The organism is Prevotellamassilia timonensis (genome assembly GCF_900106785.1).
Taxonomy (GTDB): Bacteria; Bacteroidota; Bacteroidia; order Bacteroidales; family Bacteroidaceae; genus Alloprevotella; species Alloprevotella timonensis.
The window spans coordinates 465445-523115 of sequence record NZ_LT629844.1; the positions used below are offsets into that span (position 1 = coordinate 465445).

General features: G+C 48.4%; 39 protein-coding genes and 1 riboswitch (2 of these 40 only partly in view). Of the genes, 26 read left to right on the plus strand and 13 right to left on the minus strand.

Annotation, left to right across the window (positions count from 1 at the left end):
- Both BQ5453_RS07530 and BQ5453_RS07535 read right to left on the minus strand, forming a co-directional pair.
- A protein-coding gene (locus BQ5453_RS07530; RefSeq protein ID WP_071122711.1) for a DUF2357 domain-containing protein crosses the window boundary here: on the minus strand, nt 1-1182 show its start. Its footprint begins 1260 nt before the window's first position; the window shows 1182 of its 2442 coding nt (coding positions 1-1182); its start codon is at nt 1180-1182; its stop codon lies off the left edge, out of view.
- Between the two features lie 17 nt (nt 1183-1199).
- On the minus strand, nt 1200-2573 hold the full coding sequence (locus BQ5453_RS07535) for an McrB family protein (RefSeq protein ID WP_235860050.1): 1374 nt from the start codon (nt 2571-2573) through the stop codon (nt 1200-1202).
- 316 nt (nt 2574-2889) lie between these two features.
- On the opposite strand from BQ5453_RS07535, the gene BQ5453_RS14145 reads away from it, so the two are divergent.
- Entirely contained in the window at nt 2890-3279 is a 390-nt protein-coding gene (locus BQ5453_RS14145; RefSeq protein WP_235860051.1) for a hypothetical protein, read from the plus strand.
- 64 nt (nt 3280-3343) lie between these two features.
- Here the strand turns inward: BQ5453_RS14145 and BQ5453_RS07540 are convergent, their stop codons facing one another.
- The 5 genes from BQ5453_RS07540 to BQ5453_RS07560 all read right to left on the minus strand — a co-directional run bounded on the left by BQ5453_RS07540 (nt 3344) and on the right by BQ5453_RS07560 (nt 10675).
- Nucleotides 3344-4252, minus strand: coding sequence for a DNA cytosine methyltransferase (locus BQ5453_RS07540; protein WP_071122712.1), 909 nt, complete (start codon nt 4250-4252; stop codon nt 3344-3346).
- A 4-nt stretch (nt 4253-4256) separates the two neighbouring features.
- Nucleotides 4257-5168 (minus strand): DNA cytosine methyltransferase, encoded by a 912-nt coding sequence (locus tag BQ5453_RS07545; RefSeq protein ID WP_071122713.1) that lies wholly within the window; start codon nt 5166-5168, stop codon nt 4257-4259.
- Nucleotides 5169-5240: 72 nt separating this feature from the next.
- Complete coding sequence (locus BQ5453_RS07550) at nt 5241-6077, minus strand: BRO-N domain-containing protein (RefSeq protein WP_071122714.1); 837 nt, start codon at nt 6075-6077, stop codon at nt 5241-5243.
- A 31-nt stretch (nt 6078-6108) separates the two neighbouring features.
- Entirely contained in the window at nt 6109-6321 is a 213-nt protein-coding gene (locus BQ5453_RS07555; RefSeq protein WP_071122715.1) for a helix-turn-helix transcriptional regulator, read from the minus strand.
- Nucleotides 6322-6790: 469 nt separating this feature from the next.
- On the minus strand, nt 6791-10675 hold the full coding sequence (locus BQ5453_RS07560) for a glycoside hydrolase family 2 TIM barrel-domain containing protein (RefSeq protein ID WP_071122716.1): 3885 nt from the start codon (nt 10673-10675) through the stop codon (nt 6791-6793).
- Between the two features lie 302 nt (nt 10676-10977).
- Between BQ5453_RS07560 and mfd the strand changes: the two genes are divergently transcribed.
- The 6 genes from mfd to BQ5453_RS07590 all read left to right on the plus strand — a co-directional run bounded on the left by mfd (nt 10978) and on the right by BQ5453_RS07590 (nt 23471).
- Entirely contained in the window at nt 10978-14400 is a 3423-nt protein-coding gene (mfd, locus tag BQ5453_RS07565) for a transcription-repair coupling factor (RefSeq protein WP_071122717.1), read from the plus strand.
- 311 nt (nt 14401-14711) lie between these two features.
- Complete coding sequence (locus BQ5453_RS07570) at nt 14712-15914, plus strand: Lnb N-terminal periplasmic domain-containing protein (protein ID WP_083361157.1); 1203 nt, start codon at nt 14712-14714, stop codon at nt 15912-15914.
- A 163-nt stretch (nt 15915-16077) separates the two neighbouring features.
- Nucleotides 16078-17649 carry an alkaline phosphatase family protein gene (locus BQ5453_RS07575; RefSeq protein ID WP_071122922.1) on the plus strand — a complete coding sequence of 524 codons (1572 nt, stop codon included), beginning with the start codon at nt 16078-16080 and terminating at the stop codon, nt 17647-17649.
- A gap of 164 nt (nt 17650-17813) precedes the next feature.
- Complete coding sequence (gene secA, locus BQ5453_RS07580; RefSeq protein WP_071122718.1) at nt 17814-21179, plus strand: preprotein translocase subunit SecA; 3366 nt, start codon at nt 17814-17816, stop codon at nt 21177-21179.
- Between the two features lie 119 nt (nt 21180-21298).
- Nucleotides 21299-21625 carry a hypothetical protein gene (locus tag BQ5453_RS07585; RefSeq protein ID WP_071122719.1) on the plus strand — a complete coding sequence of 109 codons (327 nt, stop codon included), beginning with the start codon at nt 21299-21301 and terminating at the stop codon, nt 21623-21625.
- Between the two features lie 100 nt (nt 21626-21725).
- Entirely contained in the window at nt 21726-23471 is a 1746-nt protein-coding gene (locus BQ5453_RS07590) for a WG repeat-containing protein (protein WP_083361158.1), read from the plus strand.
- A 98-nt stretch (nt 23472-23569) separates the two neighbouring features.
- On the opposite strand, the gene BQ5453_RS07595 is transcribed toward BQ5453_RS07590, so the two are convergent.
- The 4 genes from BQ5453_RS07595 to thiS form a co-directional block, all read right to left on the minus strand.
- Nucleotides 23570-24253, minus strand: a complete 684-nt coding sequence (locus tag BQ5453_RS07595; protein ID WP_071122721.1) for a HesA/MoeB/ThiF family protein — start codon at nt 24251-24253, stop codon at nt 23570-23572.
- A 5-nt stretch (nt 24254-24258) separates the two neighbouring features.
- Nucleotides 24259-25395: a 2-iminoacetate synthase ThiH gene (gene thiH, locus BQ5453_RS07600; RefSeq protein WP_022101024.1), complete on the minus strand. Its 1137-nt coding sequence runs from the start codon at nt 25393-25395 to the stop codon at nt 24259-24261.
- Between the two features lie 12 nt (nt 25396-25407).
- Nucleotides 25408-26175: a thiazole synthase gene (locus BQ5453_RS07605; protein WP_022101025.1), complete on the minus strand. Its 768-nt coding sequence runs from the start codon at nt 26173-26175 to the stop codon at nt 25408-25410.
- 245 nt (nt 26176-26420) lie between these two features.
- Nucleotides 26421-26618, minus strand: a complete 198-nt coding sequence (gene thiS, locus BQ5453_RS07610) for a sulfur carrier protein ThiS (RefSeq protein ID WP_071122722.1) — start codon at nt 26616-26618, stop codon at nt 26421-26423.
- A 91-nt stretch (nt 26619-26709) separates the two neighbouring features.
- Nucleotides 26710-26814, minus strand: a riboswitch (TPP riboswitch).
- Between the two features lie 246 nt (nt 26815-27060).
- Between thiS and BQ5453_RS07615 the strand changes: the two genes are divergently transcribed.
- The 9 genes from BQ5453_RS07615 (at nt 27061) to BQ5453_RS07655 (ending at nt 41688) form a co-directional block, all read left to right on the plus strand.
- Nucleotides 27061-27477: an Hsp20/alpha crystallin family protein gene (locus tag BQ5453_RS07615; RefSeq protein WP_022101027.1), complete on the plus strand. Its 417-nt coding sequence runs from the start codon at nt 27061-27063 to the stop codon at nt 27475-27477.
- Nucleotides 27478-28923: 1446 nt separating this feature from the next.
- Nucleotides 28924-30111 (plus strand): C10 family peptidase, encoded by a 1188-nt coding sequence (locus tag BQ5453_RS07620; RefSeq protein WP_022101448.1) that lies wholly within the window; start codon nt 28924-28926, stop codon nt 30109-30111.
- A 5-nt stretch (nt 30112-30116) separates the two neighbouring features.
- A complete protein-coding gene (locus BQ5453_RS07625) occupies nt 30117-30515 on the plus strand; it encodes a hypothetical protein (protein WP_235860052.1) in 399 nt (132 codons plus the stop codon).
- Between the two features lie 236 nt (nt 30516-30751).
- Nucleotides 30752-31669: a glucosaminidase domain-containing protein gene (locus tag BQ5453_RS07630; RefSeq protein ID WP_022101446.1), complete on the plus strand. Its 918-nt coding sequence runs from the start codon at nt 30752-30754 to the stop codon at nt 31667-31669.
- A 332-nt stretch (nt 31670-32001) separates the two neighbouring features.
- The gene (locus BQ5453_RS07635; protein ID WP_071122724.1) at nt 32002-32943 is read left to right on the plus strand and encodes a methylenetetrahydrofolate reductase; all 942 of its coding nucleotides are present in this window, start codon (nt 32002-32004) and stop codon (nt 32941-32943) included.
- 132 nt (nt 32944-33075) lie between these two features.
- The gene (metH, locus tag BQ5453_RS07640) at nt 33076-36699 is read left to right on the plus strand and encodes a methionine synthase (protein ID WP_071122725.1); all 3624 of its coding nucleotides are present in this window, start codon (nt 33076-33078) and stop codon (nt 36697-36699) included.
- Nucleotides 36700-36845: 146 nt separating this feature from the next.
- Nucleotides 36846-37952: a hypothetical protein gene (locus BQ5453_RS14150; protein ID WP_071122726.1), complete on the plus strand. Its 1107-nt coding sequence runs from the start codon at nt 36846-36848 to the stop codon at nt 37950-37952.
- Between the two features lie 69 nt (nt 37953-38021).
- Nucleotides 38022-39647 (plus strand): OmpP1/FadL family transporter, encoded by a 1626-nt coding sequence (locus BQ5453_RS07650; protein ID WP_071122727.1) that lies wholly within the window; start codon nt 38022-38024, stop codon nt 39645-39647.
- 373 nt (nt 39648-40020) lie between these two features.
- On the plus strand, nt 40021-41688 hold the full coding sequence (locus BQ5453_RS07655) for a formate--tetrahydrofolate ligase (protein WP_022101129.1): 1668 nt from the start codon (nt 40021-40023) through the stop codon (nt 41686-41688).
- 192 nt (nt 41689-41880) lie between these two features.
- Here the strand turns inward: BQ5453_RS07655 and BQ5453_RS07660 are convergent, their stop codons facing one another.
- Nucleotides 41881-43230 (minus strand): alanine/glycine:cation symporter family protein, encoded by a 1350-nt coding sequence (locus BQ5453_RS07660; protein WP_071122728.1) that lies wholly within the window; start codon nt 43228-43230, stop codon nt 41881-41883.
- 537 nt (nt 43231-43767) lie between these two features.
- Here BQ5453_RS07660 and BQ5453_RS07665 point away from each other — a divergent pair.
- From BQ5453_RS07665 to BQ5453_RS07705, 9 genes are all read left to right on the plus strand, one after another.
- On the plus strand, nt 43768-44574 hold the full coding sequence (locus tag BQ5453_RS07665; protein WP_074027655.1) for a protein phosphatase 2C domain-containing protein: 807 nt from the start codon (nt 43768-43770) through the stop codon (nt 44572-44574).
- A 129-nt stretch (nt 44575-44703) separates the two neighbouring features.
- A complete protein-coding gene (locus BQ5453_RS07670; protein ID WP_071122729.1) occupies nt 44704-45174 on the plus strand; it encodes a low molecular weight protein-tyrosine-phosphatase in 471 nt (156 codons plus the stop codon).
- Between the two features lie 262 nt (nt 45175-45436).
- A complete protein-coding gene (locus tag BQ5453_RS07675) occupies nt 45437-46528 on the plus strand; it encodes a phosphotransferase enzyme family protein (protein WP_022101133.1) in 1092 nt (363 codons plus the stop codon).
- 725 nt (nt 46529-47253) lie between these two features.
- On the plus strand, nt 47254-48108 hold the full coding sequence (locus BQ5453_RS07680; RefSeq protein ID WP_235860053.1) for an NUDIX hydrolase: 855 nt from the start codon (nt 47254-47256) through the stop codon (nt 48106-48108).
- Between the two features lie 301 nt (nt 48109-48409).
- A complete protein-coding gene (locus BQ5453_RS14740) occupies nt 48410-49549 on the plus strand; it encodes an A1S_2505 family phage non-structural protein (RefSeq protein ID WP_071122730.1) in 1140 nt (379 codons plus the stop codon).
- 34 nt (nt 49550-49583) lie between these two features.
- Nucleotides 49584-50156: a hypothetical protein gene (locus tag BQ5453_RS07690; RefSeq protein ID WP_071122731.1), complete on the plus strand. Its 573-nt coding sequence runs from the start codon at nt 49584-49586 to the stop codon at nt 50154-50156.
- A 544-nt stretch (nt 50157-50700) separates the two neighbouring features.
- Nucleotides 50701-54171 (plus strand): glycoside hydrolase family 84 protein, encoded by a 3471-nt coding sequence (locus BQ5453_RS07695; protein WP_083361161.1) that lies wholly within the window; start codon nt 50701-50703, stop codon nt 54169-54171.
- Nucleotides 54172-54489: 318 nt separating this feature from the next.
- Complete coding sequence (locus tag BQ5453_RS07700; RefSeq protein WP_071122733.1) at nt 54490-55143, plus strand: DUF4923 family protein; 654 nt, start codon at nt 54490-54492, stop codon at nt 55141-55143.
- Between the two features lie 1052 nt (nt 55144-56195).
- Nucleotides 56196-56420, plus strand: a complete 225-nt coding sequence (locus BQ5453_RS07705) for a hypothetical protein (RefSeq protein WP_071122734.1) — start codon at nt 56196-56198, stop codon at nt 56418-56420.
- 458 nt (nt 56421-56878) lie between these two features.
- On the opposite strand, the gene BQ5453_RS07710 is transcribed toward BQ5453_RS07705, so the two are convergent.
- Entirely contained in the window at nt 56879-57562 is a 684-nt protein-coding gene (locus tag BQ5453_RS07710) for a LexA family transcriptional regulator (protein ID WP_071122735.1), read from the minus strand.
- A gap of 83 nt (nt 57563-57645) precedes the next feature.
- On the opposite strand from BQ5453_RS07710, the gene BQ5453_RS07715 reads away from it, so the two are divergent.
- Nucleotides 57646-57671: the 5' portion of a hypothetical protein gene (locus BQ5453_RS07715; RefSeq protein WP_071122736.1), read on the plus strand. 469 nt of this gene lie beyond the right edge of the window; only the first 26 of its 495 coding nucleotides appear in the window; its start codon is at nt 57646-57648; the stop codon falls past the right edge of the window.

Below are 57671 nucleotides of genomic sequence, written 5' to 3' on the forward strand. Positions count from 1 at the left end.
CGCTCCATTATAAAGGTCGATACCTCGCTTCAGTTTGAGCCAGTCTTTGTATATCTGGTGGTAGCCTAATCGGCTTTGCAGCACAAGGCTCTCCTGCTTCATTCCGTCAAAGCGCCCCACAGTTTTGAAGAACGGATGTTTCGACAGCCTTCTTAGTGAGTCTTGATAGTCAGTCCACATCTGTCTGTGGCGTTCTGACAGTTCTTCTTGAGAGGAGTCGAGTATGGTCGCTATTATTGAAGAAAGCCGACGCCCGATGCTTTGGAGGGTATGTTTCACGAAGCGGTTTTCCATCGTGTCGTGTGTGGAACGCACTTCGTCAAAGCCGAAGTAATGCTCTTCCAGTTTGCCTTCCTTCTCAATTTCTCCATATCGCTCCTCCATTGCAGGTGTCCAGAACTTGATTTGCTCCGCTTTTCTTGATGTGCGGAAGTTTACAATCTGCGAATGTGGATTCTGTATCACACGCTTCACATTCTTCACATAGTTGTCCACCACGCTTTGGAATGCAGCCATCCATGTAGCATCGGTATTAATCTTGCCTCGGCTGAATTGTTGAAGCGTGATGCTAAGATAGCGATAGATTACGTTTTCGTATTCCTCGTTGACCTCTCGCAGAAGCGACTTGTAATCGTTCTTGGTGTCGAGTTTTGGCGATACCACGTCAAACGTGACAAAACTTTCCTTACGGATTCCATTTTTATGATACGAAAAGTCGAGTTTGAACACTCCTGGCTCATTCAAGAAATCCAATTCTCCCGTAAGAGATTTCTCCTCCCTTCCGTTCAATTCCTCATCTACGAAGAAACTTTCCTCCACATCTTTGCGCACATGGCGTATTTCCGGCACAGAGTCTTTATCCACTCCGTGGAAGAGCAGACGAACCTGATATTTGCAAGTCTCATAGACCACTGGCCATAGACCATTCCATGCCTTTCCGCTTTCAAGTCTTGTTTCCTCTTCATCGTCAGTCTTCTTTCCTGTTATCGGACTGTAAAGGCAAAGCCTACACTCGTCTTTCGAGGTATAACGGCAATATGACTCTGGCGCATCAATATCGGGATTGTTTCTCCTTGCATAATTGATGCGCCCCTTGAAGCGTTCCCACGAATAGCCGATGTCCAGTGTGCGGACAATCACCTCATAGTCGGGGTGTATGAACCTTAAAACCTCTGTCTGCATAAGCCTGTCCTATACGATTATGGCCAGAAGCGAGTGAACTCCTGATTGTTCAGTCGGTCAATCATTTCCTGTATCTTCTCTTTCGCTGTTTGCTGGCACTCTTTGACAGTTCCTGTCTTTTCTTCTGTATCGTCATTCTCAGATGCGGCTTCAGCCGATGATTCTTTGATGTCTGGCGCGATATCCTTCAACCATTCCAGTCGATTGTCGTACGATACGCCAGCTTTTGCCTTATATTCTCTTGACATTGCGAACATTTCCGCATCGCCTTCAACACGTGGCAAAATCTTCATCAACAGAATGTTGTTTACGGATGCAGCAACGGCTTCATCCAAATCCATGCCTTCATCGAGCATCACACCAACCATTATGGTCAGCTCGTTCAGCACACGATAACTGACCACGAAGGGAGTTCCCTTCAATGCCAAGTTGATTTCTTCCAGCTTTGTCGGAAGTTTCTCCGTCAGTTCTTCTGCCACATCTGGATGTGCATCCAAAACCTCGTCAGCACTCACATATCTACGAATGAACGCATTCTGCCATTTCTTCTGCTCTGATTCAGGAAGGTACTCTAAGTTCTTGCTGCCGCCAAACATATTGCGCAGATTGCCGCCATTCATCTCAATGGTCATGGCACGGTCAATCACCTTGCGAGAGAACTGGTGTGTGGTGTCATCCATATTGACAGTTCCGATGATTACAACATTATCCGGCAGTTCAAGACCTTCGGTTGTCAGGTCCGTGCGATTGCTCACCTTTTTATCAATATCGCTTTCGGTATCCATACCGAAGAGCTTCAGATAGATGTCCCTGTCTGTCAGATTGCTGCTGAAAGACTCTCCCGTCTGTGTATTTTTGACATGAGGCATTTCCGCCAATTCACGGAAATACTGTGCATCAATTATCGGCTCTGTCTTGACCGTCTCCATATCCACCTCGCCTGTTTCAACATTCTTCGGATGCTTGCGGGTTTCCAATATGCTCAGTATCTCTGCGAAATACTGTTCCACTGGTGCTAAGTTCATCTCGTCAAGGCATACGAAGAATGGAACGTTCGGGAACATCTTTGCCTTCACCAAGAACTTCACGAACTTCGTGAACTGATAGCCTGCCTTGCCCAGTCGACTGTAATATCCTAACAGCTCCGTTGAGTCGTGCCAGTTAGGTTTCACCTCTATCATGCAGTAGTTGCCTGGGGTAGTGCCAGCCTTGTCCTGTAAATACTTGGGACATGACTTAAAGGCAAACTCTCGCACGATGCGGCTCTTACCTGTGCCAGAGATGCCGGCAAGGAGAAGGAAGGGCTTTACTTGGACAACCGAAAGATAATCCTTGTATTTTCCAGAATAAGAAGCATCTATGTTTTTGCGTCGGAGACTTAACCTTGTCATTAATGATTTCAAGAATGGCAAAGGGTCTTCTATTCCTGAATATTCCGCAGGGTACTCTTTAGCCAACAATATCATTATCTGCTTCGTTGCATTAACACAATCCTCGTAATTAAAAGAGGCTTTTCCTAAATAAATGTCAGAGAACGAGTTTATATACTGTCCTAACTCCTCGGGTAGCCGTTCTGCATTTTCTGATAACGAGATAATATCCTGTATACGCTTTTCTGCTTCAAGCTTAAAATATCTACCATTACCTTGCTTGTCTTTATTGCAGCCACCACAAAAAACAAAGTCTTTTGGAAGCAAATAGACCAGTTTGGACGCATCGGGAATATCACATTTTAGCCACATTGACTGTAACCAAAAATTGTTTGATGACAAAATTGAGACATCCAAATTAGCAGGATTTTTAATAGCACAAGTTGAAGGCAACATAAAAAAGGAAGAAATCAATTTACTAGGACTTTCCAATTTCGTGCCAACACTAAGCTTCATAGAGGAACTACCAGTTCCACGCGGCTTGATTTCGTATTTGCCATTAATGTCATCCAAAAGAATCCCAATCTCTTTTCCATTTGCATTTTTGTATACAATTTTAAATATACCTACACACCCATCTAAAATTGTCGGTGATGAGAGTTTCCCCTTATCATTGGAAAACATACCACCCAAAAACGATTGCCCACCACCACTGTTCGCATTGTAACTAAAATGAAAATCAGCTTCTGCATTCGCATATGTCTGATATTCAGTAACCTCGATAAAGTATGTCATAATTGACTCCTTTCTTTATTTGTTTCTTGAAATAAAATAATACTTTTGGCAATATATTTTGCTAAAGCCGGAGGGACGGCATTGCCTATTGCCAATTCTACATCTGTTTTCACACCTGGAAATGAAAAAGAATCAGGAAAAGTTTGTAAATATCCTCGTTCTCTCGTTGTTAAAGCCCTTACTCCGTCAGATATATCTGCTTTGTCAGCAGGATGCTTTTTATAATTATTTGGAATTGGTCTATTGATACCACGAATTGTCGCAGAGGGTTCATCTATTGAAAAAACCGCTCTTCTATTATAACTTCTTGGGTGCATATAATAGAATTGGGTTTGTAATGCGTCACCTAGATAATCCCTTACTGTCATTGGAGCATTAGACATATTTGCAACAAATGCGTCATCAAAAAAGCCATTTATAGCATTCAACTTTCCGACAAGGAAGAATCGTTTCCTTTTTTGTGGGACACCGCATAAACTTGCATCCAATACTTTGGTCGAAATTCCATACCCTGCGTTCATAAGAATATCCTTCAATTGTGGCAATGTGGGGAAACGTTCAATATTATAAACATTTTCAAACACCACCCAAGTAGGCTTTACTTGTGATACGATTTCTCCAAATTTAATAGTAAGATTTGCCCTTTTCCCCATTTCTCTTTTCCCTGCTATAGAGTAATCCTGACATGGAGGGCCACCGACTATCAAATCGGGATTAAGCTCTTTAATAGTTTGAATGTAATCAGCATTGCTTAAATCTGCTTTATATATTGGATGTTTAAAATTTGCCTTGTATATTTCAACGGCAGCATCCCAATTGTCAAAAGCCCCCACAATATCAAATCCTGCTTCCTTGAAACCTAAGGACATACCTCCACATCCAGAAAATAAATCAACAACTCTCATTATTTTATTTTGTATTTTCAATGTATCTTAATAAAGATTCTCCAACATATTTAGCCAAATTTACAGGAACAGCATTTCCTATCATAGTATTCATGTCTGATTTTCCTCCGAAGAAATTAAATTCTTTAGGAAAAGTCTGAATATAGCTCCTTTCTTTAGGCGTTAAATTGCGTGTCGTGTTAACAGGTGCAGAGTCAAGGGGGTGACCTTTGTATCCACTTGGAATAGGTCTATCAACACCGCGAATAGTCATAGATGGTTCATATATGCTATACACAGCACGTCTATTGTAATTAGTCGGCACACGAAAATAATGCTCAATGCCTAATGAATTCCCCAAATAATCATATATAGACATTGGCTTATCCGAGAGGTTCTTTTCTATTTCTTCTTTTAGAAAATCGTCAACGGAATTTATCTCACCAATTACAAACATTCGTTTCCTAATTTGCGGTACTCCACAAAGAGAAGCATCTAATGTTTTCATTGTAAGTCCATATCCGGCTTTTCTGAAATTATTTATTGCTAATTTAAACGATTTCGTATTATGGATAGCAGCGACGTTTTCCATAATAAAAAAGCGTGGTTTAATACTGCATATTATTTCTGAATAACAAACGGAAAGGATAGCTCTGCCTCTACTTTCATCTTGGTGTCCAGCCGTAGAGAAATCTTGACAAGGCGGCCCTCCGACTATTATATCAGGAGAATATTTTGAAATTTCTTTAACAGACGATTTAACATCAGACAAATCTAATTGTATAACAGGATGTTTGAAATTAGCCTTATAGACATCTATGGCAGGCTTCCAAATGTCGAAACCTGCAAGCACATTATACCCAGCCTTTTCCATACCCAACGTCATTCCTCCGCAACCACAGAAAAGGTCAACTATTTTATACTTCTTTTTTGCCATATTATTTTCAGTCCTCACTTTTAAAGTTTTCTCGCTACCGACAGAAAGTCTATTTTGTCAGCAAGAATATTCTTATTCATCGTTATCTTCTAAATTAGACAGATAATCACTGGCTTTAGCCTGTGTTATCACCCCATGTCCCAACTTCGACTCCAACTGTGTACGTGCAGCCTTCGCAACGCTACCACCATCCTTAGCCACTTGCTTCTGCTGATGGAATCCGTTAGGGTTGCGCTGTTTGGACAGCTCCGTGGCAGATGCCTCGGCAAGCATATTGAGGGCTATTTCCATGTTGGTCATGTTGTCGCGCAGACTTTCTTTCTTCAGACCTTTGAAACTCTTGTACTGTTTGGTTGTCATTCCGCTCCACTCGCGGGTAATGATGTCGGTAAGAGAAGCATATTGCAAGCCTTGTTGCACCCCCGTGCGTGCCCATTCATCGGTGAGTTCTTTTCTGATTTCTATAGACTTAATACGCTGGTTTATCCAAGCATCTGAATATCCCAAACGCTTGTAGTCAACGATGGCCTGGTCTATGTTCTTTTCAGGATCCTGCATCTGTTCCAAACGAGAGCTTGCCACCTGTGCCATCCAAACCTTAAAAGGTTCTGCCTTTGGTGAAGGAATCGACTGGATAATGCGGAAGAGTTGCTCAGTGTCGGCAACGTCAGTCATGCGCAATTTGCCGTCTGAGGCGCGAAGCTTCAACCCGTGACAATTTGTCACGGTTTCATTACCTTCTTTTTTGAGTCTCTGCTTCAGCTTTCTCCAATAAGCATTGGCATCTTTGCTATCAGTCAGCACACCGCATACATCCACAATGGAGAAATACCACTTCTCCTCTTTATCGTCCCATACGGTGCGCACCTTCTTTTCTTCAAACAGTTGAAGAGATTCCTTCTTCGTCATATTGTTCTTTTTCTATTTCATTATCTTATTGTCAATCAATATTATCCTCTCTAAGAAGATCTGTAACCTCCACTTCAAGCAGTTTTGCTATTTTCATTAGGCTGCCCAAGTCAGGCTGACAGGTGTTTGTACACCATTTTGAAATGGTTGTCTTGTCCTTTCCCAGTTGTTCACCAAGCCATTTATTGGTCTTCTTCTTTTCTGCAAGGACCACTTTTAGCCTGTTCAATTCTCTATTTGCCATATTCAAATATATGTTTTGCTTACAAAGGTAGCTATAAAACACGACAATCGTGAAGAAATTGTATAATATTTTATGATTATTCACCAACTTAGTGAGAAAATTTCACTGTAAGGTAAGACGCTTCTGGTTTATCAAAAGAAACAATAACGATATTGAATAGAAGAGTAAGAAGAAGATAAACCGATTCTCTATTTGTCTATCCTTCCCAACTTTTACCCATCATTATAAGTATCCATATTTGAAGCATAAAAATATAACTCATTGATATTCAGCAATAATGATTTTCGAGGAGGTTAAGTAATGTCGAAAGGTAAACACATAATAAACAATAAGCAAAAGCGTGCAGCTCAATGAGTTGCACGCAATAACCCCAAATTCCAGGAGGGCCGAATATAAGCACAAAAAACTTTGCGAGGCAAGCCACCATTTGCATGGAGACTTGCCTCGCATCGTTTTATACATCAGTTTATTACTTCATCACCTTAAACACCTTGTTGCCAACCTTTACAAGGTAGGCGCCACGAGGTTGGCCGGCTATCGAAGCGGTGAGCTGCTGCACAGGCACTGAGGTGTGTGCCACACCTACGGTGCTGCCACCAAGGTCGTAAACACTCAGAGTGGTGCCGGCGGGCACGTTGCCCTTGCAAACGACATCGTCGCCCACTACGCTGACTGTCAGCATTGACGAGGTGGCTGTTGTCGGTTTGACGGCAGTTTCGTCAACCTCAATAGAGGGTGTGAAACGCAAGGTGTGGGTGAATGTGCCCACGGGGCAATAATACTGGCTCAGTGTGCCGGTGCCTCTGCCGCAACTGCCATTGCCAAGTCCCTTCTGATAATAATCGAAGTGGAGTACGACATCGCCGGTTGCCGGCAGGTTCCAACGGTGCTGCACAGATGCCATTGCGGCATCGTCATAGTGGAGGGCCGAGAAGGCTACCTGGCCATCGGTCTGCACATTGAGCGTGAAGTGCTTGACGGTGTCGGTCAGTGTGAGTTCGCGCAGGTCGAGACGGTTGCCACACGACTGCGGACGCGGAGTGGTCTCGAAGAAGTCGGTAACTGTTGACTGGTAACGACCAATCCATGCGCTTGACTTGCGGTCAACATAGTTCTCCCATGGGCCGCGGCCATAATAGCTCACCTGCTCGAGAGCTGCCGGCAGAACAAACTTGGTGCCGATGCGGCGCAAGTCGTCATTGTCGTGCGAGGTGTAGGTGCACTTCATGTCCATCACGCCATTAGGATAGATGGTGTACGAATACACCACATCGCAGTACTTGCCGGTTTCCCTTACCGTATACACAGCATTGCCGTCGGCATTGATTGCAGGCACTTGCGTGAATGTACGGCTGCTGATACCGTTTGTTGTAGCAATATCATTGCCCGATGCAGCATCGTTCTCAACCCAACGGAAGTTGTCGTAATCATAGGCATTGGCCATTTTGCTAACCAACGCATAGTCGGCAAACGACCACTCGCGCACACGGGTGCTCGACTTGTCGATGAGGTAGTGCACCTTGTCGTTCTCAATCAGATAGTTGCCATACTGGTTAACCGTGACAGCGAGGGGCTGTGTCTTGTCGGCTGCCACCGCGGGCAAACCAGCCTCGCGCTCGGCCAAAGTGTACTGCACCTTTTTAATGGGATAGTTGGCCTCGGCCCACAGACTGGCCTCCTTGGTCAAGAAAGTGAGGTCGAGCATGTAGTCATTGCCATCACTTGTGTCGGTGGTGTAGCGCAATGTGGTGCGCATCTGCGTATTGGGCTTGGTGTCGGCCAGGTCGAGCGTGTCGGTTTCAACAACCTCGCCATTTTTGAGCACAGCGTAGGCCATGCGCAGTGCGTTGAGGCTGGTGCTGTGATAGCGGTTGGTCAGCACCAATATCTTTTTCTTGGCGTTGAATTGCGTCACCTGTACGGGGGCATATACATTCTTCACCTCGGCCAATTTAGGAGTCCACGCACGGTTGGCAGGTATCAAACCATTGTTTACAAAGTTGCCTTGTGTGGGGCCGGGGTAATCCTTGCCCTGACGGTACTTAGGATAGCCATTTTGCGTAAGTGTGCCATTCTTGATGTCATTTGCGCTATAAATGCTTTGGTCAACCCAGTCCCATACACAACCGCCCATGCCGTTGGTTGACGAGAGAATAGTATTCCAATATTCGCTGAAGTTGCCATTGGCGTTACCCATTGAGTGGGCATATTCGCACATAAAGTAAGGACGGCCTCCATCGTTGGTATTGGCCTCGCGCTGCACGTTGCTCAATGTGGGATACATCACACTGTGCATATCGGTGTATGATGCGCCGCCGCGGGTTGCGCCCTCGTAGTGGACGAGACGTGTGGGATCGGCCGCCTTTATGGTGTCGTAAGCAGCCTGCATGTTTTGGCCCACACCACTTTCATTGCCCAAGCTCCAGAATATGACAGACGTGAAGTTGCGGTCACGCTCTACCATGCGCATTGATCGGTCGATAAATTGTGGTTTCCAACTGTCGGCAGCGGTAATGGTGTTGCCGCTCTGCTCCCAGTTGAAGTGGCATTCAATGTCGGCCTCGTCCATGCAGTAAAGTCCGTAATAGTCGAACATGGCATACATCTTGGGCTGGCGCGGCATGTGCGAGGTGCGTACGAGGTTCACATTGGCCTGCTTCATCATGGTCACATCGCGCAGCATGGTGGGCACATCGATAGAACGGCCGCGCACGGGGTGCGTGTCCTGTGTGTTGACGCCGCTAAAGTAGGTGCGCACGCCATTGACATATATTTGTCCGTTTGTGCACTCCACCTTGCGGAAGCCATGCTTGGTGGCAAAGGCCATTTCCTCGGTTGTGCCATCGGCTGCCAGTTGCGCCACCTCAACGGTGTAGAGGTTGGGGTGTTCTGACGTCCAGGCCTGCAGATTGTCAACCACGGGCAGTGTGGCATAAGCCACTGTGGCGGTGTCGCCCGCTGCAAAGTCGAGGTTTGCCACAGTTTCGGCCAACTGTTTGCCGTCGGGAGCAATCAACCGCACACGGGCCTTTTTACTAACGGCCTGTGCGCCTGGGTTGGCTGCATTTATCTGTACTTTGACTGAGGCTGATGTGTAAGGTTCGTCAAAGTCGTCGGTAATGATATGGTTGCTGATATAGGTCTTTGGAGTGGCATAAAGGTAAACATCGCGATGTATGCCACTCATGCGCCACATATCCTGGTCCTCGAGATACGAGGCATCGCTAAAGCGGAACACTTGCACAGCTATGTTGTTGTGGCCCTGGCGCACAACATTGCTCAGGTCGAACTCGGCATCGTTGTTGGCACCCTGCGTATAGCCCACGTACTGGCCGTTAACCCACACATAGGCTGCACTGTAAATACCATCGAAGTGCAACACCACACGCTTGTCGGTCCAACCCTCGGGCAACGTAAACTGGCGGCGGTATGACGCCACAGAGTTTTGGCAGCCGCCCTTCATCTGCAAGTACGGATAGTTGTCAACAAACGGGTATTCTACATTTATATAATAAGGTGAGCCATAGCCTTTCATTTCGAGGCATGAGGGTACGCTGATGGTGTCCCACTGCGCAGCGTCCACATCGTCGGCATAGAAATCGGCACCCGGACGGTTGTCGATGTCGGTTGTCCACTTCAAATTCCACACGCCATTGAGCGAAAGCCATTCAGCCCCTGTGGGGTCAACCCACGGGTGGGCATAACGCTCGGTGTCGGCCTGCAACAGCTGTGTGCTGGCATAAGGCATGAAGGTGGTGTGTGCAGGCAGTTTGTTCTGTTCGTAGAAGGTTTCGTCCTCCCAATTATTGCGGGCCACTTCGGCCTGTTTGGTTGTTTCTTCAAACACAAATTGGGTGGTTACCCCTGCGCTTTCTGCTTCGTCTGAAACGTTGAGAGTGTTACCACTCTTCTCCATAAAACGGCGGTTGGTGTTGCCCGACCACACTATCTGATAGATGCTGTCGGAACCCTCAACCGGCAATATCTGGAAACGTTGGTTTTCAGAATTCACATCGGCGGCCCACTGCACGGGGTTGTACCACTTGTTGGGAGCTGCGTCAATGGCCAAAGTTGGAAAGGCTGCACTGCAAATGAGGTATTCATTTGCGTTACCTGTGCTTTTCAAAACCCATTTTTGGCCTCTTGAAAGGGCTGATTTGTCCTCAAGTTTGATTGATTCGCCACTGGAGGCCTTTCCACCATTTGAGAATACTGTGCCCGATGCCGAGCTCTTGATGTAATAAACCTTCTGCTCACTCAACTGTGCCAACGATGTGAGCGATGCACTGCAAAATACAGCCATCGCAAACATTGTCTTCAGTTTGTAAGCTGGTTTACGATTAGTTTGCTTCATTTATTTGTATTGAAAGGTATTGTTATTTACTTGTTTGCAAAGACAAGCACGGGTGTTTGGCTTGTCTGTGTTTTTCAGTCTGCACTGCGGATGACAGTTCGTCTGTTGGTTGCAAATTTACATGATTTTATGTGGCGAGCAAAATTAGGGTCGGATAAATTAAGTAACTTTGTAACCGACAACAAGCATATAACGTAGCAGGTGTTCACTATTGCTTTCATGCTATCGGAAAGCTGATGCGCCAAAGGACGTGCTTTCTGTGTGAGGATAACACCTGCTTAAAAGATACTCTGTACAGTTCCATGCAACTCAACGAACTATTACATACATTTGCCCGACACCCGCAAGTAGGCGCCTTGGCAAAGGTGGTGTGCGACGGCAAACCTGCCCTTACGCATTTGCAAGGCTTACAAGCCTCGGCGGCAGCCGTGGCCTTTGCCGCGCTCAGCGAACGCAAGCAAAAGGCGGAACGCCCCTTCCTTATTATACTTAACGATGAGGAAGAGGCGGGATACTTCTATCATGACCTGACACAGATGTTGGGCGATGAGATGGCACTTTTTTATCCATCGACCTACCGCCGTGCCGTGAAATATGCCCAACGCGATGCTGCTAACGAAATATTGCGCACCGAGGTGCTCAACCGCCTTTCGGCACAGCACAACAAGGCGGGCATGCTGTTTGTGGTAACATTTCCCGCTGCCTTGTCTGAACGGGTGGCGCCGCTGAAGGACATGGCCGACAACACACTGCACCTGCAAACAGGCAGCGAATATGATCTGACGGAGCTGACAAAGCGACTGGTCGCCATTGGCTTTGCGCGCAAGGACTATGTGTATGAGCCTGGAGAGTTTGCTGTGCGTGGCTCAATACTCGACGTGTATTCGTACGCCTCGGAGTATCCCTTCCGTATTGACTTTTTTGGCGACGAGGTGGACAGCATACGCACCTTTGAAGTGCAGACGCAGCTGTCGAAGGACAAAAAGGAAGAAGTGAGTATTGTGCCTGACACCGAGCAGCATGCTCGCGAGGCGCTTGTGCCATTTACCGACTATCTGCCTGACAATACTGTGTTGGTGGTGAAGGACTTGGGGTATGTGCACGATGCCATTGAACGCATTTACAATGAGGGCTTTGCACGTCAGGCGCAGCAGGAACTGGAGGCCGCATCTGAGATGGAGGAAGCGGAACAACTGGCACGGCTCAAAAAGGAGTCGCTGCTCACCACAAGTGAGGCTTTTCTGCGCGGTGTGGCACACCTGCAGCGCATCAATATTGGCGCACAGCCCCTTGGCGAAGCGCAAACGGTGATACGGTTCAACACCTCGCCACAACCGCTCTACCACAAGAACTTTGATTTGCTCAAACAGAACCTGAGCCAGTTCAAGGCCGACGGCTATGACATTTACATACTGGCCGACAGTGCCAAGCAGACTGAGCGATTGCAAAGCATATTTGAGGAGATGAATACTGCAAGCCAACTGTTCAAACCGGTACTGCGCACGCTGCATGGCGGATTTTCGGACAATGACTTGAAGGTGTGTTGCTTTACAGACCATCAAATCTTTGACCGTTTCCATAAATACAACTTGAAGAGTGACCATGCACGCGATGCCAAAATGGCGCTGTCGCTCAAGGAACTCATGCAGTTTGAACCGGGCGACTATGTGGTGCACATCGACCATGGCGTAGGACGCTTTGCCGGACTTGTGCGCATGCCTGGCAATGACGGCGAAATGCAAGAGATGATAAAACTTACATACAAAAACGACGATGCCGTGTATGTGAGCATTCATTCGTTGCACAAGGTGTCAAAGTATAAGGGCAAAGACGGTGAACCGCCACGCATCAGCAACTTGGGTACTGGTGCCTGGGACAAGCTGAAGGAGCGCACAAAGAAGAAGATTAAGGACATTGCACGCGACCTTATCAAACTTTACTCGCAACGCAAGGATGAGAAAGGCTACGCTTTTAGCCCCGACTCATTTATGCAACACGAGCTTGAGGCTGGGTTTGCCTATGAGGACACCCCCGACCAACTGCGCGTAACACAGGAGGTGAAGAAGGACATGGAAAGCAGCAAGCCCATGGACAGACTGGTGTGTGGCGACGTGGGATTTGGCAAAACCGAAATTGCCGTGCGCGCTGCCATGAAGGCCGCTGCCGACAACAAACAGGTGGCGGTGCTCGTGCCAACTACGGTGCTGGCCCTGCAACACTACAAAACGTTTGCATCGCGCCTGAAGGACTTCCCCGTAAGGGTGGACTACCTCACTCGTGCACGCTCGACGGCACAGACCAAGAAGATACTTGCCGACCTGGCTAAAGGCGACATCAACATTGTTGTCGGGACGCACAAACTGATTGGCAAGAGTGTAAAATGGCACGACTTGGGATTGCTTATTATTGACGAGGAACAGAAATTTGGCGTGGCGGTTAAAGAAAAGTTGCGCCAGCTGAAAGTGAATGTGGACACACTGACCATGTCGGCCACTCCAATACCACGCACACTGCAATTCTCGCTCATGGGGGCACGTGACTTTAGCGTGATACAGACACCCCCGCCCAACCGCCGGCCTATCCAAACTGAAATTCACACCTTCAGTCACGAGGTGATAGCCGAAGCCATTAACTTTGAAATGAGCCGCAACGGACAGGTGTATATTGTGACGAACCGCGTGGCTTCGCTGCAAAGTCTGGCAAACTTGGTACATAAGTATGTGCCGGACGCACGCATTGCCACCGGACACGGACAAATGCCGCCAGACCAACTTGAAAAGGTAATTATGGGCTTTGTCAATTATGACTACGATGTACTCATATCTACCACTATTGTGGAAAATGGTATTGACGTGCCCAATGCCAACACCATCATTATTGATGCCGCACACCACTTTGGACTATCGGACTTGCACCAAATGCGCGGACGTGTGGGACGAGGGTCGCGCAAGGCTTTTTGCTACCTCATTGCCCCACCGCTTGCCATGCTGCCCGATGAGTCGCGCCGCAGACTTGAAGCTATCGAGAACTTCTCGGACTTGGGGTCTGGCATACACATTGCCATGCAGGATCTTGACATCCGCGGTGCAGGCAATTTGCTCGGATCGGAGCAAAGTGGGTTCATTGCCGACTTGGGCTATGAAACCTACCAAAAGATTTTGGCCGAAGCCGTGACGGAACTCAAGAATGACGAGTTTGCCGACTTGTATGCTGACGAACTGAAAAAGACCGGGCACCTTGGCGGCGAGAAGTTTGTTGACGACTGCACCGTCGAATGCGACTTGCACGCTTATTTCCCCGAAACCTATGTGCCGGGGGCTACAGAACGTATGCTGCTATACCGCGAACTTGATTCGCTCTCGGGTAACGACGACGAGATGGCTGCATTCAGACAACGTATGGAGGACCGATTCGGCCCTCTGCCCCCCGAAGGCGAAGAGTTGCTGCGCATTGTACCGCTGCGCGCCCTTGGACGCAAACTTGGCGCTGAGCGTCTGACACTAAAAAACCGACGCATGGTGCTCTACTTTGTGTCAAACACCGAAAGTGCCTTCTATCGAAGCGACACGTTTGAACGCATCATAAACTTTGCCACCGCTTCGTACCAACGCTGCAAGCTTGACGAGAACCGCGGTCACCGCCGCATGATTATCAACGATGTGCCCACGGTTGAGAGTGCATTGATTACGCTTAAAAACATTGTGGGAACTGACCACAAGGCGTGAGAAATGTGCCCGCACAGCACACCGCGGCATGTTTTTGACACAAAGCATTCAGGGTGGTTCTAATAACTCTAGAATAGGGATTTGTGCGCTATCGGAAGTGTATTTTTGAAAGTTTGTGAGGGAGCATAGCGGGTTATGTGACCGAAAAGACTTTCAAAAAGGCACTTTCGAGAGCGTGCAAATCCCTATTTCAGAATAGCAGAACTCTAAAAACAGAATTTTTAGAACCACCCTTCAGCCAATCGGCAATAAATTCGTAACTTTGCCGCGCAATAGTAGGCTTTGGAGAGCCAAATAAGACACAACACAAAATGAAACGACTCCTGACTATAATATGCCTGGTGCTGTTGCCACTATTGGCACTTGCGCAACAAAACAGCACAGACAACACCGTACCTGCCGAAAAGGACTCGGTTGTGGTGAGTTTGCTCACTTGCACACCTGGCAATTTGGTGTATGAATTATATGGCCATACGGCCATTCGCGTACGCGAGGTCGGAGCACGCCAAAGCGATTGGGTGTTTAACTATGGCACATTCTCGTTTAACCAGCCTCACTTTATGTGGCGCTTCATGTTGGGCGAAACAGACTACGAACTGGGAGTTGTGCCATACTACTTGTTTTACGAATCATACGTGCGCGAAGGACGCGGCATTGACGAGCAGGTGCTGAACCTGACACCGGCCGAAGCTAAGAAGCTGGTTGATGCCTTGAGCAAGAACCTTGAACCGGAGAATGCCACCTATCGCTACAACTTTTTCTACGACAACTGCGTGACACGTGCACTGCGCGTGATAGAGCAGTCGGTTGACGGACAGGTGATATGGCCAAAAGCTGACGCCAATAAATCGCTGCGCGACATGGTGCACGAATTTTCGGAACCCAGTCCGTGGAACAAGTTTGGACAAGACTTGCTGCTTGGTGCCGAGGCCGACCAACCCGCCGACATCAACAAGCAACAATTTGCACCAATGTATGCCGAGCGCTTTGTCAATGAAGCCACTATAAAAGGTACTGACGGCAAAGTTCGCCATCTTGCAGCCCCATCACGCACTCTGCTGCCCGAGCAACCGGTTTTAGCAGAAAAGAACTTCCCTGTCACACCGATGTGGACGTTTGGCATACTTCTTGTTCTGACCATTGCCATCAGTGCGGCAGATATTGGGCGCAAAAAGTACCATTGGCAATATGACGTGTTACTCTTTGTGGCGCAAGGACTGACGGGCTGCATTATCACCTTCTTACTGCTGTTCTCATCGCACCCCGCGGTTGGCAGTAATTGGTTGGCATTGCTTTTCAACCCCGTGCCGCTTGTGCTATTCCCCTGGTTTATGAAAGCCGCAGCCAACGGGCACCGCAGCTGGGTTATGTACATACAAATTGCCATGGTAGTGATGGCCCTCATAGTTGGTATAGCCGGTTTGCAACACTTTCCCAATGAGGTGTATATCATTGCATCAATCCTGCTTGTGCGCGTTGCAACACACTTTTGCATGACAAACAAAAGCAAGTAGCTGGGTGCTAAAGTACGCTATCACTCGATTTTAGCAGACTGAACGCTATATATCATGGCTAAAACACTTGCTATATTCCTATATTATTAAAACACATACCTTCCTTCGTAAACATACGAATATGAAACAATCTCGCCACATAGCACCGCAGCGCGCCTCGGTTATGCGTCTGCCCCTGCTCATGTCGTTGCTCACCGCAATGACTGTGCTTTCGGGGCCCGAAGCATCGGCTGCCGGAACGGGAGTGCCCCGTGTGGTGGTAAGCATATTGGTAGACCAACTGCGCACCGATTATATGAATGCCTTCATGCCGCTTTACGGGCAGGAAGGCTTTGTGCGTTTGTTGAACGAGGGACGTGTTTACTCACAAGCAGAATATCCGCAATACCGCCCCGACCGCGCTTCGGCCGCAGCCACTTTGGCTACAGGCACCACGCCTTACAACCATGGTGTAGTGGGCTTGAAATGGCTCGACCGTGAGACTCTGCGCCCCGTATTTTGCGTTGACGATAAACGCTACCCGGGGGTGCAGACGAGTGATGCGTCATCACCCACTTTCCTGGGGGTATCGACCCTTGGCGACGAGCTCAAGGTGGCCACCGAAGGCAAATCGTTGGTTTATGCCATCGCGCCCTATCGCGATGCGGCCATATTGAGTGCCGGACATGCCGCAGACGGGGCATTGTGGATTGATGACCGCACCGGACAGTGGTGCAGCACATCATACTACGGAAAGACGCTTCCGGCCTGGGTCACCGTGCTCAACAGCCAAAGCCTTGACAGCAGGCTCAAGTCGCTCACATGGCGACCCTCAAACGATTTGGTAGGGAACTTTTCCTACTTCTTGTCTGGCGGCATGAAAAAGCCCTTTGCCCACAAGTTTACAGGCGACGGGCGATTTGCCACATTCAAAACAAGCGGACTGGTGAATGAGGAGGTGGTGCACGCTGCCACACAATGCCTCAACAGCACCCTGATGGGGACTGATGCCATTACCGACTATTTGGCTCTGACACTCTATGCCGGCAATATTGACCACCGAACTGTGAGCGAAAGCCCAATGGAGCTGCAAGACACTTATGTGCGGCTTGACAATGCTTTGGCACAACTCGTTAAGTCGGTTGAACATAAAGTGGGACGCGGCAACGCATTGTTTGTATTGACGTCGACCGGATATGCTGACGAGGAAACTACCGACCTGACAAAATACCGCATACCAAGCGGCACCTTTGATGTGGAACGTGCGGCAGCATTGCTCAATATGTACTTTGTGGCCGTTTACGGACAGGGGCAATATGTGGAGTCGAGCTTTGGCACACAATTATACCTTAACCACAAACTGATTGAGCAGAAGCAAATCAACCTGGCAGAAATGCTTGAACGCGCACAGGACTTTTTGCTGCAACTGTCAGGGGTTAAAGATGTGTACACCTCGTCACGCCTGCTACAAGGGGCGTGGACTCCTGGCATCAGCCGTATGCGCGGCAGCTATAACCCGCGCTACTCGGGCGACGTGCTGATTGAGGTGGCGCCAGGCTGGCATTATGTTAACAACTCCACGCACGAGAAACAGCTGGTGCGTGAGTCATATATTCCTTTTCCCATAATATTCCTTGGCGAAGGGTTCAAGGCTGAAACTATCAGCACACCCGTCACCATTGACTATGTGGCTCCGACACTGTCGAAGGCCATACGCATACGTGCACCGAATGCCTGCAGCGTGGCACCGCTATAAGACTGCCGTTTTGACACACATACAACATATCATAACGGCGAGGTGCCCCTCGTATACATCCCTATTTAATTAAACGAAATAATAAACAACACAATAATACCCTGTATTATCCCCACTCGGCTTTAGGCAACTTCATGCACGAGGAAAGGATCAGGGCCATCATTATGGATATTAACAAATTCCTCAGCAAACTATTCGGTAACAAGTCTACACGCGACATGAAACTCATTCAGCCGTGGGTGGAGAAAATCAAAGCGGCTTATCCCGCTATTCAAGCTCTCGACAATGACTCGCTGCGTGCCAAAACCAAAGAACTGCAGCACACTATTCAACACTCTGCCGACGACATCAAGGAGAAGATTGAAGAGCTGAAAGGCAAAGTGGAGGAAACTCCAATTGAAGACCGCGAAGTAATTTTCAGCCAAATTGACAAGCTCGAAACCCAAGTGCTCGACCGCATGGAGGTTGCCCTCAACGACGCGCTGCCCGAAGTGTTTGCCATTGTAAAGGATACCGCACGCCGCTTTGCTGAAAACGAGACCATCGAGGTGACTGCCAATGACTTTGACCGCGAACTTGCCGCAAGTCACGACTTTGTAACCATTGAGGGCGACAAGGCCATTTACCAGAACCATTGGGTGGCTGGTGGCAACGACACCAAGTGGAACATGGTGCACTACGATGTGCAGCTGTTCGGTGGTGTTGTACTGCACCAAGGCAAAATTGCCGAAATGGCAACGGGTGAAGGTAAAACCCTCGTGGGTACTCTACCCGTATTTCTCAATGCCCTTACCGGTAACGGTGTGCACGTGGTGACCGTGAACGACTACCTGGCCAAGCGTGACTCAGAATGGATGGGCCCGCTCTACATGTTCCATGGCCTGTCGGTTGACTGCATCGACAAGCATCAGCCCAACTCTGAGAGCCGTCGCCGCGCCTACCAGGCAGACATCACCTTTGGTACAAACAATGAGTTTGGTTTCGACTACCTGCGCGACAATATGGCCATGAGCCCCAAAGACCTTGTACAGCGCCGCCACAACTATGCCATCGTCGATGAGGTGGACTCTGTGTTGATTGACGATGCCCGTACACCGCTTATTATATCAGGCCCTGTGCCCAAGGGCGATGACCAGTTGTTTGAGCAATACCAGCCTTTGGTACAACACCTTGTTGAGGTGCAACGCAAACTGGCCACACAATATTTGGCCGAAGCCAAACAACTCATCAAGTCGGGTGACAAAAAACAAGAAGAAGAAGGTTTCCTTGCCCTGTTCCGCAGCCACAAGGCTCTGCCTAAGAACAATCCGCTCATCAAGTTCCTCTCTGAAACTGGTATCAAAGCCGGTATGCTCAAGACAGAGGAAATCTATATGGAGAACAACAACCGCCGTATGCCCGAGGCTGTTGAACCTCTTTACTTTGTTGTGGACGAGAAAATGCACAGTGTCGACCTTACCGACAAGGGTAACAAATGGTTGGCCGACCAGGTGCATGACGACCAGCTCTTTGTGCTGCCCGACATCACTACCGAACTTTCACAGCTCGAGACAGACAAGACATTGAGCGACGAGGAACGCTTAAACAAAAAGGACGCCCTGCTGCAAGATTACGCCATCAAGAGCGAGCGCGTACACACCATATTGCAGTTGCTCAAAGCCTACACCATGTTCCGCATCAACGAGGAATATGTGGTAATGGACGGCCAGGTTAAGATTGTCGACGAACAAACAGGCCGTATCATGGAAGGCCGCCGTTGGAGCGATGGCCTGCACCAGGCTGTTGAGGCAAAGGAGCACGTAAAGGTTGAAGCCGCCACACAAACTTTTGCCACCATCACACTGCAGAACTATTTCCGTATGTACCACAAGTTGGCTGGTATGACTGGTACTGCAAGCACCGAAGCAGGCGAGTTCTGGAATATCTACAAACTCGATGTAGTGGAAATTCCAACCAACCGTCCTATCGCGCGTATTGACATGAACGACCGCGTTTATAAGACCAAGCGCGAAAAGTACAAGGCGGTTATCGAGGAAATTGAAAAGATGCGTCTGGCCGGACGTCCCGTACTGGTTGGTACGACCAACGTCGACGTGAGCGAACTCCTCAGCCGTATGCTCCAACTCCGTGGCATACCCCATCAGGTGCTTAACGCCAAACTTCACCAAAAGGAGGCCGACATCGTGGCCAAGGCAGGACAAAGCACTATGGGCAAAGTGGTGTTTACCGACGAGCAAGGCAACAAGATTGAAGAAGAGCGCATGCTCGGTGCCGTAACCATCGCCACCAACATGGCCGGACGTGGTACCGATATTAAACTTACTGATGAGGTGAAGGCTGCCGGCGGTTTGGCCATTATTGGTACCGAACGTCATGAAAGCCGCCGCGTCGACCGCCAGTTGCGTGGTCGTGCCGGTCGTCAGGGCGACCCGGGTTCTTCAGTATTCTTCGTTTCACTCGAAGACAACCTCATGCGTCTGTTCGCCTCTGAGCGAATTGCCCGTGTAATGGACAAGCTCGGCTTTAAGGACGGCGAGATGATTGAGGCCAAGATGATAAACAACAGCATCGAGCGTGCACAGCGCAAGGTCGAAGAGAACAACTTCGGCATTCGTAAGCGCTTGCTCGAGTACGATGACGTAATGAACAAGCAGCGCACCGTTATCTACGAAAAGCGCCGCCACGCATTGATGGGTGAACGTGTGGGCATGGATATTGCCAACATGATATGGGACCGCGTCATCAACATCATCGAAAAGAACGACTACGAGGGCTGCCGCGAGGGCTTTATCGAAATATTTGCCATGGAGGTTCCCTTCAGCGAGGCAGACTTTGACAACATGAACCGCGACGACCTCTACGAAAAGGCCTTCGAAGCTGCCATGGCTGCCTTCAAGCGCAAGACCGACCGTATGGCCGAAGTGGCAATGCCCGTTATCAAACAGGTGTACGAAACTCAAGGCGAGGTGTACGAAAACATTCTCGTGCCCATCACCGATGGCAAGTTGGTTTACAACATTCGCACCAACCTCAAAAAGGCTTACGACACAGAGTCAAAGGAAGTTGTCAAGGACTTTGAAAAGGCCATCGTTCTGCACAACATTGATGATGCCTGGAAAGAGAACCTGCGCGAACTCGATGATTTGAAAAAGTCTGTACAGAATGCCTCATACGAGCAAAAGGATCCCCTGCTCGTGTTCAAGCTTGAGAGCGTTCAACTCTTTGACAAGATGGTGAACCGCATCAACAACGAGACTGTGGCCACCCTCATGCGCGGACAAATCCCCGTACAGGCTCCGCAGGAGGTGCAGGAAGCCGCTCCCGAAGAGAGTGCACCGCAACAAGGACTCACCACATCGCACGAGACACTCGACGAGGCTGGCGACCCCGAAGCTGCTGCTGCCGCATCAGCCGACACACGCGAGCACCACAACCAACCCATTGTAAAGCAAAAGGAACCCGGACGCAACGATCCGTGTCCATGCGGAAGTGGCAAGAAATATAAGGACTGCCACGGACGCAACAAATAAAGGGGTGTTCAACATCATTCAGAACACTTACTTATAACTCTATCTCCGCACAAACGGGTGCGGCCAACCACAAGCAACGTGGTCTGGCCGCACCCGTTTGGCTTTAAGCAGGTCTTTCGTTGTTCGACCCCACCGAGACGGGTGGCTATACGGGCAACACCCTTGCTCCACAAGCAGCGCTCGAACGGGTGCTCGCCCGGCAGTTTGATGGTTTGGACATTTTGAAAGAAATCTGCAGCGCAGTGTTGTCACAACATCTTGCCGCCCGCTACGAGGGTCCGTTGGGTGTGGACATGATGTTGGTAAAGACGGCCCAAGGCATCATGTTGCACCCGTGCATCGAGGTGAATTTGCGTCGCACCATGGGGTATGTGGCACTCGACGTGGCACGTGCCGAATATGACTTGCCCTCGGTGCTGAGGCATTGTTCGGGTGATTTTTATTGATGTGAATGCAAAAAGATGTGTGTTTTGTTGGGATAACTTGTTATATTGGGTATATTTGCAAACAAAATATTGCAATTTATAATCTAACATCAAATAAGCTATGAAAAAGTTTATCAAGTCGTTATCCCTGTTCGTCATGCTCCTTGTTTTGGCATCGTGTTCACAATCGAATGGTAAATTAAAGTATTTGCCAGTACAGTTGGTTGGCTCCGAAATGTGGAGTATAGTAGACGTGGAAACAGGAGAAGTTATACTGAAAGATGAGTTCAAGAATTGTCCGTCTGTGATTGTTAATGACATCTTTTATGTAATGAATGGTGATGGTAAGTATGACTTCTACAATGTGAATGATGTAAAGAAACCTCTGAACAAGACTTCGTATAAGGAGGTTACATGTTTTAGTAATGGCTACGCATTGGCTGTGGAAGATGGAAAAACTATCAGCGTGATAAATGCTGAGGGCAAACAAGTGGCTTCGATGCCTACCAATGTGAAGCGTTGTGGCACATTCTCAGAGGATGGGGTGGCCATTGCCCAATTTACAGATGACAAATGTGGTCTGGTAGATACAAAAGGTAAGAAACTGTTTGATAAATCGTTCGACGGGATTGTGTCGTACAATGATGGTATAGCCATTGTTGTAAAAGATGGAACCGTGGAGGACGTGACCTATACGGTGATAGACAAATCGGGCAAGGAACTGTTCTCGAAAAAGAAGAGTGACTGCGATATGAGTGCTTCGATTTATAACGAGGGGCTGATTGTAGTGAAGAAGGACGACAAATGTGTGGCGCTTGACAAGAAAGGTGAGCGCAAAGGTAATGTTGGCAACTCGTCTTCTGCATCACGACGTGTGGACAATGGACTTATCGTTTACTATGATGGTGAATCGTATGGTCTGAAAGACAAGGACATGAATACGCTCATTCGAGCCAAATATGACGGACTTGAGGAGATGCCTGATGGCGTGTATGATATGCCGGCATTGTTTGTTGCAGCAAAAGGCGACATGATGGGCGTAATAGACAAAGAAGACAAGGAAATTGTACCTTTTGATCAAAAGGTGGCAATAGTGTTGGACGAGGACCGTTTCCTTGTGGGCAACGAGAAAAGTTGTGCCATTGTTGATTTGAATAACAAGGATGTGAGCAAGGACAACTTTAAGAAAGTATCAACCGAGTCTTGTTATTCGGTAACCAGCAACTACTATGATGCAGAGGGTGCAGCCAAGAATTTGGCATGCTATATTACTGCCAACAGTTGTTTCGATGCAAAAAGCGGTGATGTGTTTAAGAAGTTTGTTGGCAAGGCAAACTCGGCCGAGAGTAGTGCGGGCAGCTATTATGTGAATGACAATAAAGATGGTTTCAGTTTGTCTTATGAGTTTGAAGAACCTATAGCAGTGTCTATGCCCAAATATAGCACATACGAATTTTGGGGCAGCACTTATCGCTATCAGTCGGGTTATAACTATAATTATAACATGAACAGCAAAATAGCCGCAGTGCGTGCTGTGTTTGATGTGAGCGAGTATGCCGTTAATTCGGAGGAACGGTTTGTGGCAGCATTTGAAAAAGAACTGAACAAATTGGGCTTTAAGGCCTCTACTCCAGGCATATACCGTCACCCTAAGGGTGCGGCAATCAGCGTTGGCTATGAAGAGGGGGAAATAACGATGCTGTATGTGTTTAACGGAAAGAACTTGACAAAGGCTCTTGAAAGAGTGCCAAGAGATAAGGTGAAGACGGAGACACGTAGCACGGACTATGATGAAGTAGACTCGGCAGCTGCCGATACGATGATGGTAGATTCGACATATGCAGACTCAGCTGCATATTATGAATAGTTGGAAATAATAATAACAATTTGCCCCAACGTACCACAAGTGTGGTATGTTGGGGCAAATTGTGAAATATGACATGCCAGTGTTGGCATGGTCACGTTTTATAGGTCAATTACAAATGACTGCATGGTGCGCAGGTCGATGCTCCAAAGTTTGTTGACGAGTGGCTCGCCATAGCCACATATCAGTTGCAGCGCCTGCTCGGCCAACACGCTGCCTACAACGGCAGGGGTCATGCCAACCACTTGCTTGCCAGGGTGCGGAATGTGCTCGTCGGGGTAGAGGTCGCGGTAGTGACGCGCATTGCTGCCGCCAACATTGAATATGGCTGCCTGGCCCTCAAATCCGCACACGGCACCATAAAGGTAGGGTATGCCGGCAGCGCGGCAGGCATCGTCGATGATGTAGCGTGTGGCAAAATTGTCGCAACCGTCAATGACCATGTCGTATTGGCTGATGATGCTGGCGGCATTGTCGCTCGTCAGGCGGAAAGGGTAGGGCTTGAGGCAGACCTCGGAGTTGAGGCTGTGCAGGCGTTTGACAGCTTCGTCAATTTTGGGCTGGCCAAGCTGCTCCTCGGCATACAACACTTGGCGGTGCAGGTTGCTGTTGCTTACCACATCATCGTCCATCAAACCTAATGTGCCAATACCTGCCCCCGTAAGGTAGAGAGCTATGGGCGAACCGAGTCCGCCAACGCCAACAAGCAGCACGCGTGCTTGTTTGATTTTAGCTTGTCCTTCGGGCCCTATTTCGGGCAACATGAGTTGTCGTTCGTAGCGCATGGTGCTCAGGCTTTAACTTTGAAAGTGCGGTCGAAACTCTCGTCCCAATCCTTCCATACGGGTTCTACCCCCATTTGTTTAAGCGCCCCGGTTACTTCGGGCACGCTGCGCGGGTCGGTCACCTCAAATTGTTCGAGCGCGTCCTTGTGTGTGGCATAGCCGCCAGGTTCAGTCTGGCTGCCGGCCGACATGGTGGTCACGCCGAGGGTGGCCATGTGGTTGCGGAAGTCGGGACTCTCGCGTGTGCTGTATGATATGTCGACGTCGTGGTCGAATATGCGCATGGCAAAGGTGAGTTGTGCCAACTCTTTGTCGGTCATGACACAGTTGGGTTGGAACCCGCCATTTTCGGCCGGACACATACGTGGAAAGTTTACGCTGTATTTTGTGCGCCAATAGTGGCGTTGCAAGTAGCGCAGATGGCGTGCCATCATGGTGAGGTCGGTGCGCCATTCCTTTTCAAGACCTATCAGTACGCCCATGCCAATAGAGTGTACGCCGGCCTGGCCCATGCGGTCGAAACCGTTGACGCGCCATTCAAACTTCGACTTCATGCCACGTGGGTGGTAAAGTTTGTAGTTCTCGCGGTGGTAGGTCTCCTGAAAGCATATCACGCCATTCATGCCGTGGTGGGTCAATTCTTTGTAGTCCTCGGCACTGAGCGGCATTACCTCAATTTTAAGATTTGAGAAGTAGGGCTTTGCCAAGTCGAGTGCCTTGGCCAGATAAGGCGTGCCGGCCAAAGCAGGATTTTCGCCTGTTACGATAAGCAGGTTTTCGAACGGGCCAAGTTGTTTGATAGCCTCATACTCTTTCACCATCTCTTCGGGGGTAAGAATGGTGCGCTTCATTTTGTTAGCCACGTGAAATCCGCAATAGACGCACGAATTGGTGCACGAGTTGGTCAGGTAAAGCGGAATGAACATAGACACCGTGCGCCCAAAGCGCTCCTCGGTGTAACGGCGTGACAGGCGCGCCATTTGTTCAAGATATGGTTCGGCTGCGGGCGATATGAGCGCCATGAAGTCGTCGACGTTGCAATGCTCCTTTTGCAGGGCGCGCAGCACGTCTTGTTCTGTTTTGGCAGCGATGGCGGCAGTTGTGTCGTCCCATGAATATTTTAGTAGTTCGTCAGAAAACATTGAACGTGAACTTTAGTTGAGAAAAGAGGTGAGGGGAGAGCTTGCTTCGGCTTCGAAGCTATGAACCTGTGCGGCCAGTCCGGCTTCGAAAGCCTGGCGTCCGGCCTCGACAGCCTGTTTGAAAGCCTGTGCCATTTGTGTGGGGTTGCCAGCAACCGCTATGGCTGTGTTGACCAAGCAGGCCGAAGCTCCCATCTCCATAGCCTCGGCAGCGTGGCTCGGTGCGCCAATGCCGGCGTCGACCACCACGGGCACGTTGGCTTGTTCGATGATGATGCGCAGAAAGTCGCGCGTTTGCAGTCCGCGGTTGGTGCCGATAGGGGCGCCAAGTGGCATGACGGCTGCGGCACCGGCCTCCTCAAGGTGCTTGCACAGGGTGGGGTCGGCCTGGCAGTAGGGCAGTACAACAAATCCCATCTTTACAAGTTCCTCGGTGGCTTTGAGCGTTTCGGTGCTGTCGGGCAGCAAATAACGTGGGTCGGGGTGAATTTCGAGTTTCAGCCAGTTTGTGCCGAACGCTTCGCGCGCCATTTGTGCTGCGAACACAGCCTCCTCGGCGTTGCGCACGCCGCTGGTGTTAGGCAGGAGCTGTATGCTGTCGTTTTTGATGTGTGACAACATGTCGTCGTTGTCGTCGTTCAGTTCGATACGCTTCATGGCCACGGTAACCATTTCGGTGCCCGAGGCGGCAATGGCCTTTTGCATTTCGGTGTTGCTGCGGAACTTGCCCGTTCCGAGGAACAGACGCGAGTTGAACTCGCGGTTTGATATTTTAAGCATGATGTGTGTTATGCGTTGGTGGAAATAGTTGAGTTGACAAGTTGACAAGTTAACAGGTAAGTTAGCCAAGTATTATTTAAGCTTCTTACCATTCAGACTTTAACATAAGTAGTTTTACTTGTTAACCAGTCAACCTGTTAACCAAGAAAATCTCCAACAGGTTGTGTGTTATAAAAATAGGGGGAATGTGATGTGTTACGATATCCCAACAACTGCGGGGTATAAGTTTGCCGGCAGATGCGTGTTTATCCGCCACAAGCAGCCTTGATAATGGTGATTTTAGCACCGGCTGTGAGTGGAAAATCAGCCCATTGTGTGCGTGGCACCATTTTGTTGTCAACGGCAGCGGCCACGCCTTGTGCGGGCATGCCGAGTTGCTCAATGAGTGTAGAAAGTGTGGTAGCTTGTGTATCCACCTCCTTGTTGTTTACAAATACTTGCATAAGCTGAATGTATTTTTAATGTGGTTATGCGAAGTGCAGAGGAGGGTGTGTAATGAAACGGCGTTCTGCCAGCGCTTGATGTAAAAAGGGCAGAAATGGGTCACACAATGCCTACGGCAGCATTAACTGCGTCAGGTCGTAAGGGTATAATCTCAGCCGTTGCCGTAAGGGCATAACAGCACCCCTTTGTCTTCACACTGCAAAAATACGGCAAGTAAGCGAATGTGCAAAGTACTTGCGCACATTTTTTTTGACGTTTTGTCGCTTGTCCCTCATGTTGTGACGACAATATGGCATAAGAAAGGTCATTTTGGCAGATTACAAACGTATATGGGCATTGGCACGGCAGTTGCAAATAGTAGGGCGTTCGCCGAAAGGCCGAAAGGCCTGGGGCGGACAAGAAACATTAAACATTAAAACAACAAATAAAACACATACAATTATGACACGTTATTCACAAGATTGGCTTCCTAATGTATTTGGTAATTTCTTTGACGACAATTATATGCCACGCGTTAATGCCACGGCGCCTTCGTTCAATGTAGCTGAAGACGACAAGAGCTATACCGTAGAGGTGGCTGCTCCTGGCATGACGAAGGACGACTTCAACATTCATCTTGACGAAAATGGTGACTTGGTTATCAACATGGAAAAGAAGAACGAAGAAGAAGAGAAGAAAGGCAAGAAGTATTTGCGTCGCGAATTTGCCTACACCAAATACGAGCAAACACTTGTATTGCCTGACGATGTTGACAAAACAAAGATTGCTGCTGAGGTAAAGCATGGTGTGTTGAACATAGAATTGCCTAAGGTGGCAGAAAGTGAAACTAAGGTGGCTCGCGCCATTGAGGTTCACTAATCAACATTATTAGCATATAGAATATACGCCCCTGGCTTAGACTTTTTGCCTTTTGGAGTCTGAGCCAGGGGCGTACTTTTTGTTATTGCTTATATATAACAAAGATGATATTTGAACTTTGTTATATAGATGCGTGACGCTCACGCTCAAGTCGAATGGCGTCAGCACTCCCATCACGGTGGTACAGAATTAAGTTTGGCGTCACATCACCATTTACTGTAAACCACTAAACGCTACCAGCAAACGCAAGCACTAATGGGGGCGACGCGTCTCGCGTCGGGAAAAATGCAATGTTCTTACACTAAATAATGGTTCGTTGGCAGCACTAATTACACGCCTGTCTGTGAGCCTTTGCCTAAAATTCCGACGCGGGACGCGTCGCCCCCATTAGTGTTAGCGTTTGGTGCTTGAGTCCGATCGTATACGTTTTGCCGGACAGTTCCCTTTGCCAGAATGGCAAACAAGTTGAGATAATAGCAAAGATGATATTTGAACTTTGTTATATAGAAGCAATAATCACCAACACAAATTGGTTTAGTATAAAAGCGTTGCAACGGTCTCGCTGAGGCATTGCACCCATCAAAAGAGGTGTGCAACTTGTACCCAAATATTTGCACCCTCCCCGTCAGCCTACTTGTAAATGAATGCGTGTGTTTTCACTGCCATCTTACACTTTTTGTACGTAACAAGTTGATATACAGATGTTTCAAGAGTGTAGGATAAGTTCAAAGTATCTTACACACCCCTACATACATCTTACACATCACACCCCGCTGCCCCGCAGTCGGTTTTGTCGTATGCGGTGGATTGTACACCACTGGGACGTAGAAAAATCAGTCGGAGCAACAGACTTTTCTGCTCCCCTATGCTGTGATACCGCCCTCCCGTGCTTGTGCCGTGTGGCAGCATGAGGGGTGTGCAGGTTGCGTGTAGGTAGATATAGTAGCATCTTACACTAATTAAAGTGTTGATAGTCAATGAGTTGCAATGCGTTAGTGTAAGATGTAAGATGCTCGTCGTGTAAGTTGTTGTAGTATGGTAAAAGGTCCCAAGTGCAACTTATTAGTCTTGGTTCCTTTTATAAATTATTACTGTTCGCATGATTACATTTCACCGGACAATATTAGTAAATAGAATCTGCGCCCCTGGCTCAGACTTTTTGCCTTTTGAAGTCTGAGCCAGGGGCGTATTTTTTATAAGTAGGAGACGCGAGCTACGTCCAGTGATTTAGCATATTTATGTAGCACAATAAGTTTTGAATTTAGTCAAAGCGGGGAAAGCAGTTGCTATTTGATTTCGACAATGGAAAAATACCTATATATGGGTATGGAATTGACAAAGATAATAGAGTATTTTTGCGTCGTAAGAAAGGAACATATAAAACTTCTTGATGAAATCTTGAGAGTTGACTTAGATATTATTCTTTACTTCTAAAATTTTAAGACAATGAAAAAAATAGTATTTGTACTTTTGTCCTTATTAGTGCTCAACGCATGTAGCAATACAGAGGATTTTGACAGTGTCTCTTCTCAAAAGAAATATAGTCATACGGAAACGAATTTGGATAAAGCAATCTGTACAGCTACAAAAGCACTGCAGGAAATGAGTCCATACACAAGAAGCCATAAAGAATGTACTTTTAAGAATGCTTACCCAGTTTTATCCAAAAGAATTGCAACACGGTCGGGAAATGCAGACACTGACACTCTGTTGTATTTGATAAATTTTGATCAGGGATTTGCTATCATAGGAGCGCAAAATTGCACCGACCAGATTTTTGCCATTTCGGATAATAGTCAAATCAGTGTTACTGATACTATAACGAACCCTGTATTAGCGAAAATGATAAGTTCTTATGCTAAATTCGTGGAGGATAAATCCTCAAGCAAAAAAGTTATAGACACGCAATCAGAGCCTATAATAAATGTTTTGCAATATATGCCTCCATTGGTTCAATCGCAATGGCAACAAGATGATGGGTTCAATGCGCTATTCCCAAATAATGAAAATGTAGGTTGTGTCCCTGTGGCAGTAGCGCAAGTGTGTTATTACCATAAGAAGCCTCAAAGCTTAGATGGGTATCAGTTTAATTGGAATTTGATGCAAAATATAAAGAATTCGTCCAACTTATTCGTTTATAGTAATAGTAATGAAGAAGCAAGTAAACAAGTCACGCGCTTTTTATATGAATTAGCTAAAAAAATGGGAACTAACAATGGATCTACATATAGAAGAGAAATACTACCATGTCTAAAATCAATGGGATATGAAGCAAGTCAGTCTGCATTAGACATCAATACTGTAAAGTGGGATATATTAAACGGACGTGAGCCAGTTATTCTATGTGGTAATGTATCTGGTAATAGTATTGGGCATGCGTGGGTTGTTGATGGATACAGAGAAACAGAAACAAAGATACCACATACCAATAATGATGATTATGATTATCAATATGATTATTATTTACATTGCAACTGGGGATGGGGTGGAATAGCCGATGGATATTACAAGTATGCTAATTCAATGGGCCTTTTTGATTTTGATACAACCCATGGTGCAGATTGGGGAGGTAATGGAACTACATCTAGATATGAATTTACAGATAATCTTATAATGTTTTACTATATATATTGATTGTGATGAAGCAGATTTTATTTCTCATATTTTCATTTTGTATGCTTTGTGTGGGTGTCTCATGTAGTAATGAAGATATTCCTGATATGCTAATTGGTCCTACGAATCCGATTTTCAAAAAATACGATTGCAACGAGCAAACTGATACTTTTTCAGTTCAAGCTACAACTAATCTTCATGTAAGTCAAATCATGGATTTAGACAACAAGAAGGAACTGATTGTTTCTAATAATGATGGAAGCACGCTTCAGTTTGAATGGATAAAGGTTCGATGTGCACAAAATAAGTTGATTTTATCGTTATCAAAAAATAAAAGTGGAAAGGAACGCCGCATGTGGATTCAATTAAATGATTCTTCTGATTACTATGCGGATATATGTGTTACACAAAGTGGAGAAAAATAACTCTGCTTAAGTTGCGGGTAAAAACATAGGTTCAAGATAGAAGTGCAATCATGGTGCCTCACTCATCTTCGGAACGTCGCGGAGAGAGCAAGGAAAGAGGTGGCTATGATTGCACTTCTATCTTGAATCTATGCATCTCATGCAAAGCGCTATGTCGCAATTTATTGCACAAAATAGCCATAAAGCCAAAATTATGCGTAATTTTGCCATCTACCATAGTATGCTTTAATAAAAAGATGACGATACGTAAATGTTTACTCCTGATAGTTGGCGCGTTGATGAGTGTTTGCATGCAAGCACAATCAACGCTCTATGAGCGGTACATCAACCGTTATTCGGCCATGGCCGTTGACCAGATGCAAAGGTATGGCGTGCCGGCCAGCATCACCTTGGCACAAGGGTTGCTCGAGAGTGCCGCCGGTACCAGCCGTTTGGCTAAAGAGGGAAACAACCACTTCGGCATCAAGGTGGGCGGCTCGTGGAACGGTCCCTACATGGTGATGGCTGATGACCGCCCCGACGACAAGTTCAGAGTGTATCATTCGGCAAACGAGAGTTTTGAGGACCACTCAAAATTTTTGCGTAACAACCGCCGCTATGCTTCGCTTTTCGACCTCAACATCAGCGATTATAGTGCCTGGGCCCATGGCTTGAAACGGGCAGGGTATGCCACAAGTCCCACCTATGCTCAGGCGCTGATAAATGTGATTGAAAAATATCGCCTTGACAGTTATGATATGTCGCGTCGTGAAAGTCGCGAGTGGCGGCATGAGCACAAGGAAGAGCAAAAGATGCAGGGACGCGTCAAGGGACGCGAGATAAGGCGGTGCAACAGCCAGTATTACATTATAGCCCGGGCTGGCGACACTTATGCCTCGATAGGCAAAATGCTCAAGGTGAAGGAAAGCAAGTTGCGTGCATACAACGATGTAGACCGAAGCTACAGCTTGAAGCAAGGCGATGTGGTATATCTTGGCAAGAAGCGCAAAAAGGCCGATCCCACCATGAAGCGCCGCTACCATGTGATGGAGGCCGGCGAAAGTTTGTATTCAATAGCGCAACGATATGGCATCAGACTGAGCTCGCTCTGTAAGATGAACCCCATAGGGCGCAATTACCACTTCCGCGTGGGCGATGAAATCAAAATAAAGTAACTCAAGTTTCGGATTTAACTTGAACGGGCTGAAGGCCCAATGAATTCCATAGCCCAAGGCAGCACCTTGGGTTATCAGCAAGAAGAAAAGTGACGCTCTGTAAGGGCAAAAGTATGATGAAGTGTTTCTACTTCTGCCCTTACAGGGCGTCACGACCTCGCTCAATTTCACCCAGGGCGTTGCCCTGGGCTAAGTAAATACTTGGGCTTTTATTGACATCGTCGGCTGCGGCTCAGCAATTCAAGCAAGCTTGATTGCATTCGCCTTGCACGATGATTCAGCCCGCCCTTGTTAAATCCGAAACTTCAGTAAAATAAGAAACAACACAAAACATGACGACAGGTAACAAGCAACATACAGCATTCTCATTTGAAGTATTGCCCCCACTGCGCGGCAAGGGCATGGAAAGCATATATCGCACCATAGACAATTTGATGCAGTTTAACCCCGTATGTATTAACATAACCACCCACCGTGCGGAGACAATTTACAGCGAGATGCCCAATGGCGCATATCAAAAGTTGAGCGTGCGCAACCGTCCGGGAACGGTGGCCATTGCTGCCGCCATTAAGGAACGCTATCATGTGCATACGGTGCCGCATATTATATGCAGTGGATTTTCGGCAGCCGAAATTGAGAGCGAGTTGATAGACCTTTCGTACCTTGGTATAACAGAACTGCTGTTGCTGCGTGGCGACAGGGCAAAGGACGAGAACCGCTTTATACCAAGCCCCGGCGGTCATGCCCATGCCATAGAACTCTGCCGTCAGGTGAACGACTTTAATGAGGGAAAATTGCTCGGTGGTGTGGTTACCACCCCATTGGAGACCCCCTTTGCGTATGGCGTGGCCGGTTATCCTGAAAAGCATGACGAGGCCATGAACCTCGACACCGATATAGAACACCTGAAGGCAAAAGTCAAGGCTGGGGCCAAACAAATTGTGACGCAAATGTTCTTTGACAACAGCAAGTATTTTGCTTTTGTAGAGCGCTTGCGCAGGGAGGGTATTGATGTGCCGGTAGTGCCGGGACTGAAACCGCTCACCACGCTCAACCATTGCACCATGTTGCCCAAAACGTTTCATATAGACTTTCCGCAAGAATTGGCCAGGGAATTTGAAAAGTGCCGCAGCAATGCCGATGTAAAGGAACTTGGCGTGGAGTGGGGCATACAGCAGGTGCGTGAACTGAAAGCTGCCGGGGTGCCAGCGATACATTTTTACACCATGAACGCAGCCTTCTCTACTGAGCGTATAGCCTCAGCCACATTCTGACTTTTGCAAGGTGAGGCAATGCCAATGACAGGCCTCACCATTCTTTTTGAGTAAAATAAGCTGCGGCTCGGCATAACATTCAAGCAAGCTTGATGTTCTGCGCTCGCCTTGCATTATTTTTTAGAAACACGTATGCCCAGACATAAACTATCAGACTTAACACAAGCCCTTGACCGCCGCATTCTCATACTCGATGGCGCCATAGGCACAATGATACAGCAGTACAACCTGACTGAGGAGGACTTTTGTGGCACCCTGTTCACAAATTGGCCCGTCAAGTTGAAAGGCAACAACGAACTCATAGCCCTTACCCGCCCAGACGTGTTGCACGACATCTGTCGCCAATACCTTGAGGTGGGGGCAGACATTATCACCACCAACACATTTAGTGCGCAACGTGTGTCACAAGCCGACTATCAGACGCAGGACTATGTGGAGCAGATAAACCGTGCCGCAGCACGAATAGCCCGTGAAGAGGCTGACCGCATGACCACACTGACGCCCGACAAACCACGTTTTGTAGCAGCCTCGATAGGCCCGACCAACCGCACATTGTCCATGTCGCCCGATGTGGAGAACCCAGCATACCGTGCGCTAACGTTTGACGAGTTGTGCGATGCTTACGAAGAGCAAATGATGGTGTTGGCAGACGAGGACGTTGACCTTTATATTGTAGAAACCATATTCGACACACTCAACACCAAAGCCGCACTTATGGCGGCTCGTCATGTAAAGGAGCGCACGGGCAAACACATACCCATCATGTTGAGTGTGACCATAGCCGATGCCTCGGGGCGTACCCTGTCGGGGCAGACTCTGGAAGCTTTCCTGGCCTCGGTACAACACGACGAGGACATATTGAGCGTGGGCCTTAATTGCTCATTCGGCGCAGAGGATATGCGCCCTTATCTGCGCGACTTGGCCAACATAGCACCTTATTACATCAGTGCGCACCCCAATGCCGGACTGCCCGACGAAGAGGGTGTGTACACCGAAACGCCACAGCAAATGGCCGATGCCATGAAGGGCTTTGTAGACGATGGTTGTGCCAATATATTGGGCGGGTGCTGTGGCTCAACGCCCGCTCACATACAAGCCATAGCCCAGATGGCCGAAGGCCGCGCCCCGCGCAAACGTCCGGCCGAGGGCAAAATAGACTGGCTCTCGGGGCTCGAAGGCTTTACCCCACTGCCTGGCACATTTATGAATGTGGGCGAGCGTTGTAATGTGGCCGGCAGCCGCAAGTTCTTGCGCTTGATAAAGGAGAAACAATATGACGAGGCCCTTGGCATAGCCCGCAAGCAAGTGCGCGATGGCGCCACGCTGCTCGATGTCAATATGGACGACGGACTGCTCGATGCGCAAGAGGAGATGTGCCACTTTCTGAACCTCATGGCCTCAGACCCCGAGGTGGCACGTATCCCCTGGATGATAGACTCCTCGCGCTTCCCCGTGGTTGAGGCTGCGCTGAAGTGTGTGCAGGGCAAGTGCGTGGTCAACTCCATATCGTTGAAAGAGGGCGAAGAAGTTTTCCTTGCTCATGCCCGTACCATCAGGCAGTATGGTGCCGCCATGGTGGTTATGGCTTTTGACGAGGTGGGGCAGGCCACCAGCTATGAACGTAAAATCGAAGTGTGCGGCCGCGCCTACAAACTGTTGACAGAGCAGGCCGGCGTCAATCCGCACGACATCATATTCGACCCCAATGTGCTCACCGTGGCAACGGGCATGAAAGAGCACGACCGCTATGCACTCGACTTTATCGAGGCCACACGCTGGATAAAGCAGCATTTGCCGGGCGCCCATGTGAGTGGGGGTGTGAGCAATTTGTCATTCGCCTTTCGTGGCAACAACTATTTGCGCGAGGCCATGCACGCCGTGTTCCTCTACCACAACATGCAAGAGGGCATGGACATGGGCATAGTCAACCCAGCATCGAAAGTGATGTATGGCGACATACCCGCTGACCTCTTGGTACTGATAGACGACGTCATATTGTGTAAACGCGATGATGCTGCCGACCGTTTGATAGAAAAAGCCCAACAGCTGCTTGCCGAAAAAGACAAGGCACCCGCCACACAGGCCGCGCCACAGGTTGACCGTTCGGGCATAGCGCTTGAGGAGCGTTTGAGCACAGCCTTGCGCATGGGCGACGACGAATATCTCGAAGCCGACTTGCACGAGGCCTTGACAGCGTATGCTGCACCCGGCGACATCATTGAAGGGCCGCTGATGAAGGGTATGCAACTCGTAGGCGACTTGTTCGGGCAGGGCAAGATGTTTCTGCCACAAGTTGTCAAGTCGGCACGCACCATGAAAAAGGCTGTGGCCATATTGCAGCCCTACCTCGAACAAAGCAAACAGGCCAATGCACAGAGCAACGGCACTTATCTTGTGGCTACCGTAAAGGGCGATGTACACGACATCGGAAAGAATATTGTGGCGGTGGTCATGGGGTGTAACAACTTTAATGTGATAGACCTTGGCGTTATGGTGCCGGCAGACCAAATAGTGCAGGCAGCCTTGGCAGAGCACGTCGACTTTATAGCCCTGAGCGGCCTTATCACCCCTTCGCTTGACGAAATGTGTCACACCGCCAAGGCGTTGGCCGATGCGGGGGTTGACAAACCGCTGTTTATTGGTGGCGCCACCACATCAGAGCTGCACACAGCCCTGAAGATAGCACCGCTTTACAACGGCCCTGTATTCTACGTGAAAGACGCCTCAGTCAACGCTGTGCTGGCCATGCAACTGATGGGCAGTGAGCACGAGCATATCGTTGCCAATAACGCGCGCCGTCAGGCCGAACTCGTGGCCGAACATGATGCCAAAAAACGCAAGCAGGCGGCAGAACAGCAGGCGGCAGCAGCAACGGTGGCAGACGCAAGGGTAAGCGTTTGTAATTGTGCCGAGCACAACCACAGTAACCATGCGCATGACGCCGCCGACGACTTGTTGCACATTGATTGGGCAAACGAGGTTTTGCCGCGTCCAACCTATATGGGGTATCACACCCTGCCGCATATTTCGATAGCCGAAGTGCGCCCTTACATCAATTGGGTATACTTCTATAATTTATGGAAGGTGCGCCGCAACACCGATGAGGCACGTCGCATTCAGGCTGAGGCCGAGGCGTTGCTCGACGAGCTCGAAAAACGTCATTACATGCAGGCCGAGGTAGGTTTCTATCCGGCATACGCCACCGGTCACAGCATAGTATTGCCGGGTGCCGTGGGTGGACGCGACCTCGAGTTGCCCACACCGCGCCAGGCACGTCCGGCAGAACAGGGCGCACCACGTTTGGCACTGTGCGACTTTGTGGCACCACGCCCATATCAGGACTATATTGGCGTGTTTGCACTGACCGTGTCACCCTCGTTTGCCGAGGAACTGGAGCAAGTAAAGCAGCAGGGCGACGACTATCACGCCTTGCTCATGCAAGGTGTTGGCGACCGCTTGGCCGAGGCCACCAGTGAATGGCTGCATCGCGAGGTGCGCACCAAGCTTTGGGGGTATGCCCCCCACGAACAACTGTCTATGCAAGATTTGGCCCGAGCTGCTTATCAAGGCATACGTCCGGCTGTGGGCTACCCCTCGCTGCCGCAGCTCAAACTGATATTCCCCGTGAGTAAATTGCTGAACTTTGATACATTGAACATGCGTTTGACCGAGAATGGTGCCATGTATCCACAAAGCAGCATTTGCGGTTTGTATCTGAGCAGTCCGCACGCCAAATATTTTGCAGTACAGTCTTAAATTATCAGAAAACAAGCAAAAGAGGCTACTTTTGCCGTGGTGGGGTGTAAACCTCAACGGCAAAAGTCACTACCTTTGCAAAAAGATCATTCGGAGCGCGCAGGCGCGTTTGCAGATCAGATAAACATAATATAAGGAACATTACAATGAAAAAGTCACTATTGTTATTGACATTGTGCCTTAGCTCTTTAGGCACTTATGCACAAGATGATGACGTGTATTTCGTTCCGTCATCAAAAGATAAGACCGAAACCAACGATACTTATACGGCTTCGGGCCGTTCAAGTTACACTCCCATTACAGGCAGCGACGACCCGACCTTCCAGCAGAGCGATTGGGCTGCCGGACGTGGCAATGGCCGGTGGGACGTTGACGCCTACAACCGTCGTGGCCGCAACTATAAAGGCAATGCCGTGGCCGATACACTTACAAGTCAGCAAACCTACGACCAAGGTTACGAAGACGGCTACGAAGACGGGTCGTGCACGGCACGCATCGTGCGATTTTGGTCGCCTCGTGCTGGTGTGTATGTGAGCAGCCCTTATTATATGGACTATTATGACCTGTACTATACCTACGATCCATTCTATTACGGCTATGGTTCAGCCTGGAGCATAGGTTGGAGCGGCTGGTATGGTTGGGGCAGTTGGTACGGCTGGCGCCCCTACTACAGTTGGTATGGTTGGGGTGGATGGCATTCGCCCTGGTATGACCCTTGGTATGACCCCTGGTATGGCGGTTGTGGCTGGTGGCCGCGTTATGATTGGGCGTGGCGTCCCGCTTTGCCAAGCAATGCACATCGCGGTCCCGTTGGTGGTTGGACAGCCCGTGGCGGTAGCCGTGGTGCAGGTGCAGCCACAGGTGGCGTTAATGCTGCGGGCCGTGGCAGCTCATTAGGTTTTGGCGGAGGCCGCAACTATGGCGGCGGTCGTGGTGTGGCCGGTGGCGTGTCGGGAAATTCCCGTCGCAATTTTGGCAACACAGGTGTCAATTCTAACACCAATTTCAACGTCAATACCAATACAGGCAACCGACGTCTCGACCGTAGCAATAATTCTTACAACAACGGTCGAGGTTTTAACACAAACCGCAATGATAACGGTGGTAGCAGCAACCGCACTTATTCACAACCCTCGCGCAGTAATGTCGGCAGTGGCAGTTTTGGCGGAGGGCGTGGCTTTGGTGGTGGCCGTTCGGGTGGCTCAGTGGGTGGCTCAATGGGCGGCGGACGCGGCTTTGGTGGCCGTCGCTGATTTCGGAGACAACAGACTTCAAGAAACAATAATGGGCGAATTGCATAAATAGCCATAAACAAGCAAGTTATGAAACTCAAATATACCGTAGCGCTCACAGCCTTTGCATTGTGCAGAAGCATGAGTGCGCAAGACATCTATAAAGTAGAAACTCTCAGCGGCAGCGACCTTAATGGTACGGCACGCTATGTGGGCATGGGTGGTGCCATGAGCGCATTGGGAGCCGACCTGTCGACCATTGGCACCAATCCTGCCGCCATAGGCATGTACCGTCGCAGCGATGTGGTACTTACGGGTAGTGCCACCATACAGCCCAACGGTCAGTCGTTTTACGAAATAGACAAGGCACGCGGCTCGTTCGACCAGGCCGGATTTGTATATTCCTTCAAAACAGGCGATGGTAAAGGCAAGGGCGTGAATTTTGCCAACTTCGCCTTCAACTACCAAAAGCGGCGCAATCTTAAAAACTTTATTGGCCTCGACAACATAGCCACGCCTAATGGCGCTTCGCAGTCGTGGCAGATGCAGGAACTTGCCTATTACAATGGCAGGGGCTTGGACTTCAGCAACGACAACGACTGCAACTACACCACGCCGTTGGCTGTTACAGGTTACGATGCACAGATGATAGTTGAGGGACGCGATGCCAACGGCAACCGCATCTACACGCCGCGCAATTCGATGGCTTACAATTATTATCGTGCCCAATGGGGAGGCATACAGCAGTACGACTTCAACCTCTCGTTCAACATCAGCAACCAATTTTACGTGGGTGCCACCTTTGGTGTGTACAATGTCGACATGCACAGCCATTTGGAGTATGATGAAAATCTTTCGGCTGACGGCACACACAGCATTGGAGCATACAACATGAATTATGACGAGTCTGTGACCGGCACTGGCTTCGATGCCAAAGTAGGCTTTATCTACCGTCCCCTCGAAGAAAGCCCCTTCCGCATAGGTTTGTCGGTAAGCACACCTATATTCTACGATCTTACACACGATGCGTATCTCTATATGGAAAGTCCATTCCAATATACCGACCCCAAAACGAACCAAACATACGATCGTACAGCTGCAAGCTATACCGTCACAGACTTGAATTACCGCATACGCACGCCGTGGAAACTGAATATCAGTGCGGCCACCACCGTGGGCAATTACTTGGCACTTGATGCAGAGTACGAAGTGAGCCGTTACACTGGTGCGCAAGTGCGTTACCCCGATTACGACCGCTATGATTATTGGAGTGACAGCTATATCTCATCTGTTCGCGACCGCGAGATGGATAAGGAAATTGACGCCATGCTCAACACCGTGCAGACATTCCGTGTCGGTGCCGAGGTACGCATGGCACCTGGGCTGTTCGGCCGCGTTGGTTACAACTACGTGTCTTCACCATTCAAAAAGAACGCCTATTTGAACGCCTTCACCGAAAGTCCTTCATACCATTACAGTCTTAATACCGACTATGTCAATCTTGGCGCCATCAACCGCTTGACACTCGGCTTGGGCTACCGTTGCAAGCACTTCTATCTCGACATGGCCTATCAATATCAGCATCAGCATGGCGATGTTTATGCTTTCCGTGCAACGGACTTTGACGCAGGTATGTCGTCAGGCAATCTGCTGAAGGGGCAGGACGTCAAGCTCGACCGCCACAACATCATGTTAACCCTTGGCCTCAAGTTCTGACAATCCCCTAAAATAGTTTGGAACACTTGCTCAATAAATTGCGCATATCACACAGCCGCAGCTTCGCTACGTAGCGTGCACAGCTTGTGATATGCGCAATTATTGTATGCTGGCATGCAGTGTGGCCCAAATGCCCCTGCCGTGCCAAACACTTTCAAGCAAAGTCTCAAAAAACTATCAATTCGCTTTGCAGTTACTGCAAAAGGCTGTACTTTTGTAGATGCAGAAAGCATACTCTTGTTCTTTTTATCACACCCTGTGCCGCCTAAGGAGTATGCGTGTTGGCGGCTCCGCTTGCAAGTATTGGCGAAAACACACTTGTGGGCATTGCATCATACGCAAAACTAACATTACCTATCATAATAACAAGCTAATGAAGACAGATATCGAAATTGCGCACAGCACAGAGCTCAAGCGCATTGACGAGGTAGCAAAGCAGTTGGGCATCGACCCCGAAGCCATCGAACACTATGGCAAGCACATTGCCAAACTGCCCCTTTCGCTCATTGATGAGAAGAAAAAAGGCAAGCTCATCTTGGTAACAGCCATTACGGCCACACGTGCCGGCATTGGCAAGACGACTGTGAGCATTGGTCTTGCCCTTGGTCTTAATGCTATTGGCAAGAAGGCTTGTGTGGCGTTGCGCGAGCCTTCGCTTGGTCCTTGCTTCGGCATGAAGGGCGGTGCAGCAGGTGGCGGATATGCCCAGGTGCTGCCAATGGAACGTATCAATCTGCACTTCACTGGCGACTTCCATGCCATCACCTCGGCTCACAATATGATAGCTGCCCTGCTCGACAACTACCTTTACCAGCATGAGAAGGAAGGCTTCGGCTTGCGCGAAATACTTTGGCGTCGCGTGCTCGATGTCAACGACCGTTCGCTCCGCTCTATCGTTACCGGACTCGGTCCGGCAACCAATGGCATTACACAGCAGGCTGGTTTCGATATAACCCCCGCATCAGAGTTGATGGCCATTCTTTGTCTTGCACAGGACGAGGCAGACTTGCGCCGTCGCATTGAGAACATACTTTTGGGCTATACCTACGACGGCAAGCCTTTCACTGTTAAGGATCTTGGTGTGGCTGGTGCCATCATGGTGTTGCTCAAAGATGCCATACAGCCCAATTTGGTGCAGACAACCGAAAATACACCAGCCATTGTGCATGGTGGCCCGTTTGCCAACATTGCCCATGGCTGCAATTCGCTCATTGCCACACGCATGTCGTTGAGCCATGCCGACTACACCATCACCGAGGCCGGATTTGGTGCCGACCTGGGTGCCGAAAAGTTCTACAACATTCTTTGTCGCAAGAGCGGTCTCGAACCCGATTTGACTGTGATTGTAGCCACAGCCCAGGGCTTGAAAATGCACGGTGGCGTAGAGCTCGACAAAATTAAGGAGCCTAATGAGGAAGGCTTGCGTCACGGTCTGGCCAATCTCGACCGCCATGTACACAACCTTCAGGGCTTTGGCCAGAGCGTTGTTGTCGTGTTCAACCGTTTCGTAACCGATACAGAGGAAGAGATGGCGTTGCTGCGCGAACACTGCGAAAAGGAACTCGGCGTGCCCTTCGTCATCAACTATGCCTACACCGATGGTGGTGAGGGTGCCAAGGAGATGGCACAGCTCGTGGTTGACACCATTGACAAGAACCCCTCGCAGAAGCCCTTGCACTTTACTTACGACGACAACGACTCCATCAAGACCAAAATAGAGAAGGTGGCCAAGACCATTTATGGTGCGGCCAGTGTCACCTTTGCCAAGCCGGCTTTGAAACGCATCAAGTTGGCCGAGGAACACGGTATGGCCCACTTCCCCGTGTGCATTGCCAAGACGCAGTTCTCATTCTCGGCCGATGCCAAGCAGTATGGTGCGGTGAGTGGTTTCAACATTCTCATAAAGGACGTTGTGCTCAACGCAGGTGCCGAGATGATAGTAGCCATTGCTGGTGACATCTTGCGTATGCCTGGTTTGCCCAAGGATCCGCAAGCCAACCACATCGATTATGTTGATGGCGAAATCATTGGCTTGAGTTAATGTGCTTTCAATGTGAAAATAACTTTGAACACCTGCTTAATACGGCAGACACCGTAGCGTGATCTGTTGGCCGCTAATGCAGAAAACAAAAGAATATAAAGGCTGACGCCGTAGCGTTTTTGTTTATAACACGCTACGGCGTCAGCCTTCATTTGTACATCTGCACATCTGCACATCAGCGAGCTGTGCTCGCTATCCCTCCTCGTCCAGCCTGTTCTCCCACAAGTAGTGGCGTGTCTCCTTGACAATCACGCCCGACAGCAGGAGCAGCGACACAATGTTAGGCAGAGCCATCAAGGCATTGCACGTATCACCCAAATTCCATACAAGATTTATGGCTGTAACGGAACCTATAAAAGTAGCCGAAATCCACAAAATGCGGTACACATAGCGTGCCTTGCGGCCAAACATATATTCGAGTGCTTTCTCCCCCAAGTAACTCCACCCCAGAATGGTGCTGAATGAGAAAGTGAGTATACCCATCGTCAGCACAAACGGGCCAAAAGTGGGAATCTGTCCGAATGCCACCTTGGTGAGTGTGGCGCCTGCTGTCGAGTCAATGCCAGGGTCGGCCATGATAGAACTTACAAGCACCAGTCCCGTGATGGCACAAATCACCACCGTGTCCCAAAAAGGCGAGGTAGAGCTAACCAACGCCTGACGCACCGGGTTGCGCGTTTGGGCAGCCGCAGCCACAATGGGGGCAGAGCCAAGTCCCGACTCGTTTGAGAACAAGCCACGGGCAATGCCATAGCGCATGGCAATCATCATGGTAGAACCCACAAAACCGCCTGTTGCAGCGTGCGGTGTAAAGGCATCTGTCACAATCAGCTTCAGTGCCGGCCACACATATTCGTGGTTAATGCCCAACAACCACAAGCAACCCCCTACATAAAACAGTGCCATGAAAGGTACAAGCCCCTCGCACACACGGGCAATGCCTTTAACGCCAAACATGATGACTGCACAGGTGAGCAAGGCTATGGCGATGCCGGTGTAAAGGGGCGGAATATGATATCCCTCGTGCAGCAGCATCGATATGGAGTTGCATTGAATCATGTTGCCAATGAAGAAAGAGGCCAACACGGTGCAAAGGGCAAAAACTATTCCAAGCCAGCGGCAGCCAAGGCCGCGCTCAATGGCATACATCGGTCCGCCAAGCATCTTGCCGTCCTTTGTTGTGATGCGGTACTTAATGGCGAGCAATCCCTCGGCATATTTTGTAGCAATGCCCAACACGCCTGTCATCCAACACCAAAACACGGCCCCCGGCCCACCCATGGTAACTGCGGTGGCCACACCTATAATATTGCCAGTGCCAATGGTGCCGGCCAGGCTTGTGGCCAAGGCCGAAAATTGGCTCACATCGCCTGTCGAGCCTTTGTCGCGCTTTATGCTGAGCCTGATAGCCTTAAATATGTAGCGTTGTGGAAAGCGCAAACGTATGGTCAGATACAAATGCGTGCCAAGGAGCAACACAATCATGGGCACCCCCCACAGGTGGCCGTTTATAAGTGTAAGAAAGTCGTTTAGTGCAGACATTGTATAGTTCTTTGTTTGTATTATTGTGCGTTGGCGGAATAAGTAAACAACTTGACAAGTTAACGGGTTGACAGGTAAGTTTGCCAAGCTTTTTGAGCTTCTTACCCTTATGACTTTACTCGAGTTTCGGATTTAGCAAGTGCGGGCTGAAAGCCCAATGTAATTCATAGCCCAGGGCAACACCCTGGGTGGAATTGAACAAGGAAGTGACGCCCTGTAAGGGCAGAAGTAAAGCCACTTCATCATACTTTTGCCCTTACAGGGCGTAACGTTTCTTCTTGCGGGCGACCCAGGGCGTTGCCCCGGGCTATGGATTGCATTGGGCTTTCAGCCCGCACTTGCTAAATCCGAAATTTGAGTGACTTTAGCATAATAAATTGGTGTAAAACATACTTACTTGTTAACTTGTCAACTCGTTAATCCGTTAACCAAGAATCCCGTCAACGGGTTATTGTTGTGCAAAAGTATAACATTTTTCGCTTTTATTGTTACTTTTGTAGTAGAACTCGCAATAAATACTAACAATAAGGCAAATATATGCAAATAATCGAGCATTTCATACAAGGCAAACGCAACAATGCGCAGTTGTGTGAAGACGGTTGGGTGGTCACTCCCCATTTTGCGGCAGTTGTCGACGGCAGCACCTCCAAAGTGGCCGGGCGCAATGGCGGACGCATGGCCATGGAACTGGTGTGCAAGGCCCTGCACACCTTGTCCCCATTGGCCGACAAGGCCACTATGCTGCACCACCTGACCGACGTGCTTGCAGCACACAATGTGCCGCAAGCCGCCACAAAGGCCGAATACCGTCTGACCTGTTCGGCCGTCATTTACAGTGCAGCGCGCCGTGTGGTGTGGCAGGTGGGCGACTGCTTATGCCGTTTTGGCGGAACCACCTACACACACAACAAATTAGTCGACACCATACTGACCGACGCACGTTGTCATGCCGTGCAATACCTGTTGGCGCATGGGCATACTGCGGCCGACATCATGGCCAACGACCTTGGCCGCGCCATAATATTCGATGCACTGCGTGAGCAGACCAATTTTCAGAATGATCCCAATCCATATAACCCCTACCGCTATCCCGTGTTCGACGGCACACCAGTTGACAACGCCCTGGTGCCCGAATTGCCGGTGCCAAAGGGAGTGGGGGAGGTGGTGCTTGCTTCAGACGGCTACCCCATGCTCTTCGACACCTGGCAGCCCACCGAGGCGTATTTGCAGCAAGTGTTGCAGTCCGACCCGCTTTGCATCGCTGCCAATGCGGCCACCAAATGCTTGATGGCGGGCAATGTGTCGTTTGACGACCGCTGCTACCTGCGCATCGCGACAAATTGATAGGCGGGTTGATGGGGTGACCAACTCCGCCAACTTCACTAACTCGTCACAGACTCCCTCCCCTCGTCATCTAAATCCCTCCCGCCAAACTTGCCCCGTATTGAAATTCATGCTAACTTCGCGCCCATTATGACAAATATCCTATTCATTTGCCTCGGCAATATCTGCCGTTCGTGCACAGCCGAGGAAATATTCCGCACAATGGTCCACAAGGCCGGCCGTGATGTTGACTTTCACATCGATTCGGCAGGTCTCATCAACTATCACGAGGGCGAACTGCCCGACAAACGTATGCGCAGCCATGCTGCCGACCATGGTTATTACCTCACACACCGGTCGCGCCCCATCACAATGGCCGATTTTGACAAGTTCGATCTCATCATTGCCATGGACGAGCGCAACCGCGACAATTTGCTGTCGATGGCCCCCGACGAAGCAGCACGCAACAAAGTGGTGATGATGGCCGACTACCTGCAGCACCACGAGGACGTAACCATCATACCCGACCCCTATTATGGCGGAGCCAAGGGGTTTGAACTGGTTATAGAATTGCTCGAGGACGCCTGTGAGGGACTGTTGCTCCAACTAACTGCAAATTAACAATGCGTTTTTGCTACTGTAAAATGCAGTTGTCAAAATAAAATGTTACATTTGCACTAAGAATAAGCTAAGGCAAAACATCAACAGACATGTTGAAAGGGAGAGGTGGCAAGCAATCAGCTTGCAGGGCAAGCACTTTGTTCGCTTCTCTTTTAACAGCGCTGACTTGAAAGCCATTCATACTTGTCAACTTGTTAACCCCGATATTTGCCAACATAACAAGAAACTATTAACAACATAAACACGCAATACATATAATATCATGGAACAGAAAGATTTGCAGCACATTGCCAATCAGTTCGAGATTAACGGTACAGTGGCCGAAGTAAAGCCTCTTGGCAACGGCCTTATCAATACAACCTACAAGGTGACAACGGCCGAGGCCGATGCACCCGATTATGTGCTCCAGCACATTAACAATGCCATATTTCCCGATGTGGACATGTTGATGAACAACATTGTGGCTGTGACCACCCATATCCGTAAAAAGCTTGAGGCAAAGCACACCGACGACATCGACCGCAAGGTGCTGCACTTTGTACCCTGCAAGGATGGCAAGTACTACTACATCTTCGATAACAAGTATTGGCGCGTAATGGTGCTCATACCCGATGCAGTATCTAAGACAGGTGTAACCCCCGAAGGTTCAAAGATTGTGGGCGAAACATTTGGCGACTTCCAGGCCATGCTGGCAGATATCCCTGTGCAGTTGGGTGAGACCATTAAGGACTTCCACAACATTGAGTTCCGCTTGCAGCAGTTCCACGATGCAGTTAAGGAAGACAAGATGGGTCGTGCAGCCGGTGTGAAGGATATTATCGACGAAATAGAAAAGCGTGCCGACGACATGTGCCGCAGCGAGCGCCTTTACCGTGAAGGCAAATTGCCCAAGCGCATTGCACACTGCGATACCAAAATTGACAATATCCTTTTCGACAAGAACGACAACGTGCTTTGCGTTATCGACCTCGACACCGTTATGCCGAGCTTCATCTTCTCAGACTTTGGCGATTTCCTTCGTTCAGCTGCCAACACCCAGCCCGAGGATAGTCCGGAATATGACAAAATCGAATTCCGCATGGACATCTTCAAGTCGTTCACCGAAGGTTATCTGAAGACGGCGCGTGCCTTCCTCACCCCCATCGAAATCGAGAACTTGCCCTACGCTGCCAAGCTCTTCCCCTACATGCAGTTGGTGCGTTTCTTTGCCGACTACCTCAATGGCGATACTTACTACAAAATTCAGTATCCCGAGCACAACCTCGTGCGTTCACGCAACCAGCTCACTTTGCTCAAGCGTGCTGAGGAGAAGGAACCCGAAATGGTAGCTTTCATCAAGCAGCAGCTTGCATAAACCCTTAAAGGAAGTCAAGTTGAAGGGGCGTCCCAATCAACTTGCCGGTCTTTGAGTTAAATCAGACGCTAATAAAAAATAACTGAGTCCACTTTGAAGAACAACTTCTTAAAGTGGACTCAGTTGTATAATAAACTCTTTTATCAAATAAAAGCCGACTTCATAAAATAATGTAGTTGGCTTTATTTTATTCGGGCGGAAGTTTTCTTGTTGTAGAGTGGAAAGAAAAGGGAATGACCGTGAACGAGATGCTTGACCTTGAAAATCTGTTCCACATAACCCAAACGGAAACAGCATTGTTTGAGCTTTTGAAGATGATATCTAAAATTCAGCCGTGAACAATGAGCAAAGAGTCATCTCCCCATCATTGTATGGTTTCGATACAAATGATTAACCAAGTTATCCACTATCAAAGGTGGTAAGTTACCACCTTTGATGGTGGTAAATAAAGCATCGAATAATATGATAAGTAGGTGTTCAAAATTATTTTTACATTGAAAGTGCATTATCGGGGTGCAGATGTTCCCTTCGGGTGAGGGAGCATAGCGGGCTATGTGACCGAGGCCGAAGGAAACAGATGTACCTCGAGAATGTGCTTTCAATGTGAAAATGACACCTACTGATTATATAAAATAATTTTGAACACCTACTTATTAGGAATACACTTTGCATTATTGTGTGCATTGCGTTGATAATCAGTGTTATGGTGTTGTTTGATAACAACCTTGATAATTCTGCTGGAATCAACAGATATTGCTAAAAGTAGCGACCGAATCAAACAACTGTATCTATTCTTGTGTAATTCTTACGTAAAAGATTTGGTTGGTGGCGTTTATTGTGTATATTTGCAGTGTAAAATTTACACAAGATATAGACGCAATGTAAAAATGGAGCAAGAAATGTACAGTTACAAATATCCACATCCATCGGTAGCAACCGACTGTGTAATCTTTGGTTTTGATGGAATGAAATTAAAAGTATTGCTCATAGAACGAGGAGCAGAACCATACAAAGGGAAGTGGGCTTTTCCTGGTGGCTTTATGAAAATGGATGAATCTGCGGAGCAGGGGGCATTACGAGAACTAAAAGAAGAAACCAATCTGTCGCCTTATTATATAGAGCAATTTCATTGTTTCACTGATCCAAATCGTGATCCTCGTGAACGTGTCATCTCTATTGCCTTTTTCGCTCTTGTGAAGATTGCAGAAGTAAAAGGTGGCGATGATGCAGCCAAAGCGGAATGGTTCAGTATGGACGAAATACCACAACTGGCTTTTGATCATGACCTCATTCTTCGTATGGCATTAGATAAATTGCGTGAACGCATTCACTTCCAACCAATCGGTTTTGAATTATTGCCTAATAAATTCACATTAAAAGAACTCCAAATGCTATATGAGGCAATTTTAGGTGTAAACTTTGACCGACGCAACTTTGCCAAGAAAATGCTTTACCTCGACATTCTCACTCAATTAGAGGAAACTGTCTGGCCTACTCCTAAACGTAAAGCATATCTATTTAGTTTTAATCGTGAGAAATACGATGAGCTAAAACAGAAAGGCTTTAAGTTAGAATTTTAACACTATGGCTACGTTAAGAGGTTATAAATGCACAAAGTGCGGATATGTAGTTATGGCAGACGCAAGCGTCTACGAAGCTTTTATGTTTGTGACTAATTACTACTTCTTCTGTTCACATTGCAATGATATAGTAAAGGTGCCATTGCAAGAACAATATCCAATTTGCCCAAAATGTGGGCGAATGGATGGGCTTCGCACATGGAATTCTGTAGAAGGGCATTGTCCAAAATGTGGCAAATCAAAATTGAGTGAAAAAGGAAAACTAATAATGGCAGACTAATAACCATTAAATGTAAAGACTATGAAACTTAGAGATTTTTCGGCAACTCCCAATAAAATCACAGAGTTGTCATGTTGCGAAGTTTTTGTGTTTGGTAGCAACCTTAAAGGCTATCATAGTGGTGGCGCAGCACGTGTGGCCATGGAAAAATTTGGCGCAGAATGGGGTGTTGGCGTTGGTCCTACAGGTCAATGTTATGCAATCCCCACTATGCAAGGTGATGTAGAAACTATTGAACCTTACGTAAATAGGTTTCTCGAATACGCCAAGACACATCAGAATAACAGATTTTTGGTTACACGCATAGGCTGTGGCATTGCAGGATTTGATGATATGTATATTGCACCGCTGTTTGAGGAAGCTGTGAACATTCCGAATATTGCACTACCCAAAATATGGTGGGATATTATAGGCAAAGAATGTGGCGTATGGCGTACAAGTCCATCATATTCAAATTTTCCAAAGGTATGGACACTAAAAACTCTAAAAAAGTACACAACTCTACATAAATATGAGATTGGAGCTGGTGTCAAGACTTTCTTACCCGACCTGAAAGTTCGTTATATAAAGGGACGTGGCGAGTTCGGCTATGCCAAGTTTGGCGATTTCTTCTTTGATAGAAACCAAATGTATGTATGGGAAACGGACGACAAATACGCCGAGGAGCATAACGATGCAGTTGTTAGGGAAGTTTTCCATGACGAATGTAAAGGCAGAGGATATGTATGTCAAAGGATATATGCTGGTGTGCAAACCAATTTTCGAGACATCAACGGTGAGATAATATACACAGGTGATGTCATTAAAGTACAAGAGAAGAATGATAACACACCACAATATCTGGCTTTAGGAGCCATGGGTGATGCTGATGGGAGTGGATTCTATGGCTTCATCCTCGATAATAATAGTTGGCTATTGACCGATTGCCTCAGAGAACAGGCCAGTATTACGCGAATAGGTACCGTCTATTATCAAATTGGCAAAAATGAATTGGCGAGAGATGTTAATGAGCGTGTTATGGACTTCAATCTCGCAATAGAATCAGCAGAAGATCATGCGGTAAGAGTGCTTATGACAAAATATACCCCGAACTTTGATCAGGAAAGATGGAAATACCAGGGATTGGAGATATTGGGCGTAGAAGAATTTGACTGGAGGTAACAAACGATTAACACTATAATAAACAACTAATGACATGGCAAATAATCATGGACAAAACGCACGACTTGGAGCTATTGGAGAAAGCTACGTGCAGATGAGACTCATGCAGCAAGGCTGGGACGCATTTAATGCTAATAGCACATACAACAATTACAAATCGGTGGACATTATATGTCTAAGACCCGAAGATGCAAAGATGTGGAAGCCACGTACTGCATTGATTCAGGTAAAAACGACAAAGGGAAAATCATTCCCTTTGGGATTTACAATAGACCAATGTTTAGACCTGGATTTTCTTAAGGAACGTGTTATCGGCCCGTGGGTTTTTATCGCCGTAGATTCGGAGAATGACACGTCTACATTCAGATGTTATGTACTCACTCGTAATCAAGTGATAGAACTTGCTTACAAAGCTCATGATTGGTACAAGAACATGTGGAAGAGAGATAAAGACATAAAGGGTACTTCGGTAGCAGCCTTAAACGAAGTGTGGCTGTATGGCGAAATAAAGAAGTGTGAAGGCACGACACCCCAACATCCTGCGTTTGTAAATCCACTGAAAGGAGCACAAACAAAAGAAGCATGGGAAAACATCTGGACTGAGTAATAACAAAAAAAATCGAACTATACATGCGAACGCGCTCAAGCTTCAAACGCAACCTCTAATGGGGGCAACGCGTCCCGCGGAAAAATGCAATGCTCAAACACTAAATAAAGGCTCTCAGACTGTGCTAATTATACTCATGTCTGTGAGCCTTTGCTTTAATTTTCACGGACGCGTTGTTCCCATTAGTACTTGTGTTTTTTGCAGCGCGTCTCAGGCAACTTAAAATTGAATACGGCCGAAAGTGAAGAGTGCAGGCAAATTGTACAAAAACTTGATAGTGCATTTTACAGCAGAACGTCAATGCTATATTAACGCGTTAGCAAACTTATCTGTTAACCCGTTAACTTGTCAATCTGTTTGCTAATTCCGTCAACTGCGTTAAAGTGTCTGGCAGATGCGTTTAGAAGTTTGAATAAGCCCCATCTTGAACAATTCGTTGGCTTTTGGCAGATTTTTCACGAAAAATAAATACCTTTGCGGGCAAAGGGCGCATGTGCGCCTTGCAAGTAGTTTTCAGCATCTAACAATAACCCTATACAATTCAATGAAAAAGAAATCCTTATTTATAGGTATGGCCGCCCTCATCTTCCCCTCGACGATGATGGCGCAATACACCATCTATCCTGTGCCGCATGAGCAAACTGCTGGAACAGGCAAGGTGAGTTTTCCAACGGAGGTGACAGTGTCGTGCGACAAGGGCATTGACCAGTCTACCAAGAATCGCTTGACAAACATTCTGTCAGCACATGGCATAACAGCCACATTCCTGGACGATGTTTCGTCCGTTGCGGCCAACATCTATCTGGGTGTGAATGGCACCAATGGTCGAGGCAATGCGGTGGCAGCCGAACTCGGTCTGTCACTCGACGTGCTGAGCAAGGAAGGCAAGTTTGACCGTCACATTGTGTCGCTCACCGATGGTGGGCAGGGTACTGCGCGCTTGCTGGTGTTGGGCGAGAACACCGATGCCACCTTCTGCGGACTGGCTTCGCTCGAGCAGATGCTCGACAATGGCATTGCAGACCTCGAGACTGTGACCATCAACGACTATGCCGACTTGAAGGAGCGCGGCATTATTGAGGGCTTTTATGGCAAACCTTACTCAAGCAGTGTGCGCAAGGACTTGTTGCGCTTCATGATGCGCTACAAAATGAACTGTTATGTGTACGGTCCCAAGAGCGACCCTTACCACTCAGGCAAGTGGGGGGAACCATATCCTACCGAACTGACAGAGAGCCAAAAGGCCTCAGGGTTTGTCTGCCAACAGGATTTGAAGGACTTTACGAGTGTGGCTGCCGATACCAAGGTAAGCGTGGTGTGGGCTATTCACCCGGGTAACGCCATCATGTACAGTGCCACGGTGGTGGATGACGTAATGAAGAAGTTTGGCAGTATGTACGACCTCGGTTTCCGTCAGTTTGCCATCTTTGCCGATGATGTGAATGTCCCTGGTGATGAGGCCACAATGAAGAAGACGGCCGACAATGTGGGTGCTATACAGCATGCCATTGAGGATAAATGGAATATTGCGGGCGCCGATCCGGCAGATACGGTGAAGGCCCTGCGCTTTACACCGCAAATATATTGCCGCGCTTTTGCTGGCCCCGATTCTCAGTTTAACAGCTTCTTCCAGGCAATGAGCAGTTTGCCCGTCAATGTGACGGTTTATTATACCGGTGGCGGTGTGTGGTCGGTGCCCAATAATAACGACCTCAACACGCTGCAGGCACAGTTTGGCCGCCAGGCCATCTGGTGGTGGAACTACCCCTGCAACGACAATGGCACAGGCCCCAGCGAGATATACCCCCTGGACATGAAGAGCAACTTTGTGGACATGCCCAACGTGGGCGGTGGCAGCATTGCCAGCGAACTGACCGCCAGCAACCAGGGTATATTGTGCAACCCGATGGAGCAGGGTGATGCCTCGAAAACGGCCATATTCTCGGCTGGCGACTACTGCTGGAACAACAAGGGCTTTGACAACATGAAGTCGTGGGAGGCTTCGTTCAAAGGTGTACTGCCCGGCAATGAGTCGGCACAAAAGGCATACCGTTTCCTCGCCCCCTACTTGAGCAAGAACGACCCCGAATCACTCAACACGCTCATCAGCGACTACAAGAAGAGTGGCGATGCCACAGCACTCAACGCCTTGATGGACGAGATTGTGAGCAACTGCGAGGTGATGTTGGCACTCGAAACCGCCGGTACCGAGAGCGAGCAACTGCTGCTTACCGACATCAAACCATGGGTGGTGCGTCTGCGCGACATGGCTATCACAACAAAGACCTTCCTGACTTGCAACAGCATGAGCAATGCAGAGGAAGCATGGTCAACCTATATGGGGACAAGCAAAAAGGCTGCTGCTCTGTCAACCGACGCGGCTTATATGACCAAGCACATGAGTGGCTTTGGCTCAGATGGCATCAGCACGTCCGAGCGTCTGACGCATGCGTCATATCGCTATCTTACCCCCTTCGTAACTGGCTACCTCAATGCCCACGCCGTAGACAATTTCTTTGCAAAAGGCAACAGCGTCAGCGTGTTTACTAACAATGCTGCAAATGCCGACAAGGCTTCGGTGCGTGGCGGTAGCAGCAATTTGTATATCATGTCAACCTCTGCCCTCGAAATGGCAGATGGCGAATATGTGGGCATAGCATTGGCCAACCCCACGCGTTTGACAGCCATCAACTTCAAGAGCACGTTAGCTGATACTTATGAGGTGCTTTACAGCCTCGACGGCAAGGTGTGGAACAAGGTTGAAGCCGATGGCGCCGCCCCCGAGGGTTATGTGCATTATGTAGTGTTGGTGAACAAGAGCGGTGAAAAACAGACGCAGCGTTTCAGAGCCAATGTGTTCAGTATCGACCTTGCTACAAGCGCCGAGGTGGCCGGAGCGTCAGCCCCCGCTACCAACTATTGGCAAGATCACAATGCAACCTACCTCTACGACGGCAACTATAGCACCTATACTTGCTTGAACCGGGAACAGCAGGTGAACGATGTGTACCAGATAAATCTGAAAAAGGCTGTAAACATTGAGAATGTGCGCATCTGTATGGGTACAACCAATGGTGATAATGCCAAGAAAGCATTGGTTCAAATTTCAGAGGATAACAGCAAGTGGACATCGCTTAATGTAGCAGGTACCAAGAGTGTGGAGTACGGTATCGACCTGCCACAGAACAAGGTGGTTGCTACGGCAGATGGCGCAGACGTGATTGCTACAGACTTTATTCCGACTGATGCCAGTGGTAAGTTCAAACCGACTAAGGCCCGTTATGTGCGTTTCAAACTGACTGAAGTTCCAGACGGTAAAAAGTGGTTGCGCCTGAGTGAAATTGAGGTGAATGGCAAGCCTGCCAACGAACTTACGGCCATGCAGGACGAAAGTGGTATAAAAATTGGCAATGCCACTGATGGTGATGCTTCAACCTCGACAAGTGTCTATACACTGACTACTGCCTCAGGTGGCGAGTTTGTGTACAACTTGTTGAATGCTGCATACGTAAAAGCGGTAACTTTCTTCTGCACGCCCGAAACGGTTGACGGTCTCAAGTTTGCTGTGACAAACGACGGTACTACCTGGGACGACCTCGCTGCCGAGAGCAACAATGGTGTGGTGAAGGTCAGTCTCGGCGAGGACCAACGTGCTGCCAAGGCTATTAAGATTGTGTGGACTGGCAAGACGGTGCCCGCCATACACGAGGTGGCTGAAACAGCTGTTGATACGGACACGCCTCCTGTGGTTGACGGCATTGAGCAAGTGACAGCCGGCACCACAACGGGTGCTCCCATCATGACATTGGCCAATGGCATCGTCACGGCGCAATCAGCTCTTGGTCTGGCCAAGGCTGAGGCTTTCACAGCCGATGGCCGTTGTATCTTCAGCCAGTCATTGGGTGGTGTTAAGCAAGCTGTTATACCCGTAGCGGCTGGCGGTCAGCAAATGGTCATTGTAAAGGTGACCTTGGTTGACGGTACAGCCGAAACTGTCAAGGCTATTATTAAGTAAGTTCATGCGTAAGGGCGTTGACAGATACAGATATATTTGCCTGTAGTCTGTTGTAGCCTTTTCCTGCCAACTTATAATTCAGTCGGTGTTCGTCTACAACAAACGCTGATTGGTCTATTAAACTCCGAGGTAGTTGTCTATCTCGGAGTTTTTTGCCAATTTTGCAACTGAAATAATAAACTAAACCGTGGCGGAATTTAGGGGGCAACTCGTCAACCCGTTAACTCATAAACCTGTTAACTCGTTACCCCGTTACCCCGTTACCCCGTTACCCCGTCAACTAATTCAGCTAACGCGTAAATAAACATCATTATCGCAATGAAGAAGTCATATATTTCATTGGCCGTTTTGGCCGGCTCGATGATGCTTGCCACAAGTTGTGGCACAACAGCAGGCATCACTAATAGCAACAGCTCGTCAAGTTCAAACACCACATCGTCTGCCATTGAAGCGGGCGCCTCGCTCCTTGGCAATTTGCTCAGCGGTGTGTTGGGTGGTTCAACACTTTCGGAGGAATCCATTGTAGGCACATGGAACTACACGGGTGCCGACTGTGTGTTTGAAAGCGAAAATCTCCTGGCTAAGGCTGGTGGCGCAGTGGCTGCCAGCAAGGTAGAGAGCGAAATAAATGACAATCTGGCCAAAGTGGGTATAAAGAAGGGCGCGTGCTCTTTTACCTTTAACAAGGATAACACCTATACTGCCAACTTGGGCGGACGTACCATTCAAGGCAACTATATACTTGATGCTAAGAACAAGAAAATCAAGATGACTTATCTTGGTGGTTTGGCTTCGATGACACCGCACGTAGCCATGAATAATGGCAAATTGAGTTTGCTCATTGAGAGCAGCAAGATGCTGACACTCATAAAGGGTGTTTCGGCTTTGAGCAAAAGCACTACGGCCAGCACTATTTCGACGGTGTTGAGCCAGTACAATGGTATGTACATTGGCATGCAGTTGAGCAAGTAAGTAATGCCCTCTGAGGAACAGACCAGATAACTGTTCCTTGCATCGGTTAATACAAGTCATGCGAGCGCGGACCCTTTAGTCTGCGCTCGCATTCTTTCATGCAAACGGACTCAAGCCCCAAACGCTACAACTAAACGCTACAACTAAACGCTACAACTAAACGCTACAACTAAACGCTACAACTAAACGCTACAACTAAACGCTACAACTAAACGCTAGCTCTAATGGGGGCGACGCGTCTCGCGTCGGGATCGAGAAAGGGGAGGAAAATACGGACTCTACTAAATAATATAGGCTGTCCGGTAAAGCCATTCTGATATTATAGCACACGGATCACACCGATTGCACGGATTTTTTTCGCTCGTGCAACGTGCTTTAGCACCACGGAGATGACGGATTTGACGGATTTTGTGAGCATTGCATGCTCACTTCGCTATTTGCCCGTAATGTACCCGTGGCGAAATACGTTAGCACAGATTATGGAGTAAGGTACCTATACGCAGCAACGAGCAAATAGCTAAGTGAGCATGCAATGCTCAACAAAATCCGTCAAATCCGTCATCTCCGTGTAAGGGGGATAAAACGAAACGTATAAAAGTGGAGTGATAGAGAAATCGGGGAAAGCGTTGATTTACAAAGGGTTTGAGGATAATGAACGAAATGAGAGGGAAAAACGAAACGTTACATTCGCTTTACATTTGCTTTACGTTTGGGCTCGATTTGAACGGTGTTTGAAGTGTATTGCTTTACATCGGGGCTGAGAATGTTATGTTTTGGGCTGTCCTGACGGCTGTATGGGGCATTTCGTGGGCTTCTGGGCGCGTATGGCTGCTCATGTGGGTGGCTTTATCGTCTGGACATGGAAATGGGCGCTGGTGGGGCTTTAAACGGCTTGTTTGAGTGGTGATTGAATGAGAGAGGGTGTGGTTGCGGCCATGCCTTTTATTTTGCTTGTTTTTTTGCTTTTTATAATTGTAAATTCTTCCAAATAGTTATTATTTGGTATATTTGCAAGCGAAAACGAATATTTTGAGAAACAGAAAGGAACAGTTATGACAAAGGTTATACACGTGCATTTGATACATGGGCGGAAGAACTACTACTTCGGCTCAATATCGGCGATTTATACGGTTTTGACAGAGGAGGAGGTGGGTATAAAGAAAAGCTCGCTGCTACACGCCGGACTGGCTGACGGAGGTGTTATACTCAATAAAAAGGCTATGATCCGGCAGGGAGAGCTGATAAGAGGACCCAGGACGGAAAAAGAGAAGGAATAAGGATGGCTTAAACGGCTAAAACGCTGATATAACGGCATTTGAACGGCTTGAACACTGATTTGAACAGTGGTCAAGCCGTTTTTGCGTTCTGACTGCTCCTGAGAGGGGCGAAAAATGGCGTTTTTCGGGTTTGGGGTGACACTTGGGGTGACGTTTGGTGTGACAAGGAAAAACGAAATGTTCTACTTGGTGTGACATTTGGAGTGACAGTTTTAACATTGAAAACGGGTGATTGACCCCCTATATAACTCCGAATAAATTGTGATTGATGTCATTTTCGGGCGTTTAGGGGATGGGGATAATCCCACGTTTTGACATGTTATAAACCTTTGCGGAATGTCGGGAACGCCCTGTTTATCGGGGTTTTGGCTGCTTTGCTACCCTATTATACCTATGTATGTGCGTGCGCGACACGGTTTGCGGTGTGGAGCGTGTGCGTGATGCGTGTGACGTGAGTATCAGACGAGGCGGACGAGTCCTACGATGATGCTCAGGCTGCGTATGTCGTCGCGTGGGAGGAGAAAAGGGTGATGAACACTGCTGTTTTCCGACACGCATAGAATGCTGTCGGCATGATCTACGCTTTCCTGCACGCGTTTGACGAGTACCCCCTGGCTCGTTTCGAGGACATAGACGGTACCCCATTGGAAGAAGCGGATGTCTGTGATTTTGCGACAAGCGAGGAGATCACCACTATAATAGAGCGGCACCATGGAGTCGCCAGACACCCGGATAAGGAAGTTTGCCCCTTTGTTCTCGAACTCCGGTATGACATAGCGCTCGCAGTCCTCCAGACGTACCCCACCGCCACTTTCGGCAGGAAAACCGGCGACTGCATCGAGCGGTATGAGTGGTATGCCCTCGCTGCTGCCATGGGGAACCTGGCGGGCTATCTCAACAGTGTGCTTAGAGGTCGGCGCATTATTATTTTCTGTTTCCTGAAGCATTGCTCCCTCACCAGTGAGCAGCCATGAGGGATCAACATATCTACACTTTGCGTATATGAGTTCAGCATCAAACGTATTACGAGCAATCCATGCACTTATTGTTTGGGCAGATACGCCCAAAAGCTTTGCAAATTGGGCTTTATTGCCTTTTGTATAATGCCTTATCAGCCCCTCTAACATCTTTGTTTTATCCATAATCTGTATATAAATCTACACTTTGTGGATAAAAATATCCCCAAAAGTTTTGTTGGTATCTACATTTTGTTTATCTTTGCAGCGTGTTTAAGAATAAACGCGCGGCCAA

Excerpts from the sequence above, each read along its gene's own strand:
- BQ5453_RS07535 (WP_235860050.1), bottom strand. The coding sequence starts at position 2,573 with ATGACAAGGTTAAGTCTCCGACGCAAAAACATAGATGCTTCTTATTCT.
- BQ5453_RS07540 (WP_071122712.1), bottom strand. The coding sequence starts at position 4,252 with ATGAGAGTTGTTGATTTATTTTCTGGATGTGGAGGTATGTCCTTAGGT.
- BQ5453_RS07545 (WP_071122713.1), bottom strand. The coding sequence starts at position 5,168 with ATGGCAAAAAAGAAGTATAAAATAGTTGACCTTTTCTGTGGTTGCGGA.
- BQ5453_RS07550 (WP_071122714.1), bottom strand. The coding sequence starts at position 6,077 with ATGACGAAGAAGGAATCTCTTCAACTGTTTGAAGAAAAGAAGGTGCGC.
- BQ5453_RS07555 (WP_071122715.1), bottom strand. The coding sequence starts at position 6,321 with ATGGCAAATAGAGAATTGAACAGGCTAAAAGTGGTCCTTGCAGAAAAG.
- BQ5453_RS07560 (WP_071122716.1), bottom strand. The coding sequence starts at position 10,675 with ATGAAGCAAACTAATCGTAAACCAGCTTACAAACTGAAGACAATGTTT.
- mfd (WP_071122717.1), top strand. The coding sequence starts at position 10,978 with ATGCAACTCAACGAACTATTACATACATTTGCCCGACACCCGCAAGTA.
- BQ5453_RS07570 (WP_083361157.1), top strand. The coding sequence starts at position 14,712 with ATGAAACGACTCCTGACTATAATATGCCTGGTGCTGTTGCCACTATTG.
- BQ5453_RS07575 (WP_071122922.1), top strand. The coding sequence starts at position 16,078 with ATGCGTCTGCCCCTGCTCATGTCGTTGCTCACCGCAATGACTGTGCTT.
- secA (WP_071122718.1), top strand. The coding sequence starts at position 17,814 with ATGGATATTAACAAATTCCTCAGCAAACTATTCGGTAACAAGTCTACA.
- BQ5453_RS07590 (WP_083361158.1), top strand. The coding sequence starts at position 21,726 with ATGAAAAAGTTTATCAAGTCGTTATCCCTGTTCGTCATGCTCCTTGTT.
- BQ5453_RS07595 (WP_071122721.1), bottom strand. The coding sequence starts at position 24,253 with ATGCGCTACGAACGACAACTCATGTTGCCCGAAATAGGGCCCGAAGGA.
- thiH (WP_022101024.1), bottom strand. The coding sequence starts at position 25,395 with ATGTTTTCTGACGAACTACTAAAATATTCATGGGACGACACAACTGCC.
- BQ5453_RS07605 (WP_022101025.1), bottom strand. The coding sequence starts at position 26,175 with ATGCTTAAAATATCAAACCGCGAGTTCAACTCGCGTCTGTTCCTCGGA.
- thiS (WP_071122722.1), bottom strand. The coding sequence starts at position 26,618 with ATGCAAGTATTTGTAAACAACAAGGAGGTGGATACACAAGCTACCACA.
- BQ5453_RS07615 (WP_022101027.1), top strand. The coding sequence starts at position 27,061 with ATGACACGTTATTCACAAGATTGGCTTCCTAATGTATTTGGTAATTTC.
- BQ5453_RS07620 (WP_022101448.1), top strand. The coding sequence starts at position 28,924 with ATGAAAAAAATAGTATTTGTACTTTTGTCCTTATTAGTGCTCAACGCA.
- BQ5453_RS07625 (WP_235860052.1), top strand. The coding sequence starts at position 30,117 with ATGAAGCAGATTTTATTTCTCATATTTTCATTTTGTATGCTTTGTGTG.
- BQ5453_RS07630 (WP_022101446.1), top strand. The coding sequence starts at position 30,752 with ATGACGATACGTAAATGTTTACTCCTGATAGTTGGCGCGTTGATGAGT.
- BQ5453_RS07635 (WP_071122724.1), top strand. The coding sequence starts at position 32,002 with ATGACGACAGGTAACAAGCAACATACAGCATTCTCATTTGAAGTATTG.
- metH (WP_071122725.1), top strand. The coding sequence starts at position 33,076 with ATGCCCAGACATAAACTATCAGACTTAACACAAGCCCTTGACCGCCGC.
- BQ5453_RS14150 (WP_071122726.1), top strand. The coding sequence starts at position 36,846 with ATGAAAAAGTCACTATTGTTATTGACATTGTGCCTTAGCTCTTTAGGC.
- BQ5453_RS07650 (WP_071122727.1), top strand. The coding sequence starts at position 38,022 with ATGAAACTCAAATATACCGTAGCGCTCACAGCCTTTGCATTGTGCAGA.
- BQ5453_RS07655 (WP_022101129.1), top strand. The coding sequence starts at position 40,021 with ATGAAGACAGATATCGAAATTGCGCACAGCACAGAGCTCAAGCGCATT.
- BQ5453_RS07660 (WP_071122728.1), bottom strand. The coding sequence starts at position 43,230 with ATGTCTGCACTAAACGACTTTCTTACACTTATAAACGGCCACCTGTGG.
- BQ5453_RS07665 (WP_074027655.1), top strand. The coding sequence starts at position 43,768 with ATGCAAATAATCGAGCATTTCATACAAGGCAAACGCAACAATGCGCAG.
- BQ5453_RS07670 (WP_071122729.1), top strand. The coding sequence starts at position 44,704 with ATGACAAATATCCTATTCATTTGCCTCGGCAATATCTGCCGTTCGTGC.
- BQ5453_RS07675 (WP_022101133.1), top strand. The coding sequence starts at position 45,437 with ATGGAACAGAAAGATTTGCAGCACATTGCCAATCAGTTCGAGATTAAC.
- BQ5453_RS14740 (WP_071122730.1), top strand. The coding sequence starts at position 48,410 with ATGAAACTTAGAGATTTTTCGGCAACTCCCAATAAAATCACAGAGTTG.
- BQ5453_RS07690 (WP_071122731.1), top strand. The coding sequence starts at position 49,584 with ATGGCAAATAATCATGGACAAAACGCACGACTTGGAGCTATTGGAGAA.
- BQ5453_RS07695 (WP_083361161.1), top strand. The coding sequence starts at position 50,701 with ATGAAAAAGAAATCCTTATTTATAGGTATGGCCGCCCTCATCTTCCCC.
- BQ5453_RS07700 (WP_071122733.1), top strand. The coding sequence starts at position 54,490 with ATGAAGAAGTCATATATTTCATTGGCCGTTTTGGCCGGCTCGATGATG.
- BQ5453_RS07705 (WP_071122734.1), top strand. The coding sequence starts at position 56,196 with ATGACAAAGGTTATACACGTGCATTTGATACATGGGCGGAAGAACTAC.
- BQ5453_RS07710 (WP_071122735.1), bottom strand. The coding sequence starts at position 57,562 with ATGGATAAAACAAAGATGTTAGAGGGGCTGATAAGGCATTATACAAAA.